Origin of the sequence: Variovorax sp. PAMC28562, assembly GCF_014303735.1 — a bacterium.
GTDB lineage: Bacteria > Pseudomonadota > Gammaproteobacteria > Burkholderiales > Burkholderiaceae_C > Variovorax.
Genome location: NZ_CP060296.1, coordinates 4,393,857 through 4,449,539 on the forward strand (window position 1 = coordinate 4,393,857; position 55,683 = coordinate 4,449,539).

A 55,683-nucleotide genomic window follows, 5' to 3' on the forward strand; every position below is an offset into this window, starting at 1 on the left:
CCAACACCACCGGCACCGTGCTGGGAGCCAGCGTGACCTTCGTGCTGTACGGGCTACTGCCGGTTGGACTCATCATGTATTTCATGCTGACGCCGGCAAGGCGCCGGCGCGCCAGAGAACGGGAAAGCGCAGCGCAGGAACAGGCTCGCGAGGCGCACCGGTCGAGCCATCCGACCGGCCCCGATGGTGATCCGACCGGCGCTCCGGCAGATAACAACCTTCCGTCAGACCTTCCAGATCAGCGCGGCGAAGCGGCCGCTGCCGGCCTCCCGCCGGTACGAGAAAAACTGTGACGAGTTGCTAACGGTGCACCAGGCATCGCTGCCGTCGTTGCCGTAGACGGCTTCGACGCCCATCGCCCGCAGCCGCTGCCGGGCCAGCGCCGGCAAATCGGCCAGCCACTTGCCGGGCACCGCACCAGGCTTGAAGCACGACGCGGCTCCGGCGGCATGCGCTTCGAATGCCGCCTTGACCTCCGAGCCGACTTCAAAGACTTTGGGGCCGATGCAGGGGCCGAGCCAGGCGATTATTTTTGAAGCGCCGCGCTCGTGCGCATCGCCTTGCGTCCCAGCGCCCGTTGGCCCCACGTCCTTCGTGAACGTGCCGAGGGTGCGTTCCAGCACGCCCGCAGCCAGCCCGCGCCATCCGGCATGCGCCGCTGCCACGCGCTCCCCGGCTTCATCGGTGAACAACACCGGCATGCAGTCGGCGACCATGATGGTGCAGGCGATACCCGCCCCGGTGGTAGTGCAAGCGTCCGCTGCGATGGCACCTGACACGTCGGATGTGTCTGCGTCGAGCGCAGCGACATCGGTGCCGTGCACTTGCCGCAGGAACACGGGACGAACGCCGATGACCGACCGCAGCCGCGACCGGTTCTCGGTAACCGCATCCGGCGCATCGCCGACGTGCTCGCCCAGATTCAGGCTGGCGCATGGGCCGGTCGAGACGCCACCGGCGCGCGTGGTGCAAAGGGCCCGGACGTTGGCCGGCGCCGGCCAGTCGGGCACCAGCGGCATGAGCGGCTTGAGCGGCACCAACGGCTCTGGCAACTGCACCGCCATCAATTCTCCGCGTCCGGACACCGTGACGGATGCGCGCGCTGGAAGGCGTCGAGCTGCATGCAGGCCTCGTAAGCCGCCGTGGTGCGCGGCAGGCCGCTCAGATCGCAATCGAAGCGCTGCGCGTTGAAGATTTGCGGCACCAGGCAACAGTCCGCCAGCGTCGGCGTGTGGCCCCAGCAATACAGGGCGGCCGGCCGCTGAGCCAGCTGGCGCTCGAAGGCCTCCAAACCGATCCGGGTCCAGTGCCGGTACCACGCATTCTTGGCCGCGTCGTCCAGCTTGAGGTCGCGCACCAGGTACTTCAGCACCCGCAGGTTGTTGATCGGGTGGATCTCGCAGGCGATGGTTTCCGACAGTGCCCGCACATGCGCCCGGCCAGCGGGGTCGAGCGGCATCAGCGGCGGCTCTGGATGCACCTCGTCGAGGTACTCGATGATGGCCATCGATTGCGAAAAGCGCTCGCCTTGTTCTTCGCCCGAGGCAGGTTCGTCCTCGAAAAGAGGCACCAGCATGTCGGCCGAAATCTGCGGATAAGCACCTGCCAGATGCTCGCCCCTGGCGATGTGAACGGGGAGGTACTCGTAGTCGAGCCCCTTCAGGTTGAGCGCGATGCGCACCCGGTAAGAGGCGGACGAGCGGAAGTAGTTGTACAGCTTCATCATGCGCCGAGCATAGCTTCGCAGCGTCGGTGCGCGCAGGGGTAATGCGCAGGGGCGGCACCCTCTGGCACACTGCCGGTTCGGCGCGAAGCCGGCAGACAAAGGACACAACGCCATGGCATCAGACTTCGTTTTTCCACCTCCCGCGACCGTCTCGGTTCCCGTGGTGGGCCAGACCGCCCGCTTCGCGGTGCACCGCATCTATTGCGTCGGCCGAAACTACGAGGATCACGCCAAGGAAATGGGCTTCACTGGCCGCGAGCCACCGTTTTTCTTCATGAAGCCGGCCGACGCGGTGGTGGTGGTCGATGCCGGCCAGACCGGCACCATGCAATACCCGACGCTCAGCAAGAACCTGCATCACGAGATCGAGTTGGTCGCGTGCATCGGCACTGGCGGCAAGAACATCTTGGCGGTCGATGCGCACAAGCACATCTACGGCTACGCGGTCGGCCTCGACATGACGCGTCGCGACCTGCAGGGCGAGATGAAAAAGCAGGGGCGCCCCTGGGAGATCGGCAAGGCTTTCGAGCAGAGCGCACCGATCGGCCCGATCGTTCCTGCGGCCAAGGCTGGCGATGTCGAAAAGGCCGAGATCTCGCTGCAGGTGAACGGCACCGACCGCCAGCGCAGCAACGTGAGCAAGCTGATCTGGAACCTGGGCGAAACCATCGAGCATCTGTCGGCGGCATGGGAGTTGCAACCGGGTGACTTGATCTTTACCGGCACGCCCGAAGGCGTCGCCGCCGTGGTCGCTGGCGACACGCTGGTCGGTGAAGTCGCCGGTCTGCCATCGCTGACTGTCAAGATCGTTTGAACCTTCTTTAAAGCTGCCGGCCGATGACCTTTCGCGTTCCTATCAAGCACTGCAAGAATTGCGGCACCGCGGTGGTCTACCGTCTTCCGGACGATGGCGATACCAAGGAACGCGCGGTTTGCCCCGCCTGCAAAACCGTCCACTACGAGAACCCTCTGAACGTGGTCGGCACCATTCCCGTGTTGGGTGATCGCGTGCTGCTGTGCAAGCGAAACATCGAGCCGCGCTGGGGCAAGTGGACGCTGCCGGCCGGCTTCATGGAGCTGAACGAAAGCGCGTCGCAAGGTGCGGCGCGCGAAACCGACGAGGAGGCCGGTGCGCATTTCGAAATGCAGGGTCTGTTCGCGGTGATGAGCGTGATACGGGTCGGCCAAGTGCACTTGTTCTATCGCGCCAAGCTGCTCGACGACGTGTTCGACCCCGGCCACGAAACGATCGAGGCCAAGCTCTTCACCGAAGAAGAAATCCCCTGGGACGAGATCGCTTTTCGTACCGTACGCGAAGCGCTCGAATGCTTCTTTGCCGATCGCAAGCGCGGCAGCTTCGACCGCGTGCATACGATCGACATCGCCTGAAATCCATGAACCCAATTCACCGCATCGCCCGTCCCTTTTTGCGCAGTCTCGGGGGCGCGTTGTTGCTCGCGGCGACGTTGAGCGCACATGCCGAAGTTGTCGGCGATGTCGACACCGCCTTCAAGCTGATCGGCCCCGATCACAAGATCGTGGTCGAGGCCTACGACGACCCCAAGGTCGCCGGCGTGACCTGTTATGTGTCGCGCGCAAAGACCGGCGGCGTCTCGGGCGCACTGGGCTTTGCCACGGACAAGGCCGAAGCGTCGATCGCGTGCCGTCAGGTTGGTCCGGTGAGCTTCGCCGGCGGGCCGCTGCCACTGCGCGAAGAAGTGTTCAGCGAGCGGCTGTCGATTCTTTTCAAGCGGCTGCGCGTGGTGCGCATGGTCGATACAAAGCGCAGCGCGCTCGTGTACCTCACCTACTCCGATCTGCTCATCGACGGTTCGCCGAAGAACAGCATCACCGCAGTCCCGATCGACCGCGGTACGCCCATTCCGGTCAAGTAACGGGCCTCACAAAACGCCAAGAGACCCAAGATTGCGTCTGGCACCGGACCAGCCCCTTCGCGTCTTGTACACGGCGCTGTGGCGCTTCGCGCTCGGCGCACGTGGCCAGCTGGTCGCCTCGCTGTCGCTGCTGACCACGTCTCAGCTCATCCGCCTGAGCATGCCTTTCCTGGCGGGCAAGGCGATCAACGCGTTGCAGCATGGCGAGTTGGGCATTGCAGCGCGCTGGATCGCCTTGTTGATCTCTGTTTACGTTGTCTCGTGGAGCGTGCACGGGCCGGGCCGCGTGCTGGAGCGCAACGTGGCCGTGCGCATCCGCGAGACGCTGGCCGACACGCTCTACGCCCGCATCGCAGGCGCGCCGATGACATGGCGCGACACGCACCACTCGGGCGAATTGCAGCACCGCGTGCACCAGGCCAGCCGGGCTCTGTCGGACTTCGCGCAGAACCAGTTCGTCTACCTTGCCAACGCGGTCAGCTTCGTCGGGCCGCTGGTCGCGCTGGTACTGCTGTCGCGTGTCAGCGGGTTGATCGCATTCTTCGGCTACGTGCTGGTCGGCCTGATCATCCTGCGCTTCGACCGTGCGCTGATGAAGCTGGCCCGCACCGAAAACGACGCCGACCGGCGCTATGTCGCGGCCTTGCTCGACTTCATCGGCAACGCCTCCACGGTGGTCGGCCTGCGGTTGCAGCAAGCCTCGCGCGCGCTGTTGCGGCGGCGCATGGAGGCAGTGTCGACGCCGCTCAAGCGCACTGCGCTGCTCAATGAAGGCAAGTGGGCCACCGTGGACCTGCTCGGTCTCGGACTCACTTGGGCGCTGGTGCTTATCTACGTTTGGCGCGAGCGCACGCCCGGCACGGCGGTGCAGCTGGGCACCGTGTTCATGATCTACCAGTACGCGCAGCAGGCCGCCGCAGTGGTCGGCTCGATGGCCGCCAACTTTCAGGGCTTCGCGCGCATGCACACCGACTACCTGAGTGCCGAGCCGATCTGGAATGCGCCCGATGCGGCGCCCGACACCGCGCATGCAATCGATGCCACGGCCAGCTGGAAGAACATGACCATCGATGGCCTGCGCTGGGACTATGCCGACACGTCGCGTGGCGGTGGCCTGCAGGACGTCGCGCTCACGCTGCGTCGCGGCGAGCGGGTCGCTCTCGTCGGCCCGAGCGGCGGCGGCAAGAGCACGCTGCTGCGCGTGCTGGCCGGGCTGTATGTGCCGCAGTACGGCAGCCTGTCGTTCGACGGTGCGGCGCGCGAATGGCGCTCATTGCGCACACTGGCCACGTTGATCCCGCAAGAGACCGAGGTCTTCGAGGCCAGCGTGCGCGAGAACCTGACATTCGGCGAAGCGCACGACGATTCGAAGCTGCAGGCGGCCCTGCATTCGAGCGCGTTCGACGAAGTGCTCGAAGCGATGCAGGGCGACCTCGACACGATGCTGACCGAGCGTGGCTTCAATCTTTCCGGGGGCCAACGCCAGCGGTTGTGTCTGGCGCGCGGCGTGTTGGCGGCCGAGGGCAGCACGTTGCTGCTGTTGGACGAGCCAACCAGCGCGCTCGATGCCGCGACCGAGACGCGTGTGCTCGACCGCATCGCCGCAGCCTTTCCGGATGCGTGCCTTGTCGCGTCGATCCATCGGCTCAGCGTGCTCGACCATTTCGACAGCATCGTGCTGATGGAAGCCGGCTGCGTGCGCGACTACGGCCCGTGCGACGCGGTGCTGGCACGTCAGCCGCAACTACAAAAAATGGCGGCGAACCCTAGGCCAAACCCTTAAAGTAAAAAAAAGCTACTTGTGGAACGTCCGGCATCGATTGCGTTCCAATGAGCGCCATGCACCTTTCGACCCTGATCCTTCGCGCAGCCGCGGCCCTCTTCATCGCTACCGGCCTCGTGGCCTGCGGCACCAACGTGCCGTTGAACTCGCCGCCGTCGCCCTCGCTGCCGCCGGTGCCGCAGCAGCCGCCTGTCGCTCCACCCGTCACGCCGCCGCCCAAACCAGCACCGCTCTTCGGTTCACCGGCAGCCGGCGCCACTATCGCGCGCTTCGACGGCAACAAGAGCAAAGGCCTGGACATCGCGGGCGAGTTGGGCGACCCGATCCTGGCATCGCGCGACGGCCGCGTCGTCATCGTCAGCAATGCGTTGAAGGCCTACGGCACGATGATCATCGTCAAGCACGACGACACCTACATCACCGCGTACGCGAACATCGACAAGGCGCTGGTCAAAGAGAACGACGTGGTGCGGCAAGGCCAGAAGATCGCCGAGATGGGCAAGAGCGGCACCGACCGCGTCAAGCTGCACTTCGAGATCCGGAAGCAAGGCGTCGCGGTCGATCCGGAGCCTTTCCTGAGCGGCAAGCAACGCTAGGCTTCAGCGCGACGGCGCGAACCTGAGCCGGGCGCCGTGCTCGGGTCGAAGCTCAGGCCGGCTCCAGCACGAAGCCGAAGTCGAGCGTGTGAAACGCGGTTGCCTGCACGCTGCCGTCGGGTGCCGTGCCCGGCGCATGACGCACGTAGTTACCGATCAACGAGTTGCGCACCCCGAACACCGCATCGCTGTCGAGGTACGTATCGCCGTCGACGAACACATGCGTGATGAGCGTTTCGTAGCCCGGCGCCTTCACGATGAAATGCACGTGCGCCGGGCGCCACGGATGCCGCTTGACCGCGGCCAGCATCCGCCCCACCGGCCCATCGGTCGGAATCGGATATGCCACCGGCAACACCGCCTTGAAGTTAAGCCGCCCTTCACCATCGGTCTTGAACACGGCGCGGCCTTGCGGGCCGGTGAGCTCCGGGCGTTGCACGTCGTAGAAGCCATCGGCGTCGGCCTCCCACACATCGACGTCGGCATGCGGAACCGCCTCACCGCCGATGCCGCGCACTGTGGCTTGCACGAAGAGCGGCTCACCGACCGCGCCGCCGGACATGTCGTCGCCCTGCTCGAGCTGCGGCGCGCCGTGCACATGAAACGGCCCGAACACCGTCGCCTCAGTGGCTTGTGGACTCTTCGAATGGTTGAGCGCCACCGTCAGCATCGACAGGCCCAGCGTGTCCGAGAGGAGGATGAACTCCTGCCGTTTCTCGTCGCACTTCTGCCCCGTGGCGGTCAGGAACTGGATGCCCTCCATCCACTCGGCCTCGGTGAGCTTCACCTCGCGCGCGAAGTCGTGCAGATGGCGCACCAGCGCCGACATCACTTCTTTCAATCGCGGGTTGTCGCAGCCAGCGATGCTTTCGAGCACGGCGGTGGTGATGGTGTCTTCGTTGATGTTTCTCATGGGGAACGGTCTCCTGAAATTTCAATCAGCCGGCGCTGCGTAGGAAAGAGCGACCAGCCCCAGCGTTGCTGCGCGTAGCCCCACAAGCCCTGCTTGAAGAAAAGGGTGACCACGATGGCGAGCAGGCCGAGGCCGAGCAAATACCAAGTGCCATAGTCGCTCAAAAATTTGTTGAGCGCCCAGAAGATCACAGCGCCGACGAGCGGCCCTTCGATGCGACCGATGCCGCCGATCACCACCATGAAGATCGCGAAGGCCGACCAGTTGACGCTGAAGGCTGCATCGGGGCTGATGCGCAGATTGCCAACGAAGTACAGAGCTCCCGCCAGCCCGGCACCGAAGGCCGCCACCACATACACGGCGAGCTTCATGCGCGCCACCGGGATGCCCTGAGATTCGGCCGCCACTTCGTTGTCGCGTATCGCGAGCAATGCCAGGCCGCGCTTGCTGCGAAGGAAAAGAAAAACCAACGCGATGGCTGCCACCACGCAAGCCAGTGCCATCCAGTAGGTCACGCTTTCGCGCGTCGCTTTCTCGATACCACGCAGCGCGGTGAGCGTGGTGCCGGAGCCACCCCCCACCGCAGACATGTTGGCGAAGCTAAGGCGAAACACTTCGGCGATGACCCAGGTGCCGATTGCGAAGTAGCCGCCCGCCAGCCGGAACGCGACGTAAGACACAGGCACCGCGATGAGCCCCGCAGCGACGGCACCCAGCGGGATCGCGACAAAAGGATTGAGCCCGAGAAAATTCCCGAGCATCAGCATTACGTACCCGCCAAACCCGAAGTACGCCTGCTGGCCGATGCTCACCATGCCGCCATAGCCCGCGAGCAGGTTCCACATCATCGCGAAAATGAAGTAGCAGGCGACTTGGACGAACTCGCGCATCCAGCTCGATTCGCCCCAGAACGGCAGGCTCGCCGCGACCACCACGAGCAGCGCCGCCATCACCAGCGCGGTACGACTGGCGACCGTTCCCCGCACCACATCGAAGGTCGAATCGGTCATTTTCTTCATCCGCATCAGCCTCGTGTCTTTGGAAAAAGCCCCTGCGGGCGCAGCACCAGCACGAGCAGGAAAACGATGTGGCCGAACCAGATGCCCCAGCCCGGGTCGAGCCTGAAACCGATCTGCTGCGTGATGCCGAGGATCATCGCGCCGGCCAGAGTGCCCCAAAAGGAACCCATGCCGCCGATGATCACGGCCTCGAAGGCAAAGAGCAGCAGCAGCGGGCCGTCGGACGGCGAAACCGTTGTACGCATGCCCTGCAAGGCGCCCGCAATGGCGATCAGTACGAAGGCGATGGCAGTCGCCAATGCATAGACCTTCTTCGCGTTGAGGCCCATGAGTTCGGCGATCTCGCGGTCATCCGACACCGCCCTGAACGAGCGACCGAGCGCCGTGCGTGCGAAGAGCCACTGCAGGGCGGCCGTCGCCACCAGCGCGATCGCAAGCACGATCAGCGGCAACATGCCGACCGACAGCGACTCACCAATGCGCAAGCCTTGCGTGTTGAGACCAGCCGTCTCGATGGAGCGCGGGTCGGCCGAGAACAATTCGAGCAGCATGTTCTGGATCACGATCGAGAGGCCGAAGGTCACGACCAGCGACGGCAGCGGATCTTTGCCGAGCGTGCCGTTCAACACGTAGCGCTGCAGCGCGTAACCGAAGGCGAAGGCAACAGGCAGCACCGCGACAGCGGCCGTGGCCACCTGTGCCGGCGCATCGCCGAACAGCGTGGTGCTCGTGATGACCGCGAAGGCACCCAGGATGATGAAGTCGCCCTGCGCCGTGTTTGTCAGCCGCATCACGCCGAACATCAGAGACTGGCCGAGCGCGAACAGCGTGTAGAGACCGCCGAGCAGAATGCCCTGGAGGATGGTTTCGATCAATGCAGTGGCTCCACTCGCGTTACGTTTCGTGCTGCCATCACAAGCCGAAGTACGCCTGCGATATCTGTTCGCGCGTCATCGAATCGGAGCGGCCCTGCAACGACACACGCCCCTCCTGCAGACAGTAGATGCGTTGCGACACGCGTTGCGCCATCGTCACGTCCTGCTCGACGATGACCACGGTCATGCCTTCACGCGTGATGTCGGGCATGGCGGCGTAGATCTCGCGGATGACGATGGGCGCCAGGCCCAGGGACAGCTCGTCACACAACAGCACGTCGGGGTTGCTCATGAGTGCGCGGCCCAGCGCCACCATCTGCTGCTGGCCACCCGACAACGACGTGGCGGGATGGCTGCGCTTCTCGGCCAGGATGGGAAAGAGCGCGTAAAGGCGGTTCAGGTTCCACGGCCCTTTGCGCTGTGTGAGGCCACCGATCAGCAGGTTCTCCTCGACGCTCAGGCTCGGAAACAGACGCCGGCCTTCCGGCACCATCGCAAGACCGCGCTTGACGATCTCGCCGGGGGGTAATCCGCCAATGGATTCGCCCTTGAATCGCACCGCATCGCGCGGCGCGCGAACCAGGCCGGTCAGGCACTTGAGCAGCGTCGACTTGCCCGCACCATTGGCGCCGATGATGGCGACCAGTTCGCCTTGCGCCAGCGTGAAGTCGACACCGAACAGCGCCTGCGCATCGCCGTAGAAGGCTTGCAAGCCCTGCGTCTCCAATAGAGCCGTCACGCTTCCATCCCCATGTACACACGGCGCACTTCGCCGTCGTTCATCACGGCACGCGGTTCGCCCTCGGCCAGCTTCTGTCCGAAGTTGATGACGAACAACCGGTCGGCAAGCGACAGCAGCGCATGCACCACATGCTCGATCCAGATCATGGTCATGCCACGCGACTTGATGCGCTGCAGTTCCTCGACCAGCTGCTTCGCCTCGTGCTCGGTTAGGCCGCCCGCGATCTCGTCGAGCAACAGCAACTTGGGCCGCGTCGCCAACGCCCGCGCAAGCTCCAGCCGTTTGCGATTCAGCAGCGTCAGGCCACCCGCCGGCTTGTTGGCGTGCAGCATGAGCCCGGTCTGCTCCAGCACCTCGTGCGCCGTGTTCCAGGCTTCCCGCTCGCTTTGCTGCGCCCCGAAGCAGGCAGCGGTCACCAGGTTTTCGAACACGCTCATGTTGCCGAACGGCTGCGGCACCTGGTAGCTCCGGCCAATGCCGGCCTGACAGCGCTGATGCGGCTTGAGCCCGGTCACGTCGCGCCCCTCGTACTCGATGCGGCCGGCATCGGCCCGCACGTCGCCCGAGATCAGGTTGAACAGCGTGGTCTTCCCCGCGCCGTTCGGCCCGAGGATGCCCAGCGTTTCGCCGTCGCTCACCGACAACGTGATGTCGTCGATGACCTTGAGCGCGCCGTACGACTTGCTGACCGCGTGCAGCGCCAGAAGCGTCATCGCTCAGCCCGGCATCGGCCTCAGCGTGCCACCGACCGGAATGCTCTTGGCAGCTTCGTCGTTGACGATGACCATCTCGTACTTGTACTTCTTGCCCTTGCCCCACTGGCCGAGCACCAGCGGTGTCTTGCTCACGTTCTTGAACGGGCCCTGACCGCCCCACTTCACCGGGCCGACCACCGAATCGATCGACGTCGCGGCCACCGCATCGCGCACGTCGGACGCCTTCTGCGACTTGGCGCGCGACAGTGCATCGACCGCGACTTCGAACAGCGCATGCGAAAAGCCGATCGGCTGCGTCCACTGCTTTTTCGTACCGGCTTCGTAAGCGTCGGCCAGCGCCTTGGCGCTCTGCTTGGTGAGGCTCGATGTGAACGGATGCGACGGGCTCCACCAGACTTCGGTCGACAGGCCATCGCCCAGCTCGCCGAGCGCTTCGATGGCGCCCGGGAACAACAGCGCTTTGCCGAGTGTGATGATCTTCGGCTTGAAACCCTGCTGTTTCGCTTGCGTCAAAAAGGTCTTGGCGTCCGGCGGAATCACCACCCCGGTGACGATCTCGACGCCGTCTTTCTTGAAGGCCGCGATCTGCGCACTGAAGTCCTGCGTGCCATTCTGGAAGCGGCCGGGATCGGTCAGGGTAAAGCCCATTTGCGCCAGCGGCTTGGGAAATCCGAGTTCCTTGTCGCCCCACGCATTGCCGTCGCCGTCGTTGGGAAACAGGCCGCCGACCTTCTTGTTGGTCGCCACCGTCTTCCAGCCATTGGTGTAGGTGGCGATGACGTCCTCGAGCCCCCAGAACACGTGGTAGGTCCAATTGAAACCCTTGGCCGGGTCGCCTTTGCGCCCGAAGAACCAGGGCTGCCATGGCACCACGCTGGAGATGCAGGGCACCTCGTTCAGTTCGCACGCATCGCTCACCGGGTTGGCGGTTTCGGGCGTACCCGCGGTAAGCATGAGCGCGACCTTTTCTTTAAGGATCAGGTCGTTGGCGACTTCGCCGGCACGGTTCGGATTCGACTGGCTGTCTTTCAGAACGATCTGCACCGCGTACTTTTTGCCGCCAATGGTGATGCCGTCCTTGAAGGCCGTCTTCATCTGGTCGATGACCCACTTGTCAGCTTCGCCGAACGGCGCGAGCGGGCCGGTCTGCGGCGACACGAACCCGATCTTGATCGTGTCGGCCGCGAACACCAGCGGCGTAGCGCCGGTGGCGGCGAGGGCCGCTGCGGCCTGGGTGAACTGTCTGCGATTGAAAGCCATGGTTGTCTCCTTCTTCGTTATGTCGTTGCACAAATTCGGTTGCTACCGGACGCAATCAGCGCGGCGGCTCGCCATCCCACGCGCGCTGCAGCAGCGCGCGAATCGCGCCGCGTTCTGCCGGGCCAAAAGGCCGCGGGTTCCAGTACGGATTGCTCACCGCCAGGTCCGCTGCGCGGTCGAGGTCTTCGGCTCGCATGCCAACGTCTTTGAGCGCGGTGGGTGCGCCGTTGTCGCGCGCCAGCGCGTACAGCCCCACCGCCGCTGACGCGCTGCCCAGCGCCTTGGCGATTCGCGCCATGGCAATCGGCGCCGCAGCGGCGTTGAAGGCCAGGGCATGTGGCAACACAACGGTGTGTACCTCCGCATGCGGGAGGTTGAAGCTGCCACCCAGTGTGTGGCACAGCTTGTGGTGCAGCGCCATGCCCACGCTGCCGAGCACACTGCCGCACAGCCATGCGCCATAGAGCGCATCGGTGCGGGCATGGATGTCGAGCGCGTTCTTGCGGATCGACGGAAGCGCGCGTGCCATGGCTGTGATGCCTTCGACTGCCATCAGGTCCATCACCGGATTGCTGTCCTGCGCGTAAAGGCCTTCGGCCGCATGCGCGATGGCGTTGATGCCGCTGGTGACGCTCATCGCCAGTGGCAAGGTCTGCGAAAGCTCGGGGTCGTAGAGGACGGTGCGCGGCAGCACACGCGGGTCTTTGCCGGTCTTCTTCACGCCGGCTTCGGTGAGGCCGTAGATCGACGTCATCTCACTGCCGGCGTAGGTCGTCGGAATGGCGAGGATCGGCAAGCCCGAATCGAGTGCGATCGCCTTGCCCAGCCCGGTGGTCGATCCGCCGCCGATGGCGACGGCGCAGTCGGCGCCGAGCCGGCGTGCCACGTCTCGTGCTTCGCGCGCCGTCTCGATCGGCACGTGCATCACCGCGCGGTCGAAGATGCCAGCGGCGTGCGTGCCGAGCATGTCGGCCACGCGCTCGGCCTGCGTGCGTTGCTCGGGCGTCGACAGCACCAGCGCGCGGCGCCCGCCGAGGGCGTCGATCTCGCGCGCCAGATGCTTCAGCGACCCGATGCCGAACACCACGCGCTGCGAATGGCTGGTGTAGACGAAGTCTTGCATCGGAGCTTTCACTGCGGCTTTTTTCAACGCACGAAGTGCGGCGGAATCTGCGCGTCGATATTGACCCACACGCTCTTGACCTGCGTGTATTCCCGCATCGCATCGAACCCCATCTCGCGCCCGTATCCGCTCTGGCCCACGCCACCGAAAGGCGAGCCCGGATTGACGCGCTTGTAGCTGTTGATCCACACCATGCCGGCGTGCAGGTCGCGCGCCATGCGGTGGGCGCGCTGCAGGTTGCCGGTCCACAAGCCGCTGCCCAGGCCGTAGTCGGTGCCGTTGGCGATCTGCATCGCTTCCGCCTCGTCCTTGAAGGTCAGCACGGTGACGAAGGGACCGAACACTTCTTCCTGTGCAATGCGATCGCGTGACGAACGCGCCCGCACGATGGTCGGCTCGACATAGCAACCGGCCGCCAGGTCACCGCCCGGTGCGCGGCCTCCCGCCAACACCTCGCCGCCCTGCTCGCGCGCGATGTCGACATACGCCAGCACGCGGTCTTTGTGCAACGCGCTGGTGAGCGGACCCATTTCGGTCGCATCGTCGAGCGGATTGCCTAGGCGGATCGACTGCGCGAGCGGAACGAATTTCTCGAGAAACGCATCGGCGATTTTTTCGTGCAGCATCAAACGCGAGCCGGCGATGCAGGCCTGCCCCTGGTTATGAAAGATCGCCCAGGCACTGCCGTTGACTGCGGCCTGCAGGTTGGCATCTTCGAACACGATGTTCGGGCCCTTGCCGCCGAGTTCGAGCTGCACCTTCTTGAGATTGCCAGCACTGGCTTGGACGATGCGGCGACCGGTCGCAGTGCTGCCGGTGAAGGCGATCTTGGCGATGTCCGGATGCTCGGCGATGTACTGGCCCGCCACGCTGCCCAAGCCCGGCAGCATATTGACAACGCCGGGTGGCAGGCCGGCCTCGGCCATCAATTCTGCGATCTTCAAAGAGCTGAGCGGCGTGATCTCCGAGGGTTTCATCACGATGCAGTTACCCGCAGCGAGCGCGGGCGCCATCTTCCAGCTGGTGAACATCAGTGGAAAGTTCCACGGCACGATCTGGCCGACGACGCCGACCGGCTCGCGCAGCGTGTAGTTCAGGAAGCCGGCCTCGACCGGAATCGTCTCGCCCTGGAACTTGTCGGCCATGCCACCGAAGTAGCGGAAGCACGCTGCCGTGCGCGGCACGTCGAGTCTGCGGGAGTCGCGTATCGGATGGCCGGTGTCGAGCGATTCGAGTCGCGCCAGTTCTTCGGTGTTGGCCTCGATCAGGTCGGCGAGCTTGAGCAGGATGCGTCCACGATCGGCGGCCGCCATGCGGCTCCACGCGGGAAACGCCCGCTTCGCCGCAGCGACGGCCTTGTCGACGTCGGCCTTGCCGGCGAGTGCGACGTGGGCGATGGTCGAGTTGTCGTGCGGGTTGAGCGTAGCCAGCGTTTCGCCCGATTCGGCATCGACGAAGCGTCCGTCGATAAAGAGCTGGTGGCGAACAGGCGTGACAAGGCCAGCCGCGGCCTGAATGTCCGCAAGAGTCATGAAAAGGTTTTCCTTGGTGCGGTCGCGATGGACCGCGTGGCTTCAGAACTGAACGGGGATCTCTGGGCTTTCGCCCTTCTGGATCTCGTGGACCAGGGTGGGCGAGCCGTTCTCCCAGACCAGCAGCATCGAGCGCTTGGGGCTGTAGCCCTGGTGCCGGCAATAGGCGGGCATGGCGGACATGTCTCCCGCCTTCATGATCACGCGGGCCATCGGCTTGCCGGTGTTCTTGTCGGCGCAGTCCCAATGGATCTCATCGGTCATCTGGAAAAACCACTCGACGCGATCGTTGCCATGAATGATCGGCAGCATGTGCTCTTCGGTGGTCGGGCACATGAAGCTGTGCTTCACCACCGAGGTGAAACTCGGGTTCCACGTCACTTGCGAGCGGCTCAAGAAGCCGAACAGGCTGAACGCATGGACTTCGTTCTCGAAGCCGGGCTCGGGATGCAGCTCGGGCTGAGACTGCGAGACGTCGGCGAAGGCCCGGTTGATCGGCGCCCCGCTTTCATCGCTGCGCAGATTCAGGTCGCCTTTGAGGCCGACGCAACGCGTGGCGAGTTCACGGGCTCGGGTGATCTTCGCGGTGTTGCTGCCGTTCTTGCGCCCGTAGGCGGAGCCGGTCTCCTGCGGGGCGGAGAAGGGATCGAAGCTCTCGTTGGTCCAGTCGTCCAGCATCGCCTCGAAGGTGGCACGGATCTGTGCCGTCGGGAAGTTCTCCAGCATGTCGATGCCGGCGTCCTTCATGGTGCCGTTGAAACTGCCGGCGTACATGTCGACCGACTGGTAGTGGTTGACCGTGCCGAACACGTTGTCGAAGTTGACCCAGCCGTAGAAGAAGCCCCAGGCCACGTCGCGCATCAGTGCACGCAGGTAATTGCCGGCGTCCATCGTGTGGCTCATGGGCCGGCCGTCGCGCGTCTTCCAGTTGATATGGACGAAGTATTCGTCACGCCGAAAGCCGAAGCTGCCGAGCGAAAAATTCTTGTAGCCGAGTGAAGCGTCGGGCTGCGACGCGATCACCTTGGCGAGTTCTGCGGGTGCGTTCATGGGTGTGGCTCCTCGGTCAGTGCGTTTGGCAGATATCGGCCCACTTCTCGATCGAGAGGTCGCCCTTGCAGGTCTGCAGCACGATCACCCCGGGCTCGCCGGGCGTACGGAACTGGTAGGCGGTGCTCTTGGGCAGCAGCGCCTGATGGCCGCGCGACAACTTCATCCAGCCCATCTTCTGGCCACGGGGTTCGCCCTCGACCCTTACCGCACCGTTCTTCTCGACGTCGGCAACGGCCTGCGCCGCGTCGAGCTTGACCAGGTGCACTTCGACCTCACCATCCATCACCAGCGCGAACTCGTCGTGCGCACAGGTGTACCAAGGCGAGGTTCCCTCTGCGCGCAGCGTTTCGAGCACGTAGATCTGGTTCTGCCCGAACACGACTTTTTCGTAAGGCTTGCTCTTGCTCGCGATCTCGAAGCAGTTGGAAAACGCGTAGTGGCGCACGTCGTCGGAGATCGGCTCGACGTGACCCTTTTCAAAATTCTTCAGCGACCCGAAACGGGTCTGGTAAACGGCTGCCATGGGGTGTCTCCTTTGGTCATCCTGTGGTGGTCGACGAAGCGCCATCGTGGTGCTGCGGGATGGAGGCACTTTATGAAACGGACTGGTTTTCCGGTAGGCCTTAAATGTGGCCCGCATTGTTCGGTGAATCCGGTCAATCGACAGGGTTTTCCCGAGGCTGGAACCCACTGGAGACGCTCAGTCGAAGATCAGTTGCGCGGGCAACAAACCCTTGTCGACCATGGCTGCGTCCCATGGCGGCACGCGCGCGAAGGCTGCCACGATGTGTTCTATGAAGAGCTTGAGCTTGAACGCATTGCGCGACGTCCCGGCATAGACGGCGCTCAGCGAAAACGAAGACAACTGGTGCTGCGGCAGCACCACCTGAAGATCGCCTCGCAAGATCGCATCGCCGGCGACGAGCGTAGGAAGGCACACGATACCGGCATGCTCCAGCGCATATTCCCGCAGCAGGTGGACGCTGTTGGTGAGCAGGCTGGCCGTCATGTACATGGTCACCTGTTCATCCGCATGATGAAAGGTCCAGCGGTCGCGCGTGGGGTAGCCCGAGTAGAGCCCGAGCGTGTGCTTGTGCAGTTCTCGCGGGCTCTCGGGCGTGCCGCGCGAACGCAGATAGTCGGGCGTGGCGCAGAACACGCGACGCACCGGAAAGAGCGGGCGCGACACGAGATCGGTCGACGCCGCCGGAAAAATTTGCAGCGCGCAATCGACACCCGCCTTGACCGGATCCACGACGGCGTCGCTGACGATCAGCTCCAGGTGAATGTCTGGATAACTCACCTGGAATTCGCGAAGCAAAGACGCGAAGTGACCCAGTACGAAGCCGGTGAGCGCATGCACGCGCAAGGTGCCCACCGGCCCGCTCTTGGCATCGCGCATCTGGTCGATGACGTCGTTCGCCCGTCCGACGAGTTCGGTGCAGTCCCGCAAGAAAGCCTGGCCCACATCGCTGAGCCGGACGACTCGCGTGCTCCGATGAAAGAGCGGTGCGCCGACATGGTCTTCGAGTTGCCTGACGCGGGCGGTGACGACGGAGCGCGCGACACGCATTTGTCGGGCGGCCTCGGCGAAGCTCTGGGTTTCGGCGACGCGGACGAATGTCTCTATGTTTTCTAGGCGGTCCATGCGCGGGAGGGTAACGCGTGTCGTGCGTTCGGTTTTGCGGCTACAGCTTTGCCCGCCTCCATCGACACGCCGGTTTGGTCAGCTTGTGGAAGGGTTCGGCCGTGCAGCATGGTTCACACATGAAAAATGCTCCGCGCTTTGGCCTGTCTCGCGCCGCAATGAAGCGGCTCGCAGGCCTCACCCTGATCCTCGCCGGCATGAGCCTGCTGATCGAAGGCGTGCGCGCCGTGCTGCTTTAGTAACGGCTTGCGTAGAGGTCTGCATGTGCGGCTGGCGTCGCCGCTGCACCCACCGGTCTCGCTGCTAGGTCGTCTTCTCGATCCGCCCACCCAGATACGCCGCCCGCACTTCGTCGTTCGACCACAACTCCGCCGGCTTGCCTGACACCGCCAGTCGTCCGGTCTCCAGCACGTAACCGCGATCGGCCACCGACAGCGCCATGCGCGCGTTCTGCTCGACCAACAGCACCGTGGTGCCGCGCCGGCGAATCTCACCGATGATCGAAAACACCTTTTGCACGATGACGGGCGCGAGTCCCAACGAAGGCTCGTCGAGCAGCAGCAAGCGCGGTTTGGCCATGAGGCCACGCGCCACGGCGACCATCTGCTGCTGTCCGCCCGACAGCATCCAGCCGAGCGAATCGGCAAACGGTCGGATGTCGGGGAAAAGGTCGAACATCTCGTCGGATTCGCGGATCAGTTCAGCCTTGGCGATACGCCCGCGGTTCGACGCGCCCAGCATGATGTTCTCGCGCGCGGTGAGTCCCGGGAACAAACGTCGCCCCTCGGGCACATGGGCGATGCCGAGCTTGACGATGGTTTCCGGCCCGAGCCCGGCAATCGACTTGCCATCGAACAGCACCTCGCCGCTGGAGGGTTTGTTGAGCCCGGAGATCGCGCGCAGCGTGGTCGACTTGCCGGCCCCGTTGGCACCCAGCAGCGTGACGACTTCGCCGCTCTCGATCGACAGCGAGAGGCCGCGCAGCGCCTCGATCTCGCCGTAGCGGACGTTCAGTCCTTCAAGTGAAAGCAGGGGCATCGGGTTCCGTTCCGAGATAGGCCGCGATGACGTCGGGCTGACGCAGCACGTCGGCCGCCACGCCATCGGCGATGCGGCGACCGAAGTTGAGCACGGTGATGCATTCGGCGACCTCGGTCACCAGCGTCATGTCGTGATCGATGATCAAAATCGTCAGGCCCTTCGCGGCGATGCGTTTCAACAGATCGCGCAGGCCTAGCTTTTCCGTCGAGTTGAGCCCGGCCGCAGGCTCGTCGAGCAGCAGCAACGTCGGGTTGCCGGCCAACGCGCGGGCAATCTCGATAAGACGCTGGTGCCCGTATGAAAAGCCGGTCACCAGTTCGTGTGCGCGCGCTTCGAGCCCGACGAATGCGAGCGCCGCGCGCGCGCGCTCGACCAGCGCCGCGTGACCCGAAGCAATCTGATTGCCGGGATGCTCGGCCCCGATGATCACGTTCTCCAGGGCCGTCATCGAGCGAAAGAGCCGAATGTTCTGGAAGGTGCGACCCAGCCCCGCGACCGTGCGCGCGTGAGGCGGAAGCGCCGTCACGTCGCGACCGCCGAGCAACACGCGACCCGAGGTCGCGGTGTAGATGCCCGAGAGCACGTTGAGCGTGGTGGTCTTGCCCGAGCCGTTGGGTCCGATCAATGCATGAACCTGCCCACGCCGCACCGAAAACGAAATGCCGTCGACCGCCTTCACGCCGCCAAAGTGCTTGCAGAGGTCTCGTACTTCGAGCGCCATCGGCGCGGCGTCGGCGCTGGCCGCATAGGCCGGCGCCAGCATCAGCTCGGCCGGCGCTCCGGCGAACGGCGGCGGTGCCAGCCAGCGGCGCACACGGTTCTGCACGAAGCCCCAGATGCCGTCGGGCATGTAGCGAATGATGAGGATGATCGAGAGCCCGTAGATCGCCAGGTACAGCCCCGGCACGCTCTTCAAAAAGCGCAGGCTCTCCGGCAGCACGATCAATAGGCCCGTGCCGATGAGGGCGCCGACCGGCGCTGCCACGCCACCGAGCAGCGTCATCGTGATGAAGACGATCGACTCGGCAAAGCTGAACTGGTCGGGACTCACGTAAGCGAAGCCGCCGGCAAACAGGCCACCGCCGATGCCGCCGAGCACGGCCGACAGCGCGAAGGCGGCGACCTTCACCTTGTAGACGTTGATGCCCGCGACGCCGGCGGCCAGTTCGTTGTCGCGCACCGCACGCATCGAACGGCCGAGCGGTGTTTGCGGCAGCCGCCACACCAGATAGCCGATGACCGCGACCGCGAATACACAAACGCCGAGAAACGCCTGCGACGACTGGAACAGCAGCGGCCGCTGAATGCGCCCGACGCCATCGGGCCCGTGCGTCACCGGAATCCAGTTGACCATGATGAGCGTCACGATCTGCTGGAAGCTGATGGTCACCATCGCGAGGTAGTGACCGCCCAGCTTGAGCGTGGTCATGCCGAGCAAGGCACCCATTACCAGCGCGATGCCCGCGCCCATTGCCAGAGCGAGCCAGAAGTTCATGTGCAGGTCGGCGGTGCCGAGCCCGACCGCGTACGCGCCGAACCCGAAGAACGCCGCCTGCGCCAGATTGATTTGCCCACAGAGCCCGAGCACCACCGTCAGCCCGAACACCGCGATGGCGAAGGTCGATGTCTGCACCAGGATGTGGACCGTGTAGTCCTGCATCGGCACCAGCGTGACGACTGCCACCGCTGCTGCCGCCAGGGCCGCGAAGCCCAGGGTACCCAACGTCTGCCGTGTGCTCGCCACGGCTATGCTTTCTCGGCCACGCGCTCGCCGAAGATGCCCTGCGGTCGAAAGATGAGGAACGCGACGAGCACCAGAAACGCGAAGCCGTCCTTGTACGGAACCGAGATGTAGGCGGCACCGAAAGTCTCGATCACGCCGAGCGCGAGCCCGCCGATGATCGCGCCCTTGACGTCACCGAAGCCGCCGATGATGGTGGCCGCAAAGGCCTTCAGCGCGATGGTCGAGCCCATCTGGATCGACACGAAAAGAATCGGCGCCACCAGAATGCCCGCCACGCCACCGAGCAGCGCCGAGTACACGAAGGTGAGCATGATCATCGCGGACACCGGGATGCCGAGCAACGACGCCATCTCCTTGTCTTGCGAGGTCGCCTGCAGTTTTTTGCCGAGCATGGTGCGCTCGAAAAACCAGAAGTTGAAGGCGACCAGAACCAGCGTCACCACCATGATGAGCAGGTACTGGCTGTCGAGGTACACCGGCCCGATCTGCAGGCCCGGCGTATCGAACCAGCCTTCCAGCACTTGCGGTTGCGGCCCGTACAGCGCGAGCACCGAGTTGGACAGGAAGATGGACGCGCCGATCGTTGCGATGATCACCGGCAAAAACGTGCGGTTGCGCAGCGGGTAGTACACACCGAGGTTGAACACCGCACCGAGGAGCGCCATGCCGGTGAGCGCCGCCAGAAAGGCCCAGCCGTACGGCCACTTGAGGTCGACGGCGAAGACGACCATGAGGTACGCGCCGACCATCGAGAACTCGCCCTGCGCAAAGTTGACGACGTTGGTCGCGCGAAAAATCAAGACGAAGCCGAGAGCCACCAGCGCGTACACCGCGCCGATGCCCAAGCCCGTGAAGAAGAGCTGAAGGGCGAGATCCATCGCGGATCAGGTGCCCGACTCGACGTGCTTGTCGAAGACGATGTTGCCCTTGTCGTTCTTCACGATGTTGTAGCCGTGCAGGCCGTCGCCGTTGGCGTCGAAGTTGTACTCACCCTCGGCGCCTGCGTGCTTGCGAATGGCCAGGATGGCCTCGCGCACGGCGACGGGATCGGTCTTGCCGGCTTTGTTGATCGCCATGCACAACACCGTGATGGCGTCGTAGGTCCATGACGACTGGTTGTCGGGCGCGACCTTCGCGACATCGCGGTAGGCCTTGCCAAAAGCCTTGGAGGCCGGGCTCGATTCCTCGGCATAGTCCGCCACGCCGTAAGTGCCGTAGAGCGCCGGGCCGGCAAGCTTCAAGGCCGTGATGTTCACGATCGATGGCGAGCCGATGTAGGGAATGGTCACGCCGAGTTGGCGCAGTTGCCGGGCGAACACGCCGAGGTCGTTTTCGAACGTGAAGTAGGAGCCGAGGATGTCGGCGCCCGACTGCTTGATGGCGAGCACCACCGGCGTGAAGTCCTGGCTCTGATTGGCGTAGCCCTGATCGAGCGCGATGGTCGTGCCTTCGTGTTTGGCCAGGCCTGCCGTCAGTGCCTTGCCGCCCGCCGTGCCAAAAGCGTCCGTCGAATGCACGATCGCCCACTTTTTCTTGCCGAGCGTCTTGACGCCGTATTCGGCGATGACGCTGCCCGAGTACGAGTCGTTGGGACGAAAACGAAACAGCCACTGGTTGCCCATGTGCGTGAGCGTCGGGTCTGTGCCGCCGATCATCACCGGCTTGCCGATCTTCATCACGTCGGGTGCCATCGCGTGGACTTGCGTCGAACGAATCGAGCCGAGGAAGCCGACGATATCGGTCTGCGAGGCCAACTTGGAAAATGCCAGCACGATGCCCGGATTGGTGGTCTGGTCGTCTTCGACGATCAGTTCGACCTGCTTGCCGAGCACGCCGCCTGCCTTGTTCACAGCTTCGATCGCGAGCTTGGCCCCGATCTGTGCATACCTGCCCGACTCGGCGGCCGGACCGGTCACCGGCGCGCACATGCCGATCTTGATGGTGGCGCCCTGCGCCCACGCCTGACCCATGAAGCCGGGCAGTGCAATGCTCGCGGTGACAGCACCGGAAAGAGCCCCTGAAAACTTGCGGCGGGAAATGCCGGAGGTGTGGCGGATGGTCATGACGTCCTGTGGGTGTGCGGCACCGCTGTATCGCGGCATCGTTGTCTCAACGGGCAATGTATTTCAGCGCCCGGTAAAACCGACCGAGGGTATTCATCCATGACCGGCACTACGTTGCGTGGTGTCGGTGTCGACGCTCGCTGGCGCGGCGTCCGCTATCGGTCCGTCAGGACGGCCACATCGACTGGTCGTCGGCTGCCGAATTCCAGAACTTCCACCACGGCCGCGCAATCGGCGGCTTCTCGGGCGGCAGTTGTTGCATCTGGCTCGCCCGCAGGCGTCGCCTGCGTTCGACTTCCAGTGCATGCGCGATGCCGAAGGCTTCTCGGTCACCACGTGCCGCCTGCGCACGCCAGCTCGCAGCGAGGCTCGCGAGTGCATCGTCATCGATGTGGGCGAGTTGCGGGGGTGTCGGCACGGTGGTCATGTGACATCGAAGATAACGCACTAACGCGATGGCGAACCGGTGGTCATCCCTGAATCCCCACTTTGTTACGGTCCCTTCAACAGATCGGCATCTTTTCTGACACGGGTTTGTAGCGGGGTCACTGCCTGGGGCTTTTCCAAAACCATGCTTCGCCGTGCGTTGCGCCGAAAGCGGTAGGCCCACACATCATCGCGGTGCAGCGCGTCGACAAAGACAAGCCCTGCGCGCAGCAGTTGGTGAAGGCATATCACTCGGCTGAAGTGAAGCGCTTCATCGAGTCGAAATTCAACGGCGCGCTCGTACCGGCTTTCTGAACGAACTGCCAAGCGGCAGGGGCCGGCCACTAGGAGGCTGCCGGCGTCACGCCACCTTCGGACAGGCGCAGCACGGCTCGCTGCATGTGACGCGTGGCCATGCGCCGCGCACGTGCGCTGTCGTGGTCGGCGATCGCCTTCACGATGTCCGCGTGCTCGGCCCGAACGGCATTGGCAAAGTCCGACCTGCGCGCCTCGTTCGCACGCGTCACCCGCATCGCGTCACGAAGGTATTGCTCGATAAAGCCGATAAACAATTCGAACTGCGGATTGCCTGTCGCCTCGGCGATTTTTCGATGAAAGAGCAGGTCCTCGGCCACGCCGTCGGCTCCGGCCGCGGTGGCGGCGTCGAGCGCCTTCAACGCCATGCGCAGTGCCCGCATCTGGGCTGGAGTTGCACGCTCGGCAGCCAGTGCCGCCATCTCGCCTTCGAGCGCACGACGAACCTCTACGACCTGTACGACGGACAAGGGAGACGTCAGCACGCGCGAGTCGAACACCAGCGGCTGGGTCACCGACGGCGGCTGAACGAATGCGCCAGAGCCCTGGCGCGAGCGCAACAGCCCGCGCAAGCGGAGCTGGTGCAGCGCCTCTCGCACCACGCTGCGCGAAACGCCATGGGCATCCGCAAGCTGGGCTTCGGTCGGCAAGCGATCGCCTGGGCGCAGTTTGCCCGTTTCGATCTGCGCAGCGAGGATCGAGGCCAGCCGATCCGACAACCGCTCGACCGCCAGCAAGCTGGTCGGCGCGGGGGCTGCTGACAGGGTCATCGTGCGGACGAGGCTGTCGGTCTTCCGGCGGCACGCGCGTTGACATAGACCGCGTAGAGCGAGGTGGTCGCGCAAATGAAAAGCCGGTTCAGTTTGGGGCCACCGAAGCAGACGTTCGCCACGGCTTCAGGCAATCGGATCTTGCCAAGGAGCGTTCCGTCGCTCGCATAGCAGTGCACGCCATCGCCGGCGCTCGTCCAGAGGTTCCCTTGCGTGTCCAGGCGAAAGCCGTCGAACAGTCCGGCGCTGGACTCGGCGAATACTTCGCCGCCGCTCAGGCTGCGACCGTCGTCACCGACCCGAAACCGGCGAATGTGCATCGGCCCGTCAGCGATGTGCGTGGCACCGGTGTCGGCAATGTAGAGCAGGCTTTCGTCGGGCGAGAAGGCCAGGCCGTTAGGCTGCACGAAGCCACCGGCCACTCGCTCGACAGGGCCACCGTCTGTGCCGACACGATAGACCGCGCATTCTCCGGTCTCGCTGGTCGCCGCGTCGCCTTCGTAGTCACTGTCGATGCCATAGCTCGGGTCGCTGAACCAGACGCTGCCGTCCGACTTGATCACCACGTCGTTCGGTGAGTTGAGGCGCTTGCCTTGGTAGGCAGAAGCGAGCACGGTGCGGCTTCCGTCGTGTTCGGTGCGCGACACGCAGCGCCCGCGGTGCTCGCAAGACACAAGGCGGCCCTGGAGATCGACCGTATGGCCGTTGGTGTTGAGCGCCGGCTGCCGGAACACCGACGCCGAGCCATCCGTGTCGTCGAAGCGCAGCATGCGGTCGTTCGGAATGTCCGACCACACCAGATAGCGTCCCGCCGCGAACCACGCCGGCCCTTCGGCCCAGCGGCATCCCGTGTAGAGCTTGTCCACGTGGACATTTGGGAACACGAGTTGCCGGAAGCGCGCGTCGATCACTTCGAAATCGGAATCCAGCTTGATGGTCATGTCTCGCCCTTTCGTCGGTTGAACGGCTTCCTGCTCGCGATCATTCACTCGGAGTGACGGCGTCCACGCCCATAGACGAGCAGCATCGCGATGATGACCACGCCATAGATCACCTGGCGGCCCATCTCCGGAATCTGCATCACCGACAGGATCGATTGCAGCAAGGTGATCATCACCACGCCGACGACGGTGCCGAGGTAGGAGCCTCGTCCACCCAATATGTTGGTGCCGCCCAGCACCACCGCTGCGATGGCAGGTAACTGGTAGGCGTCGCCCATCGCCTGGTAGGCCTTGGTCGAATAGCCGGTGAGCAGTACACCGGCCGCGGCCGAGCAGGCCCCCGCGATGACGAAGCACAGCAGGGTGACTCGTCGCGTGTCGATGCCGGACAGGTAGGCGGCGCGTTCGCGGTTTCCGACGGCATAGATCGAGCGGCCCAGCGTCGTGCGGTGCAGCAGGAACATGGTCGCAGCGCCGACGACTGCCCACACCAGCAACGCATTCGGCAAGCCGAAGACCAGCCGACCGGTCGCCAGTTCGTGCATCGCAGGGGTCGCCCGGTCTTGCGGCGCAAAGCCACCGGTCTGCAGCACGATCAGGCCCTGGGCGACGGCGTTGATACCCAGAGTGAAGATCATCGAGGGCACCCGCAGGTACGCCACGCCGATGCCATTGAGCAAGCCCAGCATCGCGCCGCATCCGATGCCGAAAGGAATGGCCAGCAACGCGCCGGTGTCGCCCCACCAGCCTGCCGCGGCAGTCGACATCATGCCGCCCACCGTGACGACCCACGGCACCGAAAGATCGATACCACCCAGCAGGATGACGAGCATCGCGCCGGTCGCGACCACGCCAAGGAAGGAGGCGATCTGCAATTGCAGCAACAGATAGTCGGCCGAGAGAAAGTTGCGGGAATACAGGCTGCCGATCAGCAGGAGGCCGAGCGTGCACAGCGCGCCCGCCACCACCGGCAGATGGCCTGAATCGCGAAGTCGCAGCACGAGGGTCGTCATGCGCGCGTCATCGGAACATGTCGAGCCGGTTGTCGAGCCTGAGCAGGCGGAGCGAACCGAGGCTGACCGCCACCAGCAGGATCACGCCCTGGAACAACGGCTGCCACAACGGCTCGAGGTCGAAGACGAAAAGCAGGTCACCGATGGTGCGGAGCGTGAAGGCGCCGAAGATCGATCCGATGGCGCTGCCGGCGCCTCCCGACAGCACCGTGCCGCCGATCACGACGGCGGCGATCGCATTGAGCGTGTAGACGCCGCCGATGGCCGCCGACGCTTCGCCCGAGAAGGTGACGAAAGTCAGCAGCAGCCCCCCCACGGCGGCCAGAAAGCCGGCCAGCGTGTACGCGACGATCCTTGCCCGGCCGATTGCAACGCCGGACATGTAGGTCGCGGCTTCCGACGACCCGATGGCCAGCGCAGCGCGGCCGACGACCGAGCGGCTGTACGGGACCCACACCAGCAGCACCACGGCGAGCAGCACGACCAGCATCGTCGGCACACCGCCAGGCAACGCACCGGTGAGCGCCTCGGCGAGATCGGCCTGCACGTCGCCACCGGGTACTGGCCGCAGGCCGAGGGAGAAGCCGAAATAGATGATGCCGGTGGCCAGCGTCGTGATGATCGGCTGCAGCCTTCCGTAGACGATGATCGCGCCGTTCACGAAGCCGCAGGCAGCCCCTGCCGCCAGCACTGCAATCACGCCGACGGCCGCCTGCAACGGCGTACCGACCACCAAATGCGACGCCAGGCAATTGGCCAGCACGAACACCATGCCGACCGAGAGGTCGATGCCTCCCGTCAGGACCACGAGCGTCTGAGCCATCGCGACGATGGCCAGCAGCACGCCCTTGTTCGCCGCCGTCGTCAAAACAGGCACCGTCCATCCGACCTGGTGCTTGGCAATGTAGAGCGCGAAAATCACGACGAACAAGGCAACTGCGATCAGCGTGGCACGGTGTTCGCGCAGACGGTGGTACGCGTCGGAGTGCATCAGGCGGCCTCGGCCTCGAGGTTGAGTGCGCTCGACACCAGCGCGTGTTCGGTGAGTTCGGCGCCGGCCAGCCAGCGCACGATGCGCCCGTCGAAGAACACCGCGACCCGATCGCAGCAGCCGATGAGCTCCGCATAGTCCGTGGAATACAGCATGACCGCGGCGCCCGCGGCAGCGAGTTCGCGCAGCAGCGCGTAGATCTCCTGCTTGGTACCGACATCGATGCCGCGAGTCGGGTCGCTGAGCAACAAGACGCGCGGCGCGTTCATCAACCACTTGCCGATAACGACCTTCTGCTGGTTGCCACCCGACAGCGTGCCGACGGGCACGCGCACGTTCGACACCTTGATCGACAGCCGTCGCACCATCTCCGCCACGGCTTTGTCCTCGACCGCGGTCGCGACGACACCCATGCGGCTCAGGCGATCGAGCGCCGCGAAGCTGAGGTTGTCGTTGACCGACATGGGCAGCATCAGCCCATCGGTCTTGCGGTCTTCGGGCACCAGGGCGATGCCTACCTCGGTGCTCTTGGCGTGTCGGGGATTGCGGACCTCGACCGACCGGCCCTCCAGCAAGAGTTCGCCGGCCGCACCGCGCAACACGCCGAACAGGGCCAGGAACAACTCGCGCTGCCCCTGACCATCCAGGCCGCCGAGGCCCACGATCTCGCCAGGCCGCACTGCGATGTCGATGTCGTGAAGGCGGCCGTTCCACGACAGGCCGCGTACCTCGAGCGCCGGCGTGGCGGAGGGGTCGCAAGGCGCGGGCTTGGGGGGGTACGCATGCGCGATGTCGCGCCCGATCATCATTTCCACGGTCTGCGCATCGCTCTGCGTCCCGGCCGCGAAGGTGGCCACGTGGCTGCCGTTGCGAAACACGGAACAGTCGTCGGCAAGTTCCTTGATCTCGTTCATGCGGTGCGAGATGTAGACGATCGCCATGCCTTCGCTGCGCAGCCGATTGAGCAGCATGAACACGCGCTTCACGTCGGCCGCGGTCAGCGCCGAAGTGGCTTCGTCGAGGATCAGGATCTTCGGTTCGCGCGCCAGGGCTTTCGCGATCTCGACCATTTGCCGACGGGAGAGCGTGAGGCTCTCCACCGGCGCGAGCGGATGGATGTCTTCGGCACCCGCTCGCGCCAATGCGGCTTCGGCCACGCGACGTTGCGCCTTGCGATCGACCAGGCCGAAGCGCGTGGGTGGATCGGTGATGCAGATGTTGTCGGCCACGCTCAGATCGGGCATGAGCGACAGTTCCTGAAAGATGCAGGCAATGCCGGCGCGCACCGCCTGCTGCGGGTGCGCGAACCGACGCTCCACGCCTTCGAGGACGATCCGGCCTTCGTCCGGCTGGACTACACCGGACATGACCTTGATCAGCGTCGACTTGCCCGCACCGTTCTCGCCCAACAATGCATGAATGCGCCCAGGCGCGACGGCAAAGCTGGCGTGCTCGAGCGCACGCACGCCGCCGTAGCGCTTGGCCACGTCGATCAGTTGCAGGATCGGCTCCACGGCGTCGAGTGCGCGGTCTGGCCTAGTTGTTCTTCTCGTCCTTGGACATGATGTCCGTGGCCTTCAGGTTCACACCGCAGTCGGGGAACTCGTTGGTAGTGAAGAAGTTATCGCTCAGGTCGGGGTAGTAGGTCTCGCCCGCCTTGAAGTTCGGATGGCTGGTCTGCGGAATCGGCACCGAGATCAACTGCGGCATCACCTTGCCCTGCAGGGCCGCCACGGCGGCTTTCATAGAGATCGCGACCAGTCCGGGAGACTGGCCGATCGATGCGCACAGCAAGCCGTCTTTCGCGTTGGCGACGCACAGTTTGCGAAAACCGTTCTCGTCGGCGCCCGACACCGGGATCATCGGATGCTTGGCGTCGATGAGCGCACGCACGGCGCCCGTGGAGCCGGCCTGCACGAACATCGCGTCGAACTTCTTGTGCACGGACACGGCATCCGCGACCGCCTTCTGCGCTGTTCCGTCGTCCCAGTTGCCGACGACCTCGATGATTTCGAACTTGTTGCCCGGCGCCTCGACGGACTTCCTGAACCCAAGGTGACGGTCGCGGTCGACCGAGTTGCCCGGCAGGCCGCGCACTTCCAACAGCTTTCCGGTCTTGCCTTTCAGGTTCTTCAGCAGCCAGTCGCCAGACTGCGACCCGATCGACGTCTGGTCCTCGTTGACCATCATGACCTGGTCGGAATCGAGCACGTTGTCGAACGGCACGATCACCACGCCCGCCGCGTTGGCACGCTTGATTACCGGACCGAAGGCCGACGGGTTGACCGCCAGCGTGATGATCGCGTCGTAGCCGGAGTTGATGAAGTTATCCATGGCAGCGATCTGGGCCGCCACGTCCGTGCCCGTCGACACGATCTTGAACTCCTTGACCTGCGACTTCATGTCGGGCGTCGCGGCATAAGCCTTCGCCATCTTGATCATCTGGATGCGCCAGGTATTGCCCACGAAGCCGTTGGCCAGCGCGATGCGATAAGGCCCCTTCTTGGCAGGCCACTGGAAGTATTTGGTGCTGGCGTCCCAAGGCTTGAAGCAACCGGGGTTTTCGCCAGGGCCACTGACCACGACAGGACCTGCGGCAAACGCCGCGGTAGATGCCACCAGTGCCGCCGTCGCGGCGATGCGAGTGAGGAAAGTCATTTTTGTCTCCTGTTATTTTTGAAAGACTGCTCGAGGCAAACCAACGCTCACACGGTCGCAACCGGGCAGTGCCAACCGGTCAAGTCGTCCATTGAGCAGGTTGGCAGGTCATCATACAAATCCCGGAGTGAAACGATTGAGGACTAACCCTCGCCTCTTTCGATCAACGCAACAAGGCATTCGCTATCAAGCTGGCCGTCGCCGCCATCATCATTCGCGCGAAGCTGACTACCTGGTCAGCTACCGGCTCGCAGGCCTTCACTGCGGCGGTACCCACAGCCACCTGGCCACCAACGGACAGCAACCGCAAGCCCGTATCCCAAGGACGGGCTGCTCAGGGTGGCGATACGGGCCAAGCGTTTGAAGCGACATCACCGAGCACTCGATGCTGCGCACCAATTGACTTCCGACTTTCGCTTATGACCGGCTGCGGTCGTTCGCCCGCAACTACGGCAATGTCCAACTCAAAAGTACCGCGAGGGCGATGCCTCCCATCAGCAAAATGACCGGGCGCGCCCATAGGTTTCGCTTCGTCTCGCCGACGGGCGTCGGCGTCTTCTCTAGGGTGCTGTATTCAGTGTTCATGGAAGGATCCTAGCTGCCTTCGGCTACCCTGTAATAACAGGCTTGAGCGCTTCCATTTCGGCCACCATGAAGTCGAAGAAGGCACTCACACGAGCCGTCTTTCGTATCTCCGGCATCGCCAACAGCCGCCAGTCCCGTGACAACTCAGCGACCGGTCCGAGCACGCGGACCAGCTCTGCTTCCGAGTCGCCCAACGCCGTTGGCAACGGGCCGATGCCCACGCCCGCCTTCACCGACAGCAGCAGGCCGAGCACGCTGTCGTTGCGTGCCACCACGGTGGCACCGGGTGCTACCTGGCGCAGCCACTGGCTCGCGCGGTGGGCCGCCATCGATTCCTCGAATGCCACGATCGGGTGGCCAGAAAGCTCTTCGACACTCGACGGCTTTCCGTGTCGCGTCACGTAGTTCTTGCTGGCATAGACGGCCCACAGCGAATCGCCCACCTTGCGCCCCACCAGCACGCCATCGTCGGTGTCCCCGGAACGCAGTGCGACATCGGCGTCTCCGGCACGCAGGTCGATGTACTTGTCGCTCATCACGAACTCGACGTGCAAGCCGGGGTGCTGCGCACTGAAGCGGTCGAGCAGGCCTGATCGCGTCAGGCGATTGACCAGCGGCTCCGGGCAGGTGAGCCGGATCGCACCGGCCGCATTGCGCCTGGAGACAGAGAGCGCCTGCTCGAAGGCCTGCACGGCGCACTCGACTTGCTGCGCCGCTTCGAGCATCTCGGTACCGAAGTCGGTGAGCCGGTAGCCGCTGGTGTGACGCTGAACCAGGGCGCGACCGATGTGTCGCTCCAGCGCGGTCAGTCGCCGCTGAACGGTCGATTGGTCGACTTCCAAAGCCCGGCCCGCGGCAAGCGTGCTGCCGTGCCGCGCCACCGCTACCAAGTACTTCAGGTCATTCCAGTCGAGCATGCTGCGTTATGCACTACTGCGGCCCCGTTCTGCAAGTCTGCGCCTTGTGGCGGGCTGGTTGCATGCTTACGCTGAGTCTCCAAATCACATCGCCGCAACCATGAAGACACACGCCCTCGCGACTGGCTTAGTGCATCGCAGCACGAACGGCCTGAAGAGCTTTATGCCAAGGCGCAGCGTGCTGCTCGCCGCCGCCGCCACCGCCGCCGCCACGCTCGTCAGCCCGTTCGGCTTCGCGCAAACCCCGTCGACACCCAGGCGCGAGCGGCTTCGAATCATTTGCACCGGCCCCGCAGGCAGCGTGCCGGACACCATCGCGCGTCGCTTCGCCGAAGAACTCACGGGCGTGTTCGCGCAGCAGGTGTTTGTCGACAACCGCGTGGGTGCAGCGGGGCAAATCGCGGTGCAGGCGCTCAAGTCGGCACCACCCGATGGCTCGACCTGGCTGCTTGGTCAGGGCGCGCTCGCCAGCCTCTACCCCACGCTCTACGAGAAGCTCGGCTACGAACCTGCGCGCGATCTTCGGCCGGTTTCTCTCGCCGCGGAAATGAAGCTCGGCGTGGTCGTTGGCCCGGCAGTGCCGGCCGATGTCGACAGCATTGCATCGCTGATCGACTGGATGCGGCGCAACCCTGCTTCGGCCAATGCGGCATCGCCGGGAACCGGCACCCTGCCGCACATCCTGGAGGCGATGCTGTTCGACAAGGCTGGCCTGGACTGGCGCCATGTGCCATACCCCGGCGGGCCGCCAGCCATGGTCGCGCTGCTCGGGGGCCAGGTCGCGGTGCTGGTGCTGCCGGAAGGGCTGCTGTTGCCGCACCTGGCGAATATGGCGAGTTCGACGAGTCCGCCAAGTGCAGCTGGCGCCCGCCTGCGAATGCTCGGCACCTCGGGACTCGAACGCAGCCGGTTTTCGCCGGGCGTACCAACGCTGATCGAGCAAGGCTACGCGCGATCGGAAATGCGCGAGTGGTTCGCCTTCTTCTTGCCGGGTGGCGCATCGGCCGGCGTCGCAGAGGAAGCCTCGGCGGCAGTGAACACTGTCGTCGCTCGTGAGGAACTGGGGCGGCGATTCAATGACGCGGCGATGGTCGCCGTGCACAGCACGCCGGCACAACTCGCCGCGAAGGTCGACGAAGACCGGCGGGCCTGGGCGCCGCTTCTGGTCAGCGCTGGTATCCGGGGCGACTGAAGGGGCCGACGCGCGGAGGCCGACAACGCGTTGTGTCCACCACGGCTTTCACCACGAGTGCGCGAAGACGGGCCGCTGCGATGCCACGATGGCCGCATGCAGGCGCCGAACGATGCGGACCGACACATAGCCATGAGGCGCACGACGCGCCACCTCGCGTTGCGAGACTGGCGCAATGCGCCAGACCGACGCCGTGCGTGCAATCACACATCGGGCTTGCGCAGTGGGGACGAGGAGCATGTGAGATTCCGGGGATCGTAATGAAAAGGAACGCGTGGCAACCCAGCGGATTCTGGGGACGCGCACGCCAGCCGCAAACGAACGAATTCGTGTTTGTTGATACGCTTTTCGTTGCAGGCGCACGCCCGCTGTATGTGCTTGAGCTCGCGAGTTTTTGCGAGGTCCACTCAGATCATTCGCTTATTTAAAAGCAACGAATCGGTAGTTCGGAATTCGAAGGCGCGTGCACAGAATTGAAGACCAGCTGCCTGCTGGCACTGCTTCTTTTTTCTGGGTTCCATGAATTTCCAACAGTTGCGCTCCGTGCGCGAAGCCGTGAGATGCGGCTTCAATCTCACCGAAGCAGCGCATGCGCTGCACACCTCGCAGCCCGGGGTCAGCCGACAGATTCGCGAGCTCGAAGACGAGTTGGGCATCGCCCTCTTCGCGCGCGCAGGCAAGCGATTGACCGGGCTCACCGCGCCCGGCGGTCACCTGCTGCCGATCATCGAGCGCGTGCTGATGGAGAGCCAGAACTTGCGCCAGGCCGGCCAGGAATTCCTGGCGCAGGAAGACGGCTTGCTCTCCATTGCCGCGACGCATTCGCAGGCCCGCTACGCCCTGCCGATGGCGGTGCAGGAGTTCCGCGGCCGCTTCCCCAACGTGCAGTTGCACCTGCGCCAGGGATCGCCTCAGCAAGTCGCTCGGATGCTGCTCGAAGGCGAGGCCGATGTCGGCATCGCCACCGAAGCGCTGGGCGACTACACGCAGCTCGTGGCGCTGCCATGCTTTCGCTGGACGCATTCGTTGATCGTGCCGCCGGGCCATGCGCTGCTCGAAGGGCTGCTCACCATCGAGCGCTTGGCGGGCTATTCGCTCGTCACCTACGACAGCGGTTTCACGGGACGCACGCGTATCGATCAGGCCTTCGCCGAGGCCGGCCTGAAGCCGGATCTGGCCATCACGGCGATGGATGCCGATGTCATCAAGACCTATGTCGAACTGGGCATGGGCGTCGGCATCGTCGCCGGCATTGCCTTCGAAGCGGAGCGCGATCTCAGACTGCGCGCCGTCGACGTGGGACATCTCTTCGGTATCAACCTCACCAAGCTGGCTGTGCGCCGCGGCGCTTATCTGCGGTCCTATGTCTACGCTTTCATCGAAGCCTTCTCGCCGACGCTGACGCGACCGGCTGTTGAAGAAGCACTTGCCGCATTGGGTCCGCTTGGAAATGGCACAGCAGATGAAGGCGAAGCGCTGCCCGAATCGGCACTGGCACAACTGCTATCGCGTTCGCCGGGCGCTGGCGGCTCGATTCCCGCACGGCATTGAGTCGAAGTTCGATGTCATCTACAACTCCTTTCGCTCCCGCCACTGTCACTCGCCCTTCCACCGCGTTCTCTTCACAGCAACTCGCCGAACGCTTTCGCCCGATCTTCAAGCGCATCGCCGAAGGCGCCTTGCAACGCGAGAACGATCGCGCTTTGGCTTACGAGGCCGTCGGCTGGCTGCGCGAGTCTGGCTTCGGCGCGCTGCGCGTGCCCATCGCAGACGGCGGTCTCGGCGCATCGCCAGAGCAATTTTTCGATCTCCTGATCGAGCTCGGCGAGGCCGACTCCAACTTGCCGCAGGTGCTTCGGGCGCACTTCGGCTTCATAGAGTCGACGACTGGCGCGGCTTCGGTCAACGGTTGAGTGCTTCAGGCACGACGCGGTTTCACGATGTCCGTATCGACCCGGCTAACGTGTTGTGTTCGACGTGGGTGGCGCGTCCGCGCTGCAGGAAGACGCGCGGCTCGATCGGCACTGGCGCAACGCCCGTACGCTGGCGTCGCACAACCCGGTCATCTACAAGGCGCGCGTGGTGGGCGATCACGCACTCAACGGGATCGATCCGACCTTCTACTGGACAGTCGGCGCCAACGCGAGTTGAGTGGCGATCAGGGTGGATTAACCGCCTTGCTGCGGCGTGCTCAGACCAACGCCGGCGCCGCGACAGCGCGCTGACTGCGTTGCAACAACACCGGAACTGCACGCTCGACGGCCAATGCGATACGTGCCCGCAGCGCGTCGCTGCTCACACGGTAATTGTCGAACTCCTTGTCGGTCGCATACACGCCGATGGGCAGTGTGTGGGCCTGAAAGAAACTGAACAACGGCCGCAGCTGATGGTCGATCGCCAGCGCGTGGCGGTCGCTGCCGCCGGTCGCGGCCAGCAGCACCGGCACGTCGATCAAGGACTCGTGGTGAACGAAGTCGAACAGGTGCTTGAAGAGCCCGGTGTAAGAACCGCGGTAGATCGGGCTGGCGACCAGCAACAAATCGGCCGTCTCGATATCGCGCAGGATCGCCTCGATCTCCGGCGGCAGATGGGCGCGCTGCAGCACGCTGCCGAACTTCGGGACGATCTCGCCCAGCTCGACGAGCCGCGTGTTGGCCGGCACCGCATCGTTCAACCCTTCGAGCAAGTTTTCCACCAGTGCAAGGGTGCGTGACGGACGTTGCAGGCCGCCGGAGACGGCGACGATCTTGAGTTTTTTTGACATATTGAGTGCTGCGCAGAATTGCAAGACCTCTGACTGTGCAGCCGCAGCGCGCGGTTCGCCATTCCCGGGCTAGAAGCATTTCAGTTATCGATATGCGCATTTCTGAAGTCGGTGCACGGATAGACGGTGCCCTTGACGTCGACCTAGAGGTTCTCCAGCGGCACCTGCCGCTCGGCCGCCTCGGTCTCCAGATGAGCGGACCGTGCAGTGCTCGATTCGATGGAGGCGTTGCGCGCCTGCAGAACTGCGCATTTTCGAGCGAAGTAGTCGTTCAGATGGCTCATGGTTTTCTTTCGTCCATTCGTTCGGCAAACCTCGCTGTTCGGGTAGAAGGTGGACGGGGATCAAGAAAAACTGGCTGCAGCAGCTTTCGCATGTAGCTGGCTGGATGTAGCTGTCTGGTTGACGTAGATCGACGCGCGAAGCCAGAAAACGAAAAAGGGGTTGGCGGATGTTTATCTGCCAACCCCTGTCGATCTGGTCGGTGTGAAAGGATTCGAACCTTCGACCCCTTGCACCCCATGCAAGTGCGCTACCAGGCTGCGCCACACACCGAAGTCTCAGATTATAGCGGGGACGTTTCAGCGTCCGACGGAGAGGAGCTCGCGAATTTCGAAGAGCTCACGGCGCAGCAAGATGAGCTGCGCGCGGTCGACCTGTCGGGGTGGGTTGGTATCGAGTGCCTGTTGCAGCACGACAGCAGCATCGAACTCTTCCTGATCGATTTCGACTGCCTCCATGCCCTCCAGCGGCACCTCGCCGGCTTTGCGCTTGTCGCGCTCGTTTTGCACCAGTTCCTGCAGCTTGTTGCGGGCGCCGCTGATGGTGAAACCCTGGTCGTACAGGAGGTCGCGGATGCGGCGAATCATGAGCACCTCGTGGTGCTGGTAATAGCGTCGGTTGCCGCGACGCTTCATCGGCCGAAGTTGCGTGAATTCCTGTTCCCAGTAGCGCAACACGTGCGGTTTGACGCCACAGAGTTCGCCGACTTCACCAATGGTGAAGTAGCGTTTAACAGGAATAGGCGGGAGCGTTTTCTCCATTGAAATCAAGACGGTGCCGGGGGAAGCTCAGAGGTTACCCCACGTGCACGCAGAGCCACAAGAACTATTCGGCGCCCACGCTCCACTCAACCTCTTTTGCGCCACTGCTTTCGTCTTCGGCAGGGACGATGCTGCCGTGAATCTGCTCTTTGAGCTTTGCGCTTGCATGAAAGGTGGCGACCCGGCGCGCGCCGATCGGGATCGCTTCGCCGGTGCGCGGGTTGCGGCCAGGCCGTGGCGCCTTCACCCGGATCTGGAAGTTGCCGAAGCCCGAGATCTTGACGTCTGTGCCTTCGATCAGACTGCCGGCGACCAGATCGAAAAACGCTTCGACCATGTCTTTGGATTCGCGCTTGTTGAGGCCGATCTGCTCGAACAGCAGGTCTGCCAGATGCGCCTTGGTCAGGGCCGGTGTTTCGAGCGCTTCAAACGTAAATTCCATGGCGTCGATCATCCACGCAAACGCGCGCCGAGCTTGGCAGAAAGTTGATCGACGATGGCACGGACTGCCGGGTCGACCTGTTCATCGGTGAGCGTCGCGCTGTCGTCATGAAAAGTCAGCCGAACCGCCATGCTCTTCTCGCCCGATGCGAGCCCTGGAGACGCCAGCACCGTGCCGTCGCGTCCGGCTTGCGGCCGATAGATGTCGAACAATGCGGCGTCGCGTAGCAGGCCACCGGTCGATGCCGAGTCGATCGCAGCCGACAACGCTGCGAAGCTGACGGCCTCGGCCACCACGACTGCGATATCGCGCTCCACAGACTGATGCCTGGGCACGGGTTGCGCGAGCGGAACGGGTCGCGCGGTCACCGCGTCGAGATCGAGTTCGAACAGCACGGGCGCTTGCGCGAACTCCCATTGCTGACGCCATCGCGGATGCAACTCGCCGACCACACCAATCGCTTTTCCATCGACGAGCACGCGTGCGGCGCGGCCTGGATGCAGCGCCGGATGTTCAGTGCGTTCGAATGTCGGCGCCAAGGGTGCCAGCAACGCTTCGACATCGCCCTTGACGTCGAAGAAGTCGGCGCGCGCCGGCTTGGCATCCCAACGCGCCGCCTGCGCATCGCCCCAGGCCAGGCCCGCGACGCGCATCGGTTGATGGATGCCCTTGACGGTGGTGTCGGTCGTCGCGACGGTGGCGTCACGCAAAAAGACGCGGCCGATCTCGAAGACGCGCGCCGCCGCCGCTTTGCGGTCGAGGTTGAACTTGAGCACCTGCAACAGCGAGCCGAGCAACGACGAACGCATCACGCTCATCTGGCTGGCAATTGGATTGAGAAGCTTCACCGGATGCGCATTGCCGACCAGGTCACGCTCCCAGTCGGCTTCGACAAAGCTGAAGTTGATGGTCTCCTGGTAACCCAGCGAGGCGAGCCGCTGCCTCACGGCGAAGCGGCTGCGCTGCGCCTCGGTTTGCACGCGCGCAGTGATGGGCGCGAGCGGCGGTGTCGTAGGCAGGTTGTTGTAGCCGATGAGGCGTGCAACCTCTTCGATCAGGTCTTCCTCGATGACAAGATCGAACCGATGCGGCGGCGGCGTGACGACCAATGTGCCGTCGCCTTCGATCAAGGCAAAGCCGAGTCGGCTCAACGCATCGGCGCATTGCGCCTGAGTCAACGGCATGCCGATGACGCGCGCCGCGCGTGCAATGCGCAACGTGACGGGCTTCAAGTCTGGAAGGTGCAGGGTCTGGTCGTCGGTCGGCCCTGGCTGGCCGCCACAGATATCAACGATCAACTGCGTGATGCGTTCGATGATCTGCACGGTGCGGCTCGGGTCAACGCCACGCTCGAACCGATGACCGGCATCGGTCGAAAAGTTGAAGCGGCGCGAGCGCCCCTGGATCGCATCGGGCCACCAGAACGCGGCCTCGACATAGATGTTGCGCGTGCCGTCGGACACGGCGGTGGCGTCACCACCCATGATGCCGGCAAGCGATTCGACTTCGCGCTCATCGGCAATCACGCCGACCTTGTCGTCGACGGTCACGGTGTTGCCATTGAGCAGCTTGAGCTGCTCGCCGGGTTGACCCCAACGCACGGTAAGGCCGCCGTGGATCTTGTCGAGGTCGAAGATGTGCGTAGGTTGCCCGTACTCGAACATCACGTAGTTCGAAATGTCGACCAGCGCGGTGACGCTGCGCTGGCCGCAACGGGACAGCCGGTCGATCATCCACGCAGGAGTCTTCGCTTCAGGGTCGACGCCCTTCAGCACGCGGCCCGAAAAGCGGCCGCAGAGTTCAGGCGCATCGACCTTCACTGCGAGCTTGCTGTCGTGCGTCGGCATGACGGCGGGTGTCGCCGGCGTCTTGAGGGGCACGCCAGTCAATGCAGACAGTTCGCGCGCCACGCCGTAGACACTGAGGCCATGTGCCAGGTTCGGTGTGAGCTTGAGTGTGAGCAGCACATCGTCGAGCTTCAACACGTCGCGCACGTCGACGCCAATTGGCGCGTCTGCGGAGAGTTCGAGAAGACCGCCGTGGTCTTCGCTGAGCTGAAGCTCGCGCGCTGAGCACAGCATGCCTTGGCTCTCCACGCCGCGCAGCTTGCCGAGCTTGATCAAGAAGGGCTTGCCGTCTTCACCAAGCGGCAGTTCTGCACCTACGAGCGCGCACGGCACCTTAATGCCGACGCGCGCATTGGGCGCGCCACAGACGATGTTGAGCAACGCTCCCTGCCCGACATCGACCTGGCAAACCTTCAGGCGATCAGCGTTCGGGTGCGGCGTCGCTTCCTTGATTTCGCCGACCACAATTTTCGTGAAGGCAGGTGCGGCGGACCGACGCTCTTCGACTTCGAAACCGCCCATCGTGAGCGTGTCAGCCAGCTCAACGCTGCTGAGCGGCGGGTTGCAGAACTCGCGCAACCAGGACTCGGGGAATTGCATCTCGTCGTACTCGTTTCTGTTTATTGGAACTGCGACAAGAAGCGCAGGTCGCCGTCGAAGAAGTGGCGCAAGTCGTTCACGCCGTAGCGAAGCATCGCGAGCCGGTCAGGCCCCATGCCGAACGCAAAGCCGATGTAGCGCTCCGGGTCCAGTCCCATATTGCGCACGACGTTCGGATGAACCTGACCCGCTCCGGACACTTCCAGCCAGCGACCGGCCAACGGGCCGGTTTGAAACTGAATATCGATCTCGGCACTCGGCTCGGTAAACGGGAAGAAGCTCGGCCTGAAACGGAGCACCAGGTCGTCGGTTTCGAAAAAAGTACGGCAGAAGTCGGTGAACACGACCTTCAAATCCTTGAAGCTCACATTGGCGCCGAGCCACAGCCCTTCGCACTGGTGGAACATCGGCGAATGCGTGGCATCGCTGTCGACGCGGTAGGTACGGCCCGGCGCGATGACGCGGATCTCGGGTGCATGCACGGTGCCGGTGGTGTCCCTGGCCGCGGCCTCGAACAACGCGGCGTGCTTCTTGATGTGCTGGTGCGCGTATCGCACCTGCATCGGGCTGGTGTGCGGACGCAGGTTGTACGGCACGCCATCTTCACCGTCGATGTCGACATAGAAGGTGTCTTGCATCGACCGCGCCGGATGGTTCGGCGGGTTGTTCAGCGAGGTGAAGCTGTGCCAGTCGCTTTCGATTTCGGGGCCGTCGGCCACATCGAAACCCATGCTGGAAAAAATCGCTTCGATGCGCTCAAGCGTGCGGGTCACCGGATGCAAACCGCCACCGGTGCGACGTCGGCCCGGCAGGCTGATATCGAGCGCTTCGGCCTTCAGTTGCAGGTCGAGCTCGGCATCGGCAAGTTGCTGCCGACGTTCGGTCAGTGCAGCCTCTATGGCCTGCTTGGCAATGTTGATCGCTGCGCCACGCGACTTTTTCTCGTCGACAGCGAGCTGGGCCATGCCCTTCATCAGTTCGGTGATGCGCCCGGATTTACCAAGAAACAGTGCCTTGGCGTTCTCGAGATCCGCGGGGGCCTTGGCATCTGCAAATGCAGTGCGGGCGTTGTCGACCAGGGTGTCCAGCTCGTTCATGGGATTCTTGAATTACTTGGCGCGGGGAAATAAAAAAGGGCTGGAGCTTTTTCAAGCGCCAGCCCTTGTACCGTGGGCGCAAACCACCGTCCCGGGAGACGGCTGGTTCGCTGTGCAGGATCAAGCGGCCAGCTTGGCCTTGACCTGCTCCACGATGCCGGCAAAAGCGGCCTTGTCGTGCACTGCGATGTCCGCAAGCATCTTGCGGTCGATCTCGATGCCGGCCTTGCGGATGCCGTTGGCGAACTGGCTGTAGGTCAGGCCCAGTTCACGCGAGGCGGCGTTGATACGCGCAATCCACAACTGACGGAAAACACGCTTCTTGGTACGGCGATCACGGTAGGCGTATTGGCCTGCCTTCATCACCGCCTGTTTGGCGACGCGGAAGACATTGCCGCGACGACCGCGGAAACCCTTGGCGAGTGCGAGAACTTTTTTGTGGCGGGCGCGAGCCGTTACACCACGTTTGACGCGAGGCATGTGTGTACTCCTTGTTCGTCTTGGTTAAATGCCACGACCGGGCAGCATTGCGGCGACAGAAACCATATTGGTTTCATGCACTGCGACTGCACCACGAAGGTGACGCTTGTTCTTGGTGGTCTTCTTGGTCAGGATGTGACGTTTGAAGGCTTGACCGCGCTTGACGGTGCCACCTGGACGAACGCGGAAACGTTTTTTCGCGCTGCTCTTGGTCTTCATTTTGGGCATGTAATGCTCCTTTAATTGTGCTCGTGAGGCGCCGCGGATATTCCACGAGCTTGTTGGCCCCGAGACACTTCTTTATCTCGCTGCTGCCTGCACATTTCAGCGCCGGCAGCCACGAAATTCCTGCAACTAGCTAAAACTTCAAATCGATCGGGCCTAGGCCGTTGCGGGTGCCGCGGATTCCGCCGCCGGCTTCGCCGGTGCTCCCGCCTTCTTGCGGCCGGGTGCGATCATCATGATCATCTGGCGGCCTTCAAGCTTCGGAAACTGCTCGACCATGATCAGGTCAGCCAGCTCATCGCGAATACGCTGCAAAAGAGCCAGACCGAGTTCCTGGTGCGTAATCTCGCGGCCGCGAAAGCGCAGCGTGATCTTGCATTTGTCGCCCTCTTCAAGAAAGCGCTTGATATTGCGCATCTTGATGTTGTAGTCACCATCGTCGGTACCGGGCCGGAACTTGATTTCCTTGACCTCGATGACCTTTTGCTTGGACTTCGCCTCGGCAGCCTTCTTTTGTTCGTGGTACTTGAATTTTCCGTACTCGATCAGTCGACAGACCGGCGGGTTGGCCGCAGCCACGACCTCTACCAAATCCACGTCTTGTTCACCGGCCAGGCGCAAGGCCTCGACAAGACTCACAACTCCCAATGGCTCATTTTCCGGGCCGATCAGGCGGACTTCCGGGGCCATGATTTCCCGGTTAAGGCGGTGTTGGCGTTCCTCGCGGTGGCGGCGGTCGCGAAATGCAGTAGCGATGGTCAGAATCCTTCAAAATTTGCTACAGAATCTGTAGCGAACACCGTTCAGCCCTCGCGGACAAGCGGTACGTTTGGCCTGAAGCAGATGGAGTGCTTCAGGGACAAATCAACGCTTGTCGGCAATGTCCTGAAAGAGCCGCTGTTTGAACGAATCAAGGGACATTGCACCGAGGTCTTGATTGCCTCGGGCGCGCACTGCGACGGCACCGGCTTCCTTTTCCTTGTCGCCTACGACAAGGATGTAAGGGAGCTTTTGCAACGAATGCTTGCGTATTTTATACGTGATCTTCTCGTTGTGCAGGTCGAGCTGGGCCCTAACCCCTTGATCCTGCAGCGTTTTAGCCACTTCCGCAGCGTAATCCGCCTGACCTTCGCTGATATTTAGCACCACGACCTGCACCGGCGCAATCCAGGCGGGCATCGCGCCGGCGTGGTGTTCGATCAGCATGCCGATAAATCGCTCGAGGCTACCGACGATGGCACGGTGCAGCATGACCGGGCTGGCACGGCCGCTGGTTTCGGTCACGTATTCGGCGCCAAGGCGCTCTGCCGTGTTGAAGTCGACCTGCATCGTGCCGCACTGCCACTGCCGGCCCAGCGCGTCTTTGAGCGTGTACTCGATCTTCGGGCCGTAAAAGGCGCCGTCGCCGGGCGAGATGATGAAGTCCACGCCCGACCTGCGGAGTGCCTCCATGCAGGCGTGCTCTGCCTTGTCCCACAACTCATCGGCGCCCACACGGTTCTCGGGGCGCGTCGCCACCTTGTACAAAATCTCGCCAAAACCGAAGTCGGCATAAACCTTTTGCAACTTGGCCGTGTAAGCCACGCATTCGTCGAGGATCTGGTCTTCGGTGCAAAAGACGTGGCCGTCGTCCTGAGTAAAGCCACGAACACGCATGATCCCGTGCAGCGCGCCCGAGGGCTCGTTGCGATGGCATTGGCCGAACTCGCCATAACGGATCGGCAGGTCGCGGTAGCTACGCAAGTCGCTCTTGAAAATCAGCACATGGCCCGGGCAGTTCATCGGCTTGAGTGCGTATTCGCGCTTTTCCGACTCGGTCGTGAACATGCTTTCGCGGTAGTTCTGCCAATGGCCCGTTTTCTCCCACAGACTCTTGTCGAGGATCTGTGGGCCTTTTACTTCCTGATAGCCCGTCTCGCGGTAGACGCGACGCATGTATTGCTCGACCTCTTGCCACATCGCCCAGCCCTTCGGGTGCCAGAAAACGACGCCCGGCGCCACCTCGTCGATGTGGAACAGGTCGAGTTCCTTGCCGAGTTTTCGGTGGTCGCGCTTCTCTGCTTCTTCGATGCGCTGGATGTACTGATCCAGCTGCTTTTTGTCGGCCCACGCCGTGCCGTAGATGCGCTGCAGTTGCTCGTTTTTCGCGTCACCGCGCCAATAGGCGCCCGCCAGCTTCGTCAGCTTGAAAACCTTCAGGAAGCGCGTGTTGGGCACGTGCGGTCCGCGGCACATGTCGACGTATTCCTGGTGGTAGTAGAGACCCATCGACTGCTCGTCGGGCATGTCGTCGACCAGGCGCAGCTTGTAGTCTTCGCCGCGCGCCTTGAAGACGTCGATGACCTCCGCACGCGGTGTCATTTTCTTGACGACGTCGTAGTCCTGCGCGATCAGCTCGCGCATCCGCGCTTCGATGGCCGCCATGTCGTCGGGCGTGAACGGCCGCTCGTACGAGATGTCGTAATAAAAGCCTTCGTCGATGACCGGGCCGATCACCATCATCGCCGTCGGATACAGCTGCTTCACCGCATGGCCCAGCAGGTGCGCCGTCGAATGACGAATGATCACCAGCCCTTCTTCATCGCGCGGCGTGATGATCTGCAGCTTGGCGTCACGATCGATGATGTCGCTGGCATCGACCAGCAGCCCGTCGACCTTGCCGGCCACGGTCATTTTCGCCAGGCCGGGGCCGATGGATTGAGCGACTTCGGCGACCGAAACGGGGCCGGGATACTCGCGGCGCGAGTTGTCGGGAAGCGTGATCTGGATCATGTGAAAACCTCGGGGCAGAAAACAAAAAAGCGCGGTGATCGACCGCGCTTTGCATTGGCTTGATTGCCGGAGAAATCCAGCGTGCGCGGGCTACCGGTCCCGTCCGTTCAGGAAAAGACCGCTGATGGCTTGCGGCGTAGTTCGCGGTGTCATAGCCAAAATGCCTTTCTCGCCCTGGTTGCCGATCGGACCGCAGATTCTATCCGCGAGCACAAAAAAGCCCGGCCAAGGCCGGGCTTTGGGGTCACGTTCACGTTCGCATTTGTCATGAACGCAGGTTCAGTGGAACTGCTCTTCTTCAGTCGAACCGGTCAACGCCGTCACGCTCGACTTGCCGCCTTGGATCACGGTCGTCACTTCGTCGAAGTAGCCGGTGCCGACTTCTTGCTGGTGCGACACGAAGGTGTAGCCACGCTCACGCGCCGCGAACTCGGGCTCTTGCACCTTCTCGACATAGGCCGACATGCCACGCGCCACGTAGTCTTGCGCCAGATCGAACATGTTGAACCACATCGAGTGGATGCCCGCCAGCGTGATGAACTGGTACTTGTAGCCCATGGCGCCCAGCTCTTTCTGGAACTTGGCGATGGTCGCGTCGTCGAGGTTCTTCTTCCAGTTGAACGAAGGAGAGCAGTTGTACGCAAGCATCTTGCCAGGGTGAACCTTGTGCACGGCGTCGGCGAACTTCTTGGCAAAGGCCAGATCCGGCGTACCGGTTTCGCACCACACCAGGTCGGCGTAGTGGGCATAGGCGACGGCGCGGCTGATGGCCTGGTCCATGCCCTTGCGAGTCCGGTAGAAGCCTTCGGCCGTACGTTCGCCGGTGATGAACGGCTTGTCGTTTTCGTCGTAATCGCTGGTGATGAGATCGGCCGCTTCAGCGTCGGTCCGTGCGATCACCAAAGTCGGCGTGCCGCAGACGTCGGCCGCCATGCGTGCGGCGATCAACTTTTGCACCGCTTCGATCGTCGGCACCAGCACTTTGCCGCCCATGTGCCCGCACTTCTTGACCGATGCGAGTTGGTCTTCGAAGTGAACGCCACCGGCGCCGGCCTTGATCATGGCCTTCATCAATTCGAAGGCGTTCAGCACACCGCCGAAGCCGGCTTCGGCGTCGGCCACGATAGGAGCGAAGTAGTCGATGTAGCCCTTGTCGCCAGGATTCGTGCCCTTGGACCACTGGATTTCATCGGCGCGCTGGAACGTGTTGTTGATGCGCTCGACCACTGTCGGCACCGAGTCGACCGGGTACAGCGACTGGTCCGGGTACATCGATGCGTAGCTGTTGTTGTCTGCGGCCACTTGCCAGCCCGACAAGTAGATTGCCTTCACGCCGGCCTTGACTTGCTGCATGGCCTGGCCGCCAGTGAGTGCGCCGAGGCAGTTGACGTAAGGCTCGCTGTTGACGAGATCCCACAACTTTTCTGCACCACGATGGGCCAGCGTGTGCTCGATCCGTACCGAGCCGCGCAACCGCACGACGTCGGCGGCGCTGTAGCCGCGCTTGATGCCCTTCCAGCGCGGGTTCGTCGCCCAGTCTTTTTCAAGAGCGGCGATCTGTTGTTCGCGGCTCAGTTGTTCGGTCAGGGTTTGGGGCATGTGCACTCCGTGAGGTTGATTGGTTGACTTGGATCGGTTGGGCGCTTCCGCCATGTGACAAACTTTAACGCGAAGCCAAAGTCTTATGTCTTATAGAAGACATATAAATACCGATGCAAAATCAACCACTTACAGAGGCTTTTCTCAATGCGGAATAATTTTTCTTATATTGAGAAAAATTATTGCGTTGCACCAAAGTCGGATTTTGCGATGTGCAATCAAGTATTCGCTTGTGAAACTGCGACGGCAGCCTTCATCGACATCGAAACCAGTCACCACTTTCGATGACGGCGCGCCCGACAACACGCGACGGAGGGATCTCGTAGACAAGACAACGCAACGTCATCTCGCCTGCTTCGGTTCGCGGGGCCTGATCCGGACAGCACCAACTCGATCTCTCGCTTGACGTACAACTTCATCGGGCATCATCGATCCATTGATTCAATCGTGCCAGTCTAGTGAACCCACCTGCATCAGCGGCATCCACGGTGTCCGCCGCGCCAGCATCTAGCCGTCTCGTTGCCTATGCCTGCCTTGCCTTGAGCATGACGCTCGTCGGCAGCTATGTCGCTCTCTCCAAGCCACTCGTCGCCGCACTGCCGGTGTTGCTGCTCGCGTGGATGCGCTTCGGCATCGCCGCATTGGCCATGCCGCACTGGCTGAAGCGGCCGGCCGACGAACCACCGATGACACGACGCACGCGAGGCCTCGTCTTTCTCGAATCGTTCCTCGGCAACTTCATGTTCTCGATCTGCATGCTCTTTGGCGTGAGCATGACGAGCGCGGTGTCGGCCGGCGTGATCATGGCGTCGATCCCGGCGGTGGTCGCGTTGACCAGCTGGATCTTCCTGCGCGAGCGCATCACGCTGCGCGTAGCCGGCGCCATCGGCTGTGCCGCCGGAGGCATCGCACTGCTGGCGTTCGCGCCCGTGCACGTGACATCGACTGCAGCGTCAGCGCCGATATCAGGCGCAGTGCAAAGCAATATGCCTTGGCTCGGGAACCTGCTGGTGTTCTGCGCGGTGCTGTGCGAGTCGGCGTATGCGGTCATCGGCAAGTCGCTTACCGGACGTCTCGGACCCAAGCGCATCTCGTCGCTCATCAACCTCTGGGGCTTCGCGCTGTCGACGCCGTTCGGCCTCTGGTTCGCATGGCGGTTCGACTTCGCTTCAGTGCATGTCGGCACCTGGCTTTTGCTCGTGGTCTATGCGATGGCCGCGAGCATCTGGACGGTGTGGTTGTGGATGACCGGCCTGCGCAATGTGCCCGCATCGCAGGCTGGCGTTTTCACCGTGATGCTGCCTGTGAGCGCGGCGCTGGTGGGCGTGCTGGTGCTCGGCGAAAGCCTCTCGATGCTGCAGCTTGTGGCGTTCGCCGCGGCGCTCATGGGCGTGATGCTCGCGACCTGGCCTGCCCGCTTGGCGAAACCATAGGGCGCCATCTCTCGGCTCTCCCCCGCATTCCCCGCAGTTTCTCCTCTGAAAAAAACAACAGCCCCCAATGAAAAAGTCTCTTTTCCGCTTGGAAACGCGTTTTTTCTCCTTTAGCATCCGCAGTGCCAGTGGAGACGCTGTTTTTCATTGGTGAATGTCCAACCAAAAAAAGGAAATCAAACCATGGCAACTGCAAAAAAGGCTCCGGCCAAAAAGGCTCCCGCAAAGAAGGCTGTTCCAGCGAAGAAAGTAGCTGCTCCGGCAAAGAAGGCTGCTCCTGCGAAAAAGGCTGCGCCCGCAAAGAAGGCTGCTCCTGCGAAGGCTCCTGCAAAGAAGGCTGCTCCCGCCAAGAAGCGCACGCCCAACGCTGCCTTCATGAAGGCCCTGACCCCCAGCCCGGCACTCGCCGCTGTCGTCGGCTCTACGCCGCTGCCGCGTACCGCAGTCGTCAGCAAGCTGTGGGACTACATCAAGAAGAACAACCTTCAAGACAAGGCCAACAAGCGCAACATCAATGCCGACGCCAAGCTGAAGGAAATCTTCGGCAAGCCGCAAGTGTCGATGTTCGAACTGGCTGCGCTGATCGGCAAGCACGTCAAGTAAGCCTCGGGTGCGTTGTGCACCTGACACTGGAAAGCCGGCTCATGCCGGCTTTTTTTCGTTCAAGGTGAAGGCCGCGCTTGCGCTGCTTTGGTGATCGACGACAACGTGCCGCGCGTCGAGATGATCTCCGCATCGAGCGGTATCTCAATCAGCGTGCCGGTGTCAGCTTCCAGCGCCCGCAGCAAGGCGCCTTCGAACTGCGACGTGGCAGTCACTTTCTCAGCCGCATAGCCGTATGCCCTGGCAAGCGCGCAGAAGTCCGGGTTGCGCAGCGCGGTGCCGCTGACCTTGTTGGGGTACTCGCGCTCCTGATGCATGCGGATGGTCCCGAACATGCCGTTGTTCAGCAGCACGATGATGCTTTTGCCACCGTGCTGCGACGCCGTCGCCAGCTCCTGTCCGTTCATCAAAAAGTCACCGTCGCCAGCAATCGTGAAGGCGATGCGGCCGGTCGTCAGATTGGCCGCGATGCCGGCTGGCACGCCATAGCCCATGGCGCCGCTCGTCGGCGCCAACTGCGTCTTGTGGCCCTTCGCAAGCCCGTGGTAGCGAAAAAAGCGATGCACCCAGCTGGCGAAATTGCCGGCGCCGTTGGTGATGGCGGCATCGTGGGGCAGATGCTTTTGAAGCAACGCCACCACCTCGGCCATGTCGACCGCACCACGCGGCATGTCGGCCGGCAAGCCGGGCAACGGTTGCGGTACGAGGTTGGCGAGGTAGTCCGTGTGGGCTGCCGATGTCCAGTCTTCCCAAGGCACTTCAGGCGGGGCACTGAGCACCTCCAGGCTGCGCGCCGCGGCGCTCATGCCTGCATTGATGGCCAGGTCGGCCTGGTACACGCGGTTGAGCTCTTCGGCGCTGGCGTGGATGTGCACCAGCGTCTGCTTCGCCTTGGGGGCTTCGAGCAGTGTGTAGCCACCGGTAGTCATCTCGCCCAGGCGTGGTCCGATCGCGATGATCAGGTCGCTGTCTTTGATGCGCGCGGCGAGCTTGGGATTGATGGCGATGCCGACGTCCCCCGCATACAGCGGATGGTGGTTGTCGAACGTATCCTGAAACCGAAACGCATTGCCGACCGGTAGCTTCCAGTTCTCTGCAAAGCGCTGCAGCGCCTGCGCGGATTGCGTCGTCCAGCCACTGCCGCCAGCGATCACGAACGGGCGCTGCGCCTTCATGAGCAGTTCACGCAGCGTGCGCAGCGATCCCGGATCGCTCCACGGCTGCACCGCCTCGACGCGGCCGAGCGGGCGCGCGGCTGTGGTCGACCTCAGCATGTCTTCCGGCAGCACCAGCACGACCGGGCCGGGCCGGCCGTTCATCGCGGTCGAGAACGCGCGCGCGATGTATTCGGGAATGCGACTCGCATCGTCGATGCGCTCCACGCGCTTGGCGAAACCCTTGGTGCTCGGCCCGAAGAAGCTGCCGTAGTCGACCTCCTGAAAGGCTTCACGATCGCGAAAATCGCTGCCGACGTCGCCCACGAAAAGAACAAGTGGCGTCGAATCCTGAAACGCGTTGTGCACGCCGATCGATGCGTTGGTGGCTCCCGGGCCGCGCGTCACGAAGCAGATGCCAGGCCGCCCGGTAAGCCGCCCATGCGCATCCGCCATGAAGGCCGCGCCACCCTCCTGCCGGCTCACGATGAAGCGAATGCGGTCCTCGTACGCATGAAAGCCGTCGAGCACCGCGAGGAAACTTTCTCCCGGCACGCCGAATGCAATTTCGACGCCTTGCTCTATGAGGCACTCGACGATCAAGTGCCCCGCTGTCTGCTGCTTTTGCATGCCACGCCCGATTGAGTAGATGAAGAGATGTCGCCGATTATCGTCAGGGAAAAATCGGGTTGGCTTTAATTCACCAAACAGTTAAAAGAACGCATGAAATCCGTTGCAGCCATCGCACCCGAACCGCGCCTCAGAGACGCCGACAGATCGCAGCAAGCGATCCTCGACGCTGCGCGCGAAGAGTTCGCGCTGCTGGGACTGGCCGGTGCGCGCGTCGACAGCATCGCGGAGCGTGCGGGCCTCAACAAGCGACTGATCTACTACTACTTCAGCAGCAAGGACGACCTGTTTCTGGCAGTGCTGGAGAGCGCCTACGCCAACATTCGCGAGGCCGAAAAAGAGTTGCATCTGCTCGACTTGCCGCCGGCCGAAGCCGTGCGCCGACTCATGGAATTCACCTGGAACTATTACCTCGAACATCCCGAGTTCATCACCCTTCTCAACAGCGCCAACCTGCACCAAGCGCGCCATCTGCAAAAGTCCAAGCGCGTGCGTGAAATGAACTCGCCGGTGATCCAGACGCTTGGCGACATTCTCGAACGTGGCCGCAAGGAAGGCGTGTTTCGCGGCGGTGTCGATCCAGTGCACCTCTACATCTCGATCGCCGGCCTCGCGTACTTCTATCTTTCCAACAACTACACGCTGTCAGCCATCTTCGGGCGCGACCTCATGACGCGCAAAGCACGCAGCGAACGCCTCTCACACATGTGCGATGTGATCCTAGGGTATGTCCTGAGGGACTGACCGGCGTGGTCCGTTGACGCTCCGCTTCGCGATAGTCAGAATTCACCCGCTGGTGAATTAAAACCATAACTGGAGACCTTCGTGATGCATGCCGATTCCGTTCGCAACCTGGCTCGCCGGGTGTTTGTCGTCGCCGTTCTGTCTGCCGCTGCGTCCAGCGCGCTGGCCCAGTGGAAGCCCTCTCGCCCCATCAACTTGATCGTGCCGTGGGCGGCAGGCGGCTCGACCGATCAGGTCACGCGCGTCACTGCAGGCGAGATCGAAAAAGCACTCGGCCAAACTGTCGTCATCATCAATCAGCCGGGTGCATCCGGCGCGATCGGCACCAAGAGCGCGCTCGACGCTGCAAAGGATGGCTACACGTGGACGGCCGGTGCCGCACAAGACCTGGGCACCTACGAAACGCTCGGCTCGCTGCAAACGAAGATGAGCGACTGGCACATCTTCCTGACGGTCGCCAACATCCAGGTGATCGGCGTGAATCCGGCAACGCCGTACAAGACAGCCAAGGACCTGATCGACGCCATGAAGGCTCAGCCCGGCAAGATCACGGTGGCGACGGCAGGTGTCACCTCCGCAGGCCACAACGCGATGGACTTCATCGCCGGGGCTACCGGCGTCAAGTACCGCGAAGTGCCTTACGACGGCGGCAACCCTGCCGTCGTCGCCACCGTGTCGGGCGAGGCAGAAGTCACCACGCAACTGGCCGTCGAGCAGGCGGACATGATCCGTGGCAAACGCCTGCGTCCGCTGGCCACCGTCAGCGACAAGCCGCTCGACCTCGAAGGCTTCGGCGTCATCCCGCCGCTGTCGCAGACCATTCCCGGCTTTACCGCGCCGGCCAACTACTTCGGCATTTTCATTCCCAAAGGCGTGCCGGATGAAGTCGTGAAAACGGTGCAGAAGATCTGGGAAGAAAACATCCCGAAGAGCGAGGGGCTGAAGAAGTACGCGAGCAGCCGCGGCGCGCTGTTCCTGCCGACCTCAGGCGAGGCTGCGCAGAAGGCGGTGATGCCGGCTGTGCAGGCGAATGCGTGGATGCTGTTCGGGGCGGGCAAGGCCAAGGTGTCGCCCGACACCGTGGGCATTCCGAAGCCTTGATTCGTGTCCATGACGCCTCCCGCTACATCGACCTCTGCACAGCCAAAGCAGTTGTCCGAGCTCCCGACGTCGCCGGTTGAAGAAGCCCGAATCGTCAGCCCGCGCTCCGACCTGATCGCTGCCTTCGCGTGGATGATCTTCGGCGCGGCGGTGCTGATCGGCTCGCTCCGCATGGACCGGCTCGAGAAGCAGGACATCAATCCGTATACCGCGCCTGGACTGTTGCCGGGCTTGCTCGGCATCGTGACGGTGTTGCTGGGGTTTCTGCTGGCGCTGCGCAGTTGGCGTCGACTCTCTGCGCATTCCGGCGAAGCCGCAGTGGCGACACATGCCACCAGCAGCGTCGAGAAGAAACGCATCGTGCTGGTGGTGGGTTTGTGCGTCGTTTTCGCGGTCGGGCTCGTGGGGCACGGACTGCCCTTCTGGGCGGCAGCCGCGCTGTTCGTGACCATCGCGATCCTGAGCCTGCAGCACGTGCAACGCAAGGCAGCAGGCGAGTCGCTCACGCTGCCGATCTTCTGCAAGACGCTGGCAATCGGCCTCGGCGCCGGCATCGTCATCACGCTCGTGTTCCAGGAACTGTTCCTGGTGCACCTACCTTAAGCAACTCTCTGAGCTCAGCAAGACCACCATGTTCGAAGGCCTCGCGCTCCTCGGTCACGCCTACCTCGGCTTCCTCAACATCACGTCGATCACCTTCGGGCTCGGCGGTGCGTTGATCGGCATCATCGTCGGCTGCCTGCCAGGCTTGTCGGCAACGCTGTGCATCGCGTTGCTGACGACGCTCACCATCAAGCTGCCGGCGAACGACGCGATCCTGATCCTGATCTGCTCGTATGTCGGCACCCTTTATGGCGGCTCTCGCACAGCCATCCTGCTGAATATTCCGGGCACCGCTGCAAACGCGGCATCGTGTGCCGATGGCTATGCGCTGGCGCGCCGCGGAGAGGCCGGTCGAGCCATCGGCATTGCCACTTCGGGCGCCTTCATGGGGACGCTCTTCGGCGTTCTTTGCCTTGCAGCCTTTACGCCGTTGCTGGCCGAAGTCGCGTTGTCGTTCGGCGCCTACGAGTTCTTCTGGCTGGCCCTCTTTGGTGTCGCAATGTCGGGCAGCATCGTCGGCGACGATCCGCTCAAGGGCTGGCTGATGGGTGCGCTCGGCTTGTTCGTCGCGCAGATCGGGCAAGAAGGCTTGTACGCGTACAACCGATTCACCTTCGACTGGGACCAGCTCTCAGGCGGCATCTCGCTGATACCCGCGCTGGTGGGCGCATTCGGTTTTGCCGAAGTGTTGACCACGCTGGCCGACCCGGTCGAGAAGAAGATGGTCGAGTTGCGTGATTCGGTATTGCCGCGCTTTCGCGAAGTGGTTCAGTACTGGCCCACCGTGTTGCGCTCCGGCGTGATCGGCGTGCTCACCGGCTTGATGCCAGGCGTCGGAGAAGACTCCGGTGCGTGGATGTCGTACGCCGCGGCCAAGGCGGCAAGCAAAGAAAAGGAGCTCTTCGGCAAGGGCTCGATCGACGGCTTGATGGCCGCCGAGACCGGCGATATGGCGTCGATTCCGGGCCACATCATCCCGGCACTGGCGCTCGGCATTCCAGGTTCGGCACCGTCCGCCGTGCTCATGGCCGCGATGATCATCCACGGCATCCAGCCCGGTCCGATGATGATGATCTCGCACCCGCAGTTCGTCTACGACGTGGTCGCGATGACCTCGCTCGCCACCATCAGCATCCTGATCTTCGGCCTGTTTTTGGTGAAGCCGCTGCTGCTGGTGCTGCGCATCAAGCGAACCGTCCTGATGCCGATCATCTTTCTGCTGTGCACTGTCGGCGCCTTCGCCAGCGCGTCGCGGTTGTTCGACATTTACTGCATGCTGGTCATCGGCATAGGCGCCTTCTTTCTGCGGCGCCGGGGCTACCAGATGGCGCCCTTCGTTCTTGGTCTGGTGCTCGGTCCGCTGCTCGACAAGAGCTTGCGCCGCGGGCTGGTTTTGTCCGATGGCGACCTGTCGCCCTTCTTCACACGGCCGATCTGCATCGGTTTTGCGACGGTCACGATCTTCACGATCCTGTTGTATGTGCCGGCCTTCAAGGCGCTGGTACAGAGCATCACCGGTGGCTTCAGCCGCACGCTGAAGTCGCTCGTTTCAAGGCAACCCTCATGAAGATCGCTCTGTGCAACGAAGTGCTCGCCGGCATGTCGCTGGAGAAGCAATGCGAGGTCGCCGCAGCACTCGGCTACGACGGGCTCGAAGTCGCGCCTTTCACACTCAGCGACACGCCAGAAAAGATCACATCGGGCGAAGCGGCACGCATCCGCGCCACCATCGAATCGTTCGGTCTCATCGTCACCGGTCTTCACTGGCTGCTGGTCAAGCCCGAAGGCTTGTCGTTGACCGATCCCGATGCCGCACTGCGCTCACGCACCCTCGAAGTGATGTCGCGCCTGACCGGCTTGTGCGCCGAACTCGGCGGCATGGTGCTGGTGCACGGCTCGCCCAAGCAGCGGCAGATTCCTGACGGAGAGAGCCACGCCGTCGCCTTGGCGCGTCTGCAGGACGGCCTGGCGCGCGTCGCGGAATCGGCAGCCGCCAACGGTGTCATCTACTGCATCGAGCCGTTGTCGCCGCACGAAACATCGATGCTCAATACGGTGGCCCAGGCGGCAGAGGTGGTGCGCACCGTCGACCACCCCAACCTGCGCACGATGATCGATTGCAGCGCCGCCGGCCTGAGTGAAAGCGAGAGCGTGCCCGACCTGATCGACCGCTGGTTGCCGACCGGGCTCATCGGCCACATTCAGGTGAACGACCCCAACCGCCGCGGACCGGGTCAAGGCGCGATGCAGTTCGCGCCGATCTTCGCGGCATTGAAGCGCCATCGCTACGCCGGCGCGATCGGCGTCGAACCCTTCGACTACGTGCCCGACGGCCCAGGCGTGGCCGCGTTCTCGGCCGGCTACCTGAAGGGCTTGCGCGAAGCGCTGGCCTGACCTTTTCCCGCATCCTTTCCCCGCATCCTTTTCGCAGGTCTTCTAGCGGTCGCCATGTCCATTCCGTTTCGCATCCTCGACATCCAGCTCTTCGAACGCGGCGTGAAGATGCGCATGCCGTTCCGCTTCGGCGTCGTCACGCTGACAGCTTGCCCGCAGGCCTTCGTGCGCGTTCGCATCCGCACAGACGACGGCGTTGAAGCCGAAGGCGCTTCAGCCGAGTTACTCGCGCCCAAGTGGTTCGACAAGAACCTCGCACTCAGCAACGACGACAACTTCGACCAGCTGCGCACGTCGCTTCGTTTGGCGAAGGCCGCCTATCTCGCCGATGGCGAATCGCGCCCTGCTTTCGCGCACTTCACAGCGAACTACCAGCCGCAGATCGACGCAGCGGCGGTGCAGCAACTCAACCCGCTCATCGCGTGCTTCGGTCCGGCTTTGATCGACCGCGCGTTGATCGATGCGCTGTGTCGCGCCGAAGATATTTCGTTCTATGAAGCGGTGCAACGCAACCTTCCCGGCATCGATGCGACGCTCACGCCAGACCTCGACGCGTTCGACTTCGCCAGCTTCCTCGGGTCACTAGCGCCAGCGAACCGCATCGCGCTGCGCCACACCGTCGGGCTGGTCGACACCATCACGGCAGCCGACGTACAGCAACGCGTGGGCGACGGCTTGCCCGAGACGCTGGAAGAAGTCGTCGCAGCCACCGGCTGCCGCTACTTCAAGCTTAAGGTCGCCGGCAACGCAGAGCAAGATCTGGCACGGCTGACGCGCATTGCCGCGGTCATCGACCGCGTGCCCGATTACGTCGTCACGCTCGACGGCAACGAGCAGTTTGCCGATGCCGAAGCCGCCGCGCGCTTCTGGCAACAAGTGCAGGCAACGCCCGCACTACATCGCCTCGCAGCGGCAACCCTCTACATCGAACAACCATTGCCACGCGCAACCGCATTGCAAAGCGATGTGCGCGCGCTCGCTGCGATGCGCCCGGTGCTGATCGATGAGTCCGACGGCACGCTCGATGCGTTTCCGCAGGCGCTGACCTGCCGCTACACGGGCGTGTCGAGCAAGGATTGCAAGGGCATCTATCGCTCGTTGCTCAACGCTGCTCGTTGCCGGCAACTCAACCTGCAAGCCGCCTCCGAAGGTCGGCCGGCCGCTTATTTCATGTCGGCCGAAGACCTGACAACGCAAGCCGGCCTCGCCGTGCAGCAAGACCTCGCCCTGGTCAACCTGATCGGGCTCACGCACGTCGAGCGCAACGGCCATCACTACGTCGACGGCTTCAGCGGCCAGGGCGGCAGTGCAGCAGAAGCGCAGGGTTTCTTGCGGGCGCAACCCGGACTCTACGAAGCATGCGGCGACAAGGTGCGGCTTTCTGTGCACGGTGGAATGCTCGACATCACCTCGCTTGCTGCGCCTGGCTTTGCCGCCAGCACGCAACCCGACTGGGCCACGCTCCAGCCGCTCGCCGGCAGTTGAGCCCACACAAGACCTCCTCAAGAACATCGCAAAACAAGGACCTCTGATATGGCGACCCAACGACTCGGAATCATCATGCACGGCGTCACCGGCCGCATGGGCATGAACCAGCATCTGATCCGCTCCATCTGCGCCATTCGCGCGCAAGGCGGCGTGACGCTTTCGAACGGCGACAAGGTCATGCCCGACCCGATCCTCATCGGCCGCAATGCCGACAAGATCGAGGCGCTGGCCAACGCGCACGGCATCGCACGCTGGGGCACCGACCTCGACCTCGCGCTGCAGAACAAGGACGACACGATCTTCTTCGACGCAGGCACGACGCAGATGCGCCCCACCCTGCTGGCCAAGGCGATCCGCGCCGGCAAGCACGTGTACTGCGAGAAGCCGATCGCGACCAATTTGAACGAAGCAGTCGAGGTCGCCCGTCTCGCGCAAAGCTCGGGCTTGAAGCATGGCGCGGTGCAGGACAAGCTCTTTTTGCCCGGCCTGCGCAAGCTCGATATGCTGCGTCGCGCCGGCTTCTTCGGCCGCATGCTGAGCGTGCGCCTCGAGTTCGGCTACTGGGTGTTCGAAGGCGATCTGCAACCGATTCAGCGTCCGAGCTGGAACTACCGCAAGGAAGACGGCGGCGGCATGATCCTGGACATGATGTGCCACTGGCGCTATGTGCTCGACAACCTGTTCGGCGAGGTGAAGTCGGTCAGCTGCCTCGGCACCACGCACATTCCCAAGCGCTGGGACGAGGCCGGCGAACCCTACGAAGCCACCGCGGACGATGCGGCCTACGCCACCTGCCAACTGGTCGGACACAACGGCGAGCCGGTCATCGCGCAGATCAACATGAGCTGGGTCACGCGCGTGCGCCGCGACGACCTTGTCACCTTCCATGTCGATGGCACCGATGGCTCCGCGGTGGCCGGCCTGTCGAGCTGCCGTGCGCAGTCGCGCGTCGCTACACCGCGCCCGGTATGGAACCCGGACGAAAAGCAGACGATGAACTTCTTCGACCAATGGCAGGAGATTCCGGACTCGCAGGTCTACGACAACGGCTTCAAGATCCAGTGGGAACACTTCATCCGCCATGTCGTCGAAAACGCGCCTTACAAGTGGACGTTGCCCGAAGGCGT

Annotated in this window: 57 protein-coding genes, 1 tRNA gene and 1 pseudogene (2 of these 59 running past the window's edge); 19 read left to right on the forward strand and 40 right to left on the reverse strand. The window is 63.3% G+C overall.

The features are described from left to right. Positions 1-293, forward strand: partial view of a hypothetical protein gene (locus tag H7F36_RS20570; protein ID WP_187052516.1) — the 3' portion only. It extends 61 nt beyond the left edge of the window; 293 of the gene's 354 nt are visible here — the last part of the coding sequence; its start codon lies off the left edge, out of view; the stop codon is at positions 291-293. Here the strand turns inward: H7F36_RS20570 and pgeF are convergent. After that, positions 225-1,064: a peptidoglycan editing factor PgeF gene (gene pgeF, locus H7F36_RS20575; protein ID WP_261802419.1), complete on the reverse strand. Its 840-nt coding sequence runs from the start codon at positions 1,062-1,064 to the stop codon at positions 225-227. The genes H7F36_RS20570 and pgeF overlap by 69 nt on opposite strands. After that, a complete protein-coding gene (gene maiA / locus H7F36_RS20580; protein WP_187055125.1) occupies positions 1,064-1,723 on the reverse strand; it encodes a maleylacetoacetate isomerase in 660 nt (219 codons plus the stop codon). Before maiA ends, pgeF begins: the two co-directional genes overlap by 1 nt. Positions 1,724-1,838: 115 nt before the next feature. Between maiA and H7F36_RS20585 the strand changes: the two genes are divergently transcribed. The 5 genes from H7F36_RS20585 (at position 1,839) to H7F36_RS20605 (ending at position 6,000) form a co-directional block, all read left to right on the forward strand. After that, on the forward strand, positions 1,839-2,540 hold the full coding sequence (locus tag H7F36_RS20585; protein WP_187052517.1) for a fumarylacetoacetate hydrolase family protein: 702 nt from the start codon (positions 1,839-1,841) through the stop codon (positions 2,538-2,540). A 23-nt stretch (positions 2,541-2,563) separates the two neighbouring features. Continuing rightward, complete coding sequence (locus tag H7F36_RS20590; RefSeq protein ID WP_187052518.1) at positions 2,564-3,115, forward strand: NUDIX hydrolase; 552 nt, start codon at positions 2,564-2,566, stop codon at positions 3,113-3,115. Between the two features lie 5 nt (positions 3,116-3,120). After that, positions 3,121-3,621 carry a CreA family protein gene (locus H7F36_RS20595; RefSeq protein WP_187052519.1) on the forward strand — a complete coding sequence of 167 codons (501 nt, stop codon included), beginning with the start codon at positions 3,121-3,123 and terminating at the stop codon, positions 3,619-3,621. A 64-nt stretch (positions 3,622-3,685) separates the two neighbouring features. Next, on the forward strand, positions 3,686-5,404 hold the full coding sequence (locus H7F36_RS20600; protein WP_261802420.1) for an ABC transporter ATP-binding protein: 1,719 nt from the start codon (positions 3,686-3,688) through the stop codon (positions 5,402-5,404). A gap of 56 nt (positions 5,405-5,460) precedes the next feature. Beyond that, entirely contained in the window at positions 5,461-6,000 is a 540-nt protein-coding gene (locus tag H7F36_RS20605; protein WP_187052520.1) for a peptidoglycan DD-metalloendopeptidase family protein, read from the forward strand. A 52-nt stretch (positions 6,001-6,052) separates the two neighbouring features. Here the strand turns inward: H7F36_RS20605 and H7F36_RS20610 are convergent, their stop codons facing one another. The 16 genes from H7F36_RS20610 to H7F36_RS20685 form a co-directional block, all read right to left on the reverse strand. Further along, a complete protein-coding gene (locus tag H7F36_RS20610) occupies positions 6,053-6,913 on the reverse strand; it encodes an intradiol ring-cleavage dioxygenase (RefSeq protein WP_187052521.1) in 861 nt (286 codons plus the stop codon). Beyond that, positions 6,910-7,923, reverse strand: coding sequence for a branched-chain amino acid ABC transporter permease (locus H7F36_RS20615; RefSeq protein WP_187052522.1), 1,014 nt, complete (start codon positions 7,921-7,923; stop codon positions 6,910-6,912). The genes H7F36_RS20610 and H7F36_RS20615 overlap by 4 nt, the downstream gene beginning before the upstream one ends. 14 nt (positions 7,924-7,937) lie before the next feature. Continuing rightward, positions 7,938-8,807 carry a branched-chain amino acid ABC transporter permease gene (locus H7F36_RS20620; protein WP_187052523.1) on the reverse strand — a complete coding sequence of 290 codons (870 nt, stop codon included), beginning with the start codon at positions 8,805-8,807 and terminating at the stop codon, positions 7,938-7,940. Between the two features lie 37 nt (positions 8,808-8,844). Next, positions 8,845-9,546, reverse strand: coding sequence for an ABC transporter ATP-binding protein (locus tag H7F36_RS20625; RefSeq protein WP_187052524.1), 702 nt, complete (start codon positions 9,544-9,546; stop codon positions 8,845-8,847). Continuing rightward, positions 9,543-10,262, reverse strand: coding sequence for an ABC transporter ATP-binding protein (locus H7F36_RS20630; RefSeq protein WP_187052525.1), 720 nt, complete (start codon positions 10,260-10,262; stop codon positions 9,543-9,545). The genes H7F36_RS20625 and H7F36_RS20630 overlap by 4 nt, the downstream gene beginning before the upstream one ends. Positions 10,263-10,265: 3 nt before the next feature. Beyond that, positions 10,266-11,525: an ABC transporter substrate-binding protein gene (locus tag H7F36_RS20635; protein WP_187052526.1), complete on the reverse strand. Its 1,260-nt coding sequence runs from the start codon at positions 11,523-11,525 to the stop codon at positions 10,266-10,268. 55 nt (positions 11,526-11,580) lie between these two features. Next, the gene (locus tag H7F36_RS20640) at positions 11,581-12,648 is read right to left on the reverse strand and encodes a maleylacetate reductase (RefSeq protein WP_187055128.1); all 1,068 of its coding nucleotides are present in this window, start codon (positions 12,646-12,648) and stop codon (positions 11,581-11,583) included. Between the two features lie 23 nt (positions 12,649-12,671). After that, a complete protein-coding gene (locus tag H7F36_RS20645) occupies positions 12,672-14,180 on the reverse strand; it encodes an aldehyde dehydrogenase family protein (protein WP_187052527.1) in 1,509 nt (502 codons plus the stop codon). A gap of 42 nt (positions 14,181-14,222) precedes the next feature. After that, positions 14,223-15,230 carry a hydroxyquinol 1,2-dioxygenase gene (locus tag H7F36_RS20650; protein ID WP_187052528.1) on the reverse strand — a complete coding sequence of 336 codons (1,008 nt, stop codon included), beginning with the start codon at positions 15,228-15,230 and terminating at the stop codon, positions 14,223-14,225. Between the two features lie 16 nt (positions 15,231-15,246). Continuing rightward, the gene (locus H7F36_RS20655) at positions 15,247-15,756 is read right to left on the reverse strand and encodes a hydroxyquinol 1,2-dioxygenase (RefSeq protein ID WP_187052529.1); all 510 of its coding nucleotides are present in this window, start codon (positions 15,754-15,756) and stop codon (positions 15,247-15,249) included. A gap of 177 nt (positions 15,757-15,933) precedes the next feature. Further along, positions 15,934-16,881, reverse strand: coding sequence for a LysR family transcriptional regulator (locus H7F36_RS20660; RefSeq protein WP_187052530.1), 948 nt, complete (start codon positions 16,879-16,881; stop codon positions 15,934-15,936). Positions 16,882-17,184: 303 nt separating this feature from the next. Beyond that, positions 17,185-17,919 (reverse strand): ABC transporter ATP-binding protein, encoded by a 735-nt coding sequence (locus H7F36_RS20665; protein ID WP_187052531.1) that lies wholly within the window; start codon positions 17,917-17,919, stop codon positions 17,185-17,187. Continuing rightward, positions 17,900-19,666, reverse strand: a complete 1,767-nt coding sequence (locus tag H7F36_RS20670) for an ABC transporter permease subunit (protein WP_222620409.1) — start codon at positions 19,664-19,666, stop codon at positions 17,900-17,902. The genes H7F36_RS20665 and H7F36_RS20670 overlap by 20 nt, the downstream gene beginning before the upstream one ends. Before the next feature lie 2 nt (positions 19,667-19,668). After that, positions 19,669-20,544, reverse strand: coding sequence for a branched-chain amino acid ABC transporter permease (locus tag H7F36_RS20675; protein ID WP_187052532.1), 876 nt, complete (start codon positions 20,542-20,544; stop codon positions 19,669-19,671). Positions 20,545-20,550: 6 nt separating this feature from the next. After that, positions 20,551-21,729 (reverse strand): ABC transporter substrate-binding protein, encoded by a 1,179-nt coding sequence (locus H7F36_RS20680; protein WP_187052533.1) that lies wholly within the window; start codon positions 21,727-21,729, stop codon positions 20,551-20,553. A 166-nt stretch (positions 21,730-21,895) separates the two neighbouring features. Beyond that, on the reverse strand, positions 21,896-22,156 hold the full coding sequence (locus H7F36_RS20685) for a hypothetical protein (RefSeq protein ID WP_187052534.1): 261 nt from the start codon (positions 22,154-22,156) through the stop codon (positions 21,896-21,898). A gap of 194 nt (positions 22,157-22,350) precedes the next feature. Between H7F36_RS20685 and H7F36_RS20690 the strand changes: the two genes are divergently transcribed. Continuing rightward, the gene (locus H7F36_RS20690; RefSeq protein WP_315971430.1) at positions 22,351-22,470 is read left to right on the forward strand and encodes a MetQ/NlpA family ABC transporter substrate-binding protein; all 120 of its coding nucleotides are present in this window, start codon (positions 22,351-22,353) and stop codon (positions 22,468-22,470) included. Positions 22,471-22,499: 29 nt separating this feature from the next. Here the strand turns inward: H7F36_RS20690 and H7F36_RS20695 are convergent, their stop codons facing one another. From H7F36_RS20695 to H7F36_RS20730, 8 genes are all read right to left on the reverse strand, one after another. Next, the gene (locus H7F36_RS20695) at positions 22,500-23,240 is read right to left on the reverse strand and encodes a FadR/GntR family transcriptional regulator (RefSeq protein ID WP_187052535.1); all 741 of its coding nucleotides are present in this window, start codon (positions 23,238-23,240) and stop codon (positions 22,500-22,502) included. Continuing rightward, entirely contained in the window at positions 23,237-24,181 is a 945-nt protein-coding gene (locus H7F36_RS20700) for an SMP-30/gluconolactonase/LRE family protein (protein ID WP_187052536.1), read from the reverse strand. Before H7F36_RS20700 ends, H7F36_RS20695 begins: the two co-directional genes overlap by 4 nt. 44 nt (positions 24,182-24,225) lie before the next feature. Further along, positions 24,226-25,194, reverse strand: a complete 969-nt coding sequence (locus H7F36_RS20705; RefSeq protein WP_187052537.1) for an ABC transporter permease — start codon at positions 25,192-25,194, stop codon at positions 24,226-24,228. Between the two features lie 7 nt (positions 25,195-25,201). Then, entirely contained in the window at positions 25,202-26,185 is a 984-nt protein-coding gene (locus H7F36_RS20710) for an ABC transporter permease (RefSeq protein ID WP_187052538.1), read from the reverse strand. Continuing rightward, positions 26,185-27,699, reverse strand: coding sequence for a sugar ABC transporter ATP-binding protein (locus H7F36_RS20715; RefSeq protein ID WP_187052539.1), 1,515 nt, complete (start codon positions 27,697-27,699; stop codon positions 26,185-26,187). The genes H7F36_RS20710 and H7F36_RS20715 overlap by 1 nt, the downstream gene beginning before the upstream one ends. Before the next feature lie 22 nt (positions 27,700-27,721). After that, positions 27,722-28,843, reverse strand: a complete 1,122-nt coding sequence (locus H7F36_RS20720; protein WP_187052540.1) for a sugar ABC transporter substrate-binding protein — start codon at positions 28,841-28,843, stop codon at positions 27,722-27,724. A 447-nt stretch (positions 28,844-29,290) separates the two neighbouring features. Further along, positions 29,291-29,428: a hypothetical protein gene (locus H7F36_RS20725; RefSeq protein WP_187052541.1), complete on the reverse strand. Its 138-nt coding sequence runs from the start codon at positions 29,426-29,428 to the stop codon at positions 29,291-29,293. A gap of 23 nt (positions 29,429-29,451) precedes the next feature. Then, positions 29,452-30,345: a LysR family transcriptional regulator gene (locus H7F36_RS20730; protein ID WP_187052542.1), complete on the reverse strand. Its 894-nt coding sequence runs from the start codon at positions 30,343-30,345 to the stop codon at positions 29,452-29,454. A gap of 100 nt (positions 30,346-30,445) precedes the next feature. On the opposite strand from H7F36_RS20730, the gene H7F36_RS20735 reads away from it, so the two are divergent. Further along, complete coding sequence (locus tag H7F36_RS20735; RefSeq protein WP_187052543.1) at positions 30,446-31,537, forward strand: tripartite tricarboxylate transporter substrate-binding protein; 1,092 nt, start codon at positions 30,446-30,448, stop codon at positions 31,535-31,537. 48 nt (positions 31,538-31,585) lie between these two features. Here the strand turns inward: H7F36_RS20735 and H7F36_RS20740 are convergent, their stop codons facing one another. Further along, the gene (locus H7F36_RS20740) at positions 31,586-31,777 is read right to left on the reverse strand and encodes a hypothetical protein (protein WP_187052544.1); all 192 of its coding nucleotides are present in this window, start codon (positions 31,775-31,777) and stop codon (positions 31,586-31,588) included. A 279-nt stretch (positions 31,778-32,056) separates the two neighbouring features. Between H7F36_RS20740 and H7F36_RS20745 the strand changes: the two genes are divergently transcribed. Both H7F36_RS20745 and H7F36_RS20750 read left to right on the forward strand, forming a co-directional pair. Next, on the forward strand, positions 32,057-33,088 hold the full coding sequence (locus H7F36_RS20745; RefSeq protein WP_187052545.1) for a CysB family HTH-type transcriptional regulator: 1,032 nt from the start codon (positions 32,057-32,059) through the stop codon (positions 33,086-33,088). An 11-nt stretch (positions 33,089-33,099) separates the two neighbouring features. After that, positions 33,100-33,688: pseudogene (locus tag H7F36_RS20750) on the forward strand (hypothetical protein). Between the two features lie 40 nt (positions 33,689-33,728). Here H7F36_RS20750 and msuE read toward each other — a convergent pair. The 12 genes from msuE to aceA form a co-directional block, all read right to left on the reverse strand. After that, on the reverse strand, positions 33,729-34,301 hold the full coding sequence (gene msuE, locus H7F36_RS20755) for an FMN reductase (protein WP_187052546.1): 573 nt from the start codon (positions 34,299-34,301) through the stop codon (positions 33,729-33,731). Positions 34,302-34,444: 143 nt separating this feature from the next. Continuing rightward, positions 34,445-34,585, reverse strand: coding sequence for a hypothetical protein (locus H7F36_RS20760; protein ID WP_187052547.1), 141 nt, complete (start codon positions 34,583-34,585; stop codon positions 34,445-34,447). A gap of 194 nt (positions 34,586-34,779) precedes the next feature. After that, positions 34,780-34,856, reverse strand: a tRNA-Pro gene (locus H7F36_RS20765). A gap of 26 nt (positions 34,857-34,882) precedes the next feature. Further along, positions 34,883-35,344 carry a MerR family transcriptional regulator gene (locus H7F36_RS20770; protein WP_187052548.1) on the reverse strand — a complete coding sequence of 154 codons (462 nt, stop codon included), beginning with the start codon at positions 35,342-35,344 and terminating at the stop codon, positions 34,883-34,885. A gap of 64 nt (positions 35,345-35,408) precedes the next feature. Next, entirely contained in the window at positions 35,409-35,786 is a 378-nt protein-coding gene (locus H7F36_RS20775; protein ID WP_187052549.1) for an integration host factor subunit alpha, read from the reverse strand. 8 nt (positions 35,787-35,794) lie between these two features. Next, positions 35,795-38,233 (reverse strand): phenylalanine--tRNA ligase subunit beta, encoded by a 2,439-nt coding sequence (gene pheT, locus H7F36_RS20780; protein ID WP_187052550.1) that lies wholly within the window; start codon positions 38,231-38,233, stop codon positions 35,795-35,797. 20 nt (positions 38,234-38,253) lie between these two features. Continuing rightward, positions 38,254-39,330 (reverse strand): phenylalanine--tRNA ligase subunit alpha, encoded by a 1,077-nt coding sequence (gene pheS / locus H7F36_RS20785; RefSeq protein WP_187052551.1) that lies wholly within the window; start codon positions 39,328-39,330, stop codon positions 38,254-38,256. Positions 39,331-39,450: 120 nt separating this feature from the next. After that, positions 39,451-39,810 carry a 50S ribosomal protein L20 gene (rplT, locus tag H7F36_RS20790; protein ID WP_007832499.1) on the reverse strand — a complete coding sequence of 120 codons (360 nt, stop codon included), beginning with the start codon at positions 39,808-39,810 and terminating at the stop codon, positions 39,451-39,453. Positions 39,811-39,834: 24 nt separating this feature from the next. Continuing rightward, entirely contained in the window at positions 39,835-40,038 is a 204-nt protein-coding gene (gene rpmI / locus H7F36_RS20795) for a 50S ribosomal protein L35 (protein ID WP_007832497.1), read from the reverse strand. 153 nt (positions 40,039-40,191) lie between these two features. Further along, positions 40,192-40,725 (reverse strand): translation initiation factor IF-3, encoded by a 534-nt coding sequence (infC, locus tag H7F36_RS20800; protein WP_261802421.1) that lies wholly within the window; start codon positions 40,723-40,725, stop codon positions 40,192-40,194. Positions 40,726-40,899: 174 nt separating this feature from the next. Beyond that, positions 40,900-42,807 carry a threonine--tRNA ligase gene (thrS, locus tag H7F36_RS20805; RefSeq protein WP_187052552.1) on the reverse strand — a complete coding sequence of 636 codons (1,908 nt, stop codon included), beginning with the start codon at positions 42,805-42,807 and terminating at the stop codon, positions 40,900-40,902. 279 nt (positions 42,808-43,086) lie between these two features. After that, the gene (aceA, locus tag H7F36_RS20810; RefSeq protein ID WP_187052553.1) at positions 43,087-44,406 is read right to left on the reverse strand and encodes an isocitrate lyase; all 1,320 of its coding nucleotides are present in this window, start codon (positions 44,404-44,406) and stop codon (positions 43,087-43,089) included. 545 nt (positions 44,407-44,951) lie between these two features. Here aceA and H7F36_RS20815 point away from each other — a divergent pair. Then, on the forward strand, positions 44,952-45,839 hold the full coding sequence (locus tag H7F36_RS20815) for a DMT family transporter (protein ID WP_261802688.1): 888 nt from the start codon (positions 44,952-44,954) through the stop codon (positions 45,837-45,839). A 183-nt stretch (positions 45,840-46,022) separates the two neighbouring features. After that, positions 46,023-46,442 carry an SWIB/MDM2 domain-containing protein gene (locus H7F36_RS20820; RefSeq protein ID WP_187052555.1) on the forward strand — a complete coding sequence of 140 codons (420 nt, stop codon included), beginning with the start codon at positions 46,023-46,025 and terminating at the stop codon, positions 46,440-46,442. Positions 46,443-46,501: 59 nt separating this feature from the next. On the opposite strand, the gene H7F36_RS20825 is transcribed toward H7F36_RS20820, so the two are convergent. After that, entirely contained in the window at positions 46,502-48,226 is a 1,725-nt protein-coding gene (locus H7F36_RS20825) for a thiamine pyrophosphate-binding protein (protein WP_187052556.1), read from the reverse strand. 93 nt (positions 48,227-48,319) lie between these two features. Between H7F36_RS20825 and H7F36_RS20830 the strand changes: the two genes are divergently transcribed. The 7 genes from H7F36_RS20830 to H7F36_RS20860 all read left to right on the forward strand — a co-directional run. Next, positions 48,320-48,970 (forward strand): TetR/AcrR family transcriptional regulator, encoded by a 651-nt coding sequence (locus H7F36_RS20830; protein WP_187052557.1) that lies wholly within the window; start codon positions 48,320-48,322, stop codon positions 48,968-48,970. 84 nt (positions 48,971-49,054) lie between these two features. Further along, the gene (locus H7F36_RS20835) at positions 49,055-50,071 is read left to right on the forward strand and encodes a Bug family tripartite tricarboxylate transporter substrate binding protein (RefSeq protein WP_187052558.1); all 1,017 of its coding nucleotides are present in this window, start codon (positions 49,055-49,057) and stop codon (positions 50,069-50,071) included. A 9-nt stretch (positions 50,072-50,080) separates the two neighbouring features. Further along, complete coding sequence (locus H7F36_RS20840; protein ID WP_187052559.1) at positions 50,081-50,674, forward strand: tripartite tricarboxylate transporter TctB family protein; 594 nt, start codon at positions 50,081-50,083, stop codon at positions 50,672-50,674. A gap of 28 nt (positions 50,675-50,702) precedes the next feature. Then, complete coding sequence (locus tag H7F36_RS20845) at positions 50,703-52,241, forward strand: tripartite tricarboxylate transporter permease (protein WP_187052560.1); 1,539 nt, start codon at positions 50,703-50,705, stop codon at positions 52,239-52,241. Then, the gene (locus H7F36_RS20850) at positions 52,238-53,068 is read left to right on the forward strand and encodes a sugar phosphate isomerase/epimerase family protein (protein WP_187052561.1); all 831 of its coding nucleotides are present in this window, start codon (positions 52,238-52,240) and stop codon (positions 53,066-53,068) included. Before H7F36_RS20845 ends, H7F36_RS20850 begins: the two co-directional genes overlap by 4 nt. A 54-nt stretch (positions 53,069-53,122) precedes the next feature. Further along, positions 53,123-54,553 carry an enolase C-terminal domain-like protein gene (locus H7F36_RS20855; RefSeq protein ID WP_187052562.1) on the forward strand — a complete coding sequence of 477 codons (1,431 nt, stop codon included), beginning with the start codon at positions 53,123-53,125 and terminating at the stop codon, positions 54,551-54,553. A 48-nt stretch (positions 54,554-54,601) separates the two neighbouring features. Then, on the forward strand, positions 54,602-55,683 hold the 5' portion of the coding sequence (locus H7F36_RS20860) for a Gfo/Idh/MocA family protein (protein WP_187052563.1). Its footprint extends 82 nt past the window's final position; the window shows 1,082 of its 1,164 coding nt (coding positions 1-1,082); its start codon is at positions 54,602-54,604; its stop codon lies beyond the right edge, outside the window.

What these genes read in the sequence shown, in the direction of transcription:
- pgeF (WP_261802419.1), bottom strand. Translation starts at nt 1,064, where the DNA reads ATGGCGGTGCAGTTGCCAGAGCCGTTGGTGCCGCTCAAGCCGCTCATG.
- maiA (WP_187055125.1), bottom strand. Translation starts at nt 1,723, where the DNA reads ATGAAGCTGTACAACTACTTCCGCTCGTCCGCCTCTTACCGGGTGCGC.
- H7F36_RS20585 (WP_187052517.1), top strand. Translation starts at nt 1,839, where the DNA reads ATGGCATCAGACTTCGTTTTTCCACCTCCCGCGACCGTCTCGGTTCCC.
- H7F36_RS20590 (WP_187052518.1), top strand. Translation starts at nt 2,564, where the DNA reads ATGACCTTTCGCGTTCCTATCAAGCACTGCAAGAATTGCGGCACCGCG.
- H7F36_RS20595 (WP_187052519.1), top strand. Translation starts at nt 3,121, where the DNA reads ATGAACCCAATTCACCGCATCGCCCGTCCCTTTTTGCGCAGTCTCGGG.
- H7F36_RS20605 (WP_187052520.1), top strand. Translation starts at nt 5,461, where the DNA reads ATGCACCTTTCGACCCTGATCCTTCGCGCAGCCGCGGCCCTCTTCATC.
- H7F36_RS20610 (WP_187052521.1), bottom strand. Translation starts at nt 6,913, where the DNA reads ATGAGAAACATCAACGAAGACACCATCACCACCGCCGTGCTCGAAAGC.
- H7F36_RS20615 (WP_187052522.1), bottom strand. Translation starts at nt 7,923, where the DNA reads ATGACCGATTCGACCTTCGATGTGGTGCGGGGAACGGTCGCCAGTCGT.
- H7F36_RS20630 (WP_187052525.1), bottom strand. Translation starts at nt 10,262, where the DNA reads ATGACGCTTCTGGCGCTGCACGCGGTCAGCAAGTCGTACGGCGCGCTC.
- H7F36_RS20635 (WP_187052526.1), bottom strand. Translation starts at nt 11,525, where the DNA reads ATGGCTTTCAATCGCAGACAGTTCACCCAGGCCGCAGCGGCCCTCGCC.
- H7F36_RS20640 (WP_187055128.1), bottom strand. Translation starts at nt 12,648, where the DNA reads ATGCAAGACTTCGTCTACACCAGCCATTCGCAGCGCGTGGTGTTCGGC.
- H7F36_RS20645 (WP_187052527.1), bottom strand. Translation starts at nt 14,180, where the DNA reads ATGACTCTTGCGGACATTCAGGCCGCGGCTGGCCTTGTCACGCCTGTT.
- H7F36_RS20650 (WP_187052528.1), bottom strand. Translation starts at nt 15,230, where the DNA reads ATGAACGCACCCGCAGAACTCGCCAAGGTGATCGCGTCGCAGCCCGAC.
- H7F36_RS20655 (WP_187052529.1), bottom strand. Translation starts at nt 15,756, where the DNA reads ATGGCAGCCGTTTACCAGACCCGTTTCGGGTCGCTGAAGAATTTTGAA.
- H7F36_RS20660 (WP_187052530.1), bottom strand. Translation starts at nt 16,881, where the DNA reads ATGGACCGCCTAGAAAACATAGAGACATTCGTCCGCGTCGCCGAAACC.
- H7F36_RS20665 (WP_187052531.1), bottom strand. Translation starts at nt 17,919, where the DNA reads ATGCCCCTGCTTTCACTTGAAGGACTGAACGTCCGCTACGGCGAGATC.
- H7F36_RS20675 (WP_187052532.1), bottom strand. Translation starts at nt 20,544, where the DNA reads ATGGATCTCGCCCTTCAGCTCTTCTTCACGGGCTTGGGCATCGGCGCG.
- H7F36_RS20680 (WP_187052533.1), bottom strand. Translation starts at nt 21,729, where the DNA reads ATGACCATCCGCCACACCTCCGGCATTTCCCGCCGCAAGTTTTCAGGG.
- H7F36_RS20685 (WP_187052534.1), bottom strand. Translation starts at nt 22,156, where the DNA reads ATGACCACCGTGCCGACACCCCCGCAACTCGCCCACATCGATGACGAT.
- H7F36_RS20695 (WP_187052535.1), bottom strand. Translation starts at nt 23,240, where the DNA reads ATGACCCTGTCAGCAGCCCCCGCGCCGACCAGCTTGCTGGCGGTCGAG.
- H7F36_RS20700 (WP_187052536.1), bottom strand. Translation starts at nt 24,181, where the DNA reads ATGACCATCAAGCTGGATTCCGATTTCGAAGTGATCGACGCGCGCTTC.
- H7F36_RS20705 (WP_187052537.1), bottom strand. Translation starts at nt 25,194, where the DNA reads ATGACGACCCTCGTGCTGCGACTTCGCGATTCAGGCCATCTGCCGGTG.
- H7F36_RS20710 (WP_187052538.1), bottom strand. Translation starts at nt 26,185, where the DNA reads ATGCACTCCGACGCGTACCACCGTCTGCGCGAACACCGTGCCACGCTG.
- H7F36_RS20720 (WP_187052540.1), bottom strand. Translation starts at nt 28,843, where the DNA reads ATGACTTTCCTCACTCGCATCGCCGCGACGGCGGCACTGGTGGCATCT.
- H7F36_RS20725 (WP_187052541.1), bottom strand. Translation starts at nt 29,428, where the DNA reads ATGAACACTGAATACAGCACCCTAGAGAAGACGCCGACGCCCGTCGGC.
- H7F36_RS20730 (WP_187052542.1), bottom strand. Translation starts at nt 30,345, where the DNA reads ATGCTCGACTGGAATGACCTGAAGTACTTGGTAGCGGTGGCGCGGCAC.
- H7F36_RS20735 (WP_187052543.1), top strand. Translation starts at nt 30,446, where the DNA reads ATGAAGACACACGCCCTCGCGACTGGCTTAGTGCATCGCAGCACGAAC.
- H7F36_RS20740 (WP_187052544.1), bottom strand. Translation starts at nt 31,777, where the DNA reads ATGCTCCTCGTCCCCACTGCGCAAGCCCGATGTGTGATTGCACGCACG.
- H7F36_RS20745 (WP_187052545.1), top strand. Translation starts at nt 32,057, where the DNA reads ATGAATTTCCAACAGTTGCGCTCCGTGCGCGAAGCCGTGAGATGCGGC.
- msuE (WP_187052546.1), bottom strand. Translation starts at nt 34,301, where the DNA reads ATGTCAAAAAAACTCAAGATCGTCGCCGTCTCCGGCGGCCTGCAACGT.
- H7F36_RS20760 (WP_187052547.1), bottom strand. Translation starts at nt 34,585, where the DNA reads ATGAGCCATCTGAACGACTACTTCGCTCGAAAATGCGCAGTTCTGCAG.
- H7F36_RS20770 (WP_187052548.1), bottom strand. Translation starts at nt 35,344, where the DNA reads ATGGAGAAAACGCTCCCGCCTATTCCTGTTAAACGCTACTTCACCATT.
- H7F36_RS20775 (WP_187052549.1), bottom strand. Translation starts at nt 35,786, where the DNA reads ATGGAATTTACGTTTGAAGCGCTCGAAACACCGGCCCTGACCAAGGCG.
- pheT (WP_187052550.1), bottom strand. Translation starts at nt 38,233, where the DNA reads ATGCAATTCCCCGAGTCCTGGTTGCGCGAGTTCTGCAACCCGCCGCTC.
- pheS (WP_187052551.1), bottom strand. Translation starts at nt 39,330, where the DNA reads ATGAACGAGCTGGACACCCTGGTCGACAACGCCCGCACTGCATTTGCA.
- rplT (WP_007832499.1), bottom strand. Translation starts at nt 39,810, where the DNA reads ATGCCTCGCGTCAAACGTGGTGTAACGGCTCGCGCCCGCCACAAAAAA.
- rpmI (WP_007832497.1), bottom strand. Translation starts at nt 40,038, where the DNA reads ATGCCCAAAATGAAGACCAAGAGCAGCGCGAAAAAACGTTTCCGCGTT.
- infC (WP_261802421.1), bottom strand. Translation starts at nt 40,725, where the DNA reads ATGGCCCCGGAAGTCCGCCTGATCGGCCCGGAAAATGAGCCATTGGGA.
- thrS (WP_187052552.1), bottom strand. Translation starts at nt 42,807, where the DNA reads ATGATCCAGATCACGCTTCCCGACAACTCGCGCCGCGAGTATCCCGGC.
- aceA (WP_187052553.1), bottom strand. Translation starts at nt 44,406, where the DNA reads ATGCCCCAAACCCTGACCGAACAACTGAGCCGCGAACAACAGATCGCC.
- H7F36_RS20815 (WP_261802688.1), top strand. Translation starts at nt 44,952, where the DNA reads ATGACGCTCGTCGGCAGCTATGTCGCTCTCTCCAAGCCACTCGTCGCC.
- H7F36_RS20820 (WP_187052555.1), top strand. Translation starts at nt 46,023, where the DNA reads ATGGCAACTGCAAAAAAGGCTCCGGCCAAAAAGGCTCCCGCAAAGAAG.
- H7F36_RS20825 (WP_187052556.1), bottom strand. Translation starts at nt 48,226, where the DNA reads ATGCAAAAGCAGCAGACAGCGGGGCACTTGATCGTCGAGTGCCTCATA.
- H7F36_RS20830 (WP_187052557.1), top strand. Translation starts at nt 48,320, where the DNA reads ATGAAATCCGTTGCAGCCATCGCACCCGAACCGCGCCTCAGAGACGCC.
- H7F36_RS20835 (WP_187052558.1), top strand. Translation starts at nt 49,055, where the DNA reads ATGCATGCCGATTCCGTTCGCAACCTGGCTCGCCGGGTGTTTGTCGTC.
- H7F36_RS20840 (WP_187052559.1), top strand. Translation starts at nt 50,081, where the DNA reads ATGACGCCTCCCGCTACATCGACCTCTGCACAGCCAAAGCAGTTGTCC.
- H7F36_RS20845 (WP_187052560.1), top strand. Translation starts at nt 50,703, where the DNA reads ATGTTCGAAGGCCTCGCGCTCCTCGGTCACGCCTACCTCGGCTTCCTC.
- H7F36_RS20850 (WP_187052561.1), top strand. Translation starts at nt 52,238, where the DNA reads ATGAAGATCGCTCTGTGCAACGAAGTGCTCGCCGGCATGTCGCTGGAG.
- H7F36_RS20855 (WP_187052562.1), top strand. Translation starts at nt 53,123, where the DNA reads ATGTCCATTCCGTTTCGCATCCTCGACATCCAGCTCTTCGAACGCGGC.